53 protein-coding genes (2 of these 53 cut by a window edge) are annotated in these 57,671 nt (G+C 33.4%); 17 read left to right on the plus strand and 36 right to left on the minus strand.

The window, feature by feature from the left end; all coding sequences use genetic code 11:
- The 4 genes from OZP10_RS15390 to OZP10_RS15405 all read left to right on the plus strand — a co-directional run.
- Positions 1 to 325 carry the 3' portion of a DUF6896 domain-containing protein gene (locus OZP10_RS15390; protein WP_281631668.1) on the plus strand. 119 nt of this gene lie to the left of the window's left edge, so the window shows 325 of its 444 coding nt (coding positions 120-444); its start codon lies off the left edge, out of view; the stop codon is at positions 323 to 325.
- Between the two features lie 237 nt (positions 326 to 562).
- Positions 563 to 3,469 carry an FAD-binding and (Fe-S)-binding domain-containing protein gene (locus OZP10_RS15395; RefSeq protein WP_281631669.1) on the plus strand — a complete coding sequence of 969 codons (2,907 nt, stop codon included), beginning with the start codon at positions 563 to 565 and terminating at the stop codon, positions 3,467 to 3,469.
- 370 nt (positions 3,470 to 3,839) lie between these two features.
- On the plus strand, positions 3,840 to 5,774 hold the full coding sequence (locus tag OZP10_RS15400) for an amino acid permease (RefSeq protein ID WP_281631670.1): 1,935 nt from the start codon (positions 3,840 to 3,842) through the stop codon (positions 5,772 to 5,774).
- A gap of 146 nt (positions 5,775 to 5,920) precedes the next feature.
- Positions 5,921 to 7,015: a DUF695 domain-containing protein gene (locus tag OZP10_RS15405; RefSeq protein ID WP_281631671.1), complete on the plus strand. Its 1,095-nt coding sequence runs from the start codon at positions 5,921 to 5,923 to the stop codon at positions 7,013 to 7,015.
- Positions 7,016 to 7,249: 234 nt separating this feature from the next.
- On the opposite strand, the gene OZP10_RS15410 is transcribed toward OZP10_RS15405, so the two are convergent.
- A complete protein-coding gene (locus OZP10_RS15410) occupies positions 7,250 to 8,494 on the minus strand; it encodes an aminotransferase class I/II-fold pyridoxal phosphate-dependent enzyme (RefSeq protein ID WP_281631672.1) in 1,245 nt (414 codons plus the stop codon).
- Between the two features lie 401 nt (positions 8,495 to 8,895).
- Here OZP10_RS15410 and OZP10_RS15415 point away from each other — a divergent pair, with 401 nt between their 5' ends.
- The 3 genes from OZP10_RS15415 (at position 8,896) to OZP10_RS15425 (ending at position 11,787) form a co-directional block, all read left to right on the plus strand.
- Positions 8,896 to 9,354, plus strand: a complete 459-nt coding sequence (locus OZP10_RS15415) for an Lrp/AsnC family transcriptional regulator (protein WP_012024199.1) — start codon at positions 8,896 to 8,898, stop codon at positions 9,352 to 9,354.
- A 326-nt stretch (positions 9,355 to 9,680) separates the two neighbouring features.
- Positions 9,681 to 11,084: a dihydrolipoyl dehydrogenase gene (gene lpdA / locus OZP10_RS15420; protein ID WP_281631673.1), complete on the plus strand. Its 1,404-nt coding sequence runs from the start codon at positions 9,681 to 9,683 to the stop codon at positions 11,082 to 11,084.
- Positions 11,085 to 11,244: 160 nt separating this feature from the next.
- Positions 11,245 to 11,787 carry a lipocalin family protein gene (locus OZP10_RS15425; protein ID WP_281631674.1) on the plus strand — a complete coding sequence of 181 codons (543 nt, stop codon included), beginning with the start codon at positions 11,245 to 11,247 and terminating at the stop codon, positions 11,785 to 11,787.
- Between the two features lie 60 nt (positions 11,788 to 11,847).
- On the opposite strand, the gene OZP10_RS15430 is transcribed toward OZP10_RS15425, so the two are convergent.
- A complete protein-coding gene (locus OZP10_RS15430; protein ID WP_281631675.1) occupies positions 11,848 to 12,222 on the minus strand; it encodes a DoxX family membrane protein in 375 nt (124 codons plus the stop codon).
- A 298-nt stretch (positions 12,223 to 12,520) separates the two neighbouring features.
- Here OZP10_RS15430 and OZP10_RS15435 point away from each other — a divergent pair, with 298 nt between their 5' ends.
- The 3 genes from OZP10_RS15435 to OZP10_RS15445 all read left to right on the plus strand — a co-directional run bounded on the left by OZP10_RS15435 (position 12,521) and on the right by OZP10_RS15445 (position 17,442).
- Complete coding sequence (locus OZP10_RS15435) at positions 12,521 to 13,807, plus strand: anthranilate synthase component I family protein (protein WP_281631676.1); 1,287 nt, start codon at positions 12,521 to 12,523, stop codon at positions 13,805 to 13,807.
- 243 nt (positions 13,808 to 14,050) lie between these two features.
- Positions 14,051 to 15,361, plus strand: a complete 1,311-nt coding sequence (gene tilS, locus OZP10_RS15440; RefSeq protein ID WP_281631677.1) for a tRNA lysidine(34) synthetase TilS — start codon at positions 14,051 to 14,053, stop codon at positions 15,359 to 15,361.
- Complete coding sequence (locus OZP10_RS15445; RefSeq protein ID WP_281631678.1) at positions 15,361 to 17,442, plus strand: protein-disulfide reductase DsbD family protein; 2,082 nt, start codon at positions 15,361 to 15,363, stop codon at positions 17,440 to 17,442. The genes tilS and OZP10_RS15445 overlap by 1 nt, the downstream gene beginning before the upstream one ends.
- A gap of 173 nt (positions 17,443 to 17,615) precedes the next feature.
- Here the strand turns inward: OZP10_RS15445 and OZP10_RS15450 are convergent, their stop codons facing one another.
- Complete coding sequence (locus tag OZP10_RS15450) at positions 17,616 to 18,932, minus strand: ammonium transporter (RefSeq protein ID WP_281631679.1); 1,317 nt, start codon at positions 18,930 to 18,932, stop codon at positions 17,616 to 17,618.
- A gap of 316 nt (positions 18,933 to 19,248) precedes the next feature.
- On the opposite strand from OZP10_RS15450, the gene OZP10_RS15455 reads away from it, so the two are divergent.
- On the plus strand, positions 19,249 to 20,223 hold the full coding sequence (locus tag OZP10_RS15455) for a Gfo/Idh/MocA family protein (protein WP_281631680.1): 975 nt from the start codon (positions 19,249 to 19,251) through the stop codon (positions 20,221 to 20,223).
- Positions 20,224 to 20,302: 79 nt separating this feature from the next.
- Positions 20,303 to 21,838 (plus strand): YifB family Mg chelatase-like AAA ATPase, encoded by a 1,536-nt coding sequence (locus OZP10_RS15460; protein ID WP_281631681.1) that lies wholly within the window; start codon positions 20,303 to 20,305, stop codon positions 21,836 to 21,838.
- Positions 21,839 to 21,880: 42 nt separating this feature from the next.
- On the opposite strand, the gene OZP10_RS15465 is transcribed toward OZP10_RS15460, so the two are convergent.
- From OZP10_RS15465 to OZP10_RS15530, 14 genes are all read right to left on the minus strand, one after another.
- On the minus strand, positions 21,881 to 22,399 hold the full coding sequence (locus tag OZP10_RS15465) for a hypothetical protein (protein ID WP_281631682.1): 519 nt from the start codon (positions 22,397 to 22,399) through the stop codon (positions 21,881 to 21,883).
- A 45-nt stretch (positions 22,400 to 22,444) separates the two neighbouring features.
- Positions 22,445 to 23,314, minus strand: coding sequence for an alpha/beta hydrolase (locus OZP10_RS15470; RefSeq protein ID WP_281631683.1), 870 nt, complete (start codon positions 23,312 to 23,314; stop codon positions 22,445 to 22,447).
- Entirely contained in the window at positions 23,314 to 23,700 is a 387-nt protein-coding gene (locus tag OZP10_RS15475; protein WP_281631684.1) for a hypothetical protein, read from the minus strand. Before OZP10_RS15475 ends, OZP10_RS15470 begins: the two co-directional genes overlap by 1 nt.
- 101 nt (positions 23,701 to 23,801) lie before the next feature.
- Positions 23,802 to 24,302 (minus strand): SRPBCC family protein, encoded by a 501-nt coding sequence (locus OZP10_RS15480; protein WP_281631685.1) that lies wholly within the window; start codon positions 24,300 to 24,302, stop codon positions 23,802 to 23,804.
- Positions 24,303 to 24,350: 48 nt separating this feature from the next.
- The gene (locus tag OZP10_RS15485) at positions 24,351 to 24,848 is read right to left on the minus strand and encodes an SRPBCC family protein (RefSeq protein ID WP_281631686.1); all 498 of its coding nucleotides are present in this window, start codon (positions 24,846 to 24,848) and stop codon (positions 24,351 to 24,353) included.
- A complete protein-coding gene (locus OZP10_RS15490) occupies positions 24,838 to 25,164 on the minus strand; it encodes an ArsR/SmtB family transcription factor (protein ID WP_281631687.1) in 327 nt (108 codons plus the stop codon). Before OZP10_RS15490 ends, OZP10_RS15485 begins: the two co-directional genes overlap by 11 nt.
- Before the next feature lie 153 nt (positions 25,165 to 25,317).
- Positions 25,318 to 26,505, minus strand: a complete 1,188-nt coding sequence (locus OZP10_RS15495) for a hypothetical protein (protein WP_281631688.1) — start codon at positions 26,503 to 26,505, stop codon at positions 25,318 to 25,320.
- A 244-nt stretch (positions 26,506 to 26,749) separates the two neighbouring features.
- On the minus strand, positions 26,750 to 27,115 hold the full coding sequence (locus OZP10_RS15500) for a hypothetical protein (protein WP_281631689.1): 366 nt from the start codon (positions 27,113 to 27,115) through the stop codon (positions 26,750 to 26,752).
- 59 nt (positions 27,116 to 27,174) lie between these two features.
- Positions 27,175 to 27,648 carry a DUF1572 family protein gene (locus tag OZP10_RS15505; protein ID WP_281631690.1) on the minus strand — a complete coding sequence of 158 codons (474 nt, stop codon included), beginning with the start codon at positions 27,646 to 27,648 and terminating at the stop codon, positions 27,175 to 27,177.
- A 34-nt stretch (positions 27,649 to 27,682) separates the two neighbouring features.
- Positions 27,683 to 28,240, minus strand: a complete 558-nt coding sequence (locus OZP10_RS15510; protein WP_281631691.1) for a hypothetical protein — start codon at positions 28,238 to 28,240, stop codon at positions 27,683 to 27,685.
- A 589-nt stretch (positions 28,241 to 28,829) separates the two neighbouring features.
- Positions 28,830 to 29,189, minus strand: coding sequence for a hypothetical protein (locus OZP10_RS15515; RefSeq protein ID WP_281631692.1), 360 nt, complete (start codon positions 29,187 to 29,189; stop codon positions 28,830 to 28,832).
- A gap of 36 nt (positions 29,190 to 29,225) precedes the next feature.
- Positions 29,226 to 29,591 (minus strand): hypothetical protein, encoded by a 366-nt coding sequence (locus tag OZP10_RS15520; protein WP_281631693.1) that lies wholly within the window; start codon positions 29,589 to 29,591, stop codon positions 29,226 to 29,228.
- An 81-nt stretch (positions 29,592 to 29,672) separates the two neighbouring features.
- Positions 29,673 to 30,209, minus strand: a complete 537-nt coding sequence (locus tag OZP10_RS15525) for a hypothetical protein (RefSeq protein WP_281631694.1) — start codon at positions 30,207 to 30,209, stop codon at positions 29,673 to 29,675.
- A 52-nt stretch (positions 30,210 to 30,261) separates the two neighbouring features.
- The gene (locus OZP10_RS15530; protein ID WP_281631695.1) at positions 30,262 to 30,714 is read right to left on the minus strand and encodes a hypothetical protein; all 453 of its coding nucleotides are present in this window, start codon (positions 30,712 to 30,714) and stop codon (positions 30,262 to 30,264) included.
- Positions 30,715 to 30,934: 220 nt separating this feature from the next.
- Between OZP10_RS15530 and OZP10_RS15535 the strand changes: the two genes are divergently transcribed.
- A complete protein-coding gene (locus tag OZP10_RS15535) occupies positions 30,935 to 31,090 on the plus strand; it encodes a hypothetical protein (protein ID WP_281631696.1) in 156 nt (51 codons plus the stop codon).
- Positions 31,091 to 31,163: 73 nt separating this feature from the next.
- Here the strand turns inward: OZP10_RS15535 and OZP10_RS15540 are convergent, their stop codons facing one another.
- The 6 genes from OZP10_RS15540 to gltB all read right to left on the minus strand — a co-directional run bounded on the left by OZP10_RS15540 (position 31,164) and on the right by gltB (position 40,821).
- Positions 31,164 to 31,466: a hypothetical protein gene (locus OZP10_RS15540; RefSeq protein ID WP_281631697.1), complete on the minus strand. Its 303-nt coding sequence runs from the start codon at positions 31,464 to 31,466 to the stop codon at positions 31,164 to 31,166.
- Between the two features lie 163 nt (positions 31,467 to 31,629).
- Entirely contained in the window at positions 31,630 to 32,019 is a 390-nt protein-coding gene (locus OZP10_RS15545) for a helix-turn-helix transcriptional regulator (RefSeq protein ID WP_281631698.1), read from the minus strand.
- Positions 32,020 to 32,468: 449 nt separating this feature from the next.
- Positions 32,469 to 32,873: a GIY-YIG nuclease family protein gene (locus tag OZP10_RS15550; RefSeq protein WP_349293762.1), complete on the minus strand. Its 405-nt coding sequence runs from the start codon at positions 32,871 to 32,873 to the stop codon at positions 32,469 to 32,471.
- 174 nt (positions 32,874 to 33,047) lie between these two features.
- Positions 33,048 to 34,271, minus strand: a complete 1,224-nt coding sequence (gene lysA / locus OZP10_RS15555) for a diaminopimelate decarboxylase (RefSeq protein ID WP_281631699.1) — start codon at positions 34,269 to 34,271, stop codon at positions 33,048 to 33,050.
- A 486-nt stretch (positions 34,272 to 34,757) separates the two neighbouring features.
- Positions 34,758 to 36,212 (minus strand): glutamate synthase subunit beta, encoded by a 1,455-nt coding sequence (locus OZP10_RS15560; protein WP_281631700.1) that lies wholly within the window; start codon positions 36,210 to 36,212, stop codon positions 34,758 to 34,760.
- 94 nt (positions 36,213 to 36,306) lie between these two features.
- Entirely contained in the window at positions 36,307 to 40,821 is a 4,515-nt protein-coding gene (gene gltB, locus OZP10_RS15565) for a glutamate synthase large subunit (RefSeq protein ID WP_281631701.1), read from the minus strand.
- A 416-nt stretch (positions 40,822 to 41,237) separates the two neighbouring features.
- On the opposite strand from gltB, the gene sucC reads away from it, so the two are divergent.
- Positions 41,238 to 42,431, plus strand: coding sequence for an ADP-forming succinate--CoA ligase subunit beta (gene sucC, locus OZP10_RS15570; RefSeq protein WP_066035083.1), 1,194 nt, complete (start codon positions 41,238 to 41,240; stop codon positions 42,429 to 42,431).
- Positions 42,432 to 42,692: 261 nt separating this feature from the next.
- Here the strand turns inward: sucC and OZP10_RS15575 are convergent, their stop codons facing one another.
- Complete coding sequence (locus tag OZP10_RS15575) at positions 42,693 to 43,490, minus strand: DUF5694 domain-containing protein (RefSeq protein ID WP_281631702.1); 798 nt, start codon at positions 43,488 to 43,490, stop codon at positions 42,693 to 42,695.
- 220 nt (positions 43,491 to 43,710) lie between these two features.
- Here OZP10_RS15575 and OZP10_RS15580 point away from each other — a divergent pair, with 220 nt between their 5' ends.
- A complete protein-coding gene (locus OZP10_RS15580; RefSeq protein ID WP_281631703.1) occupies positions 43,711 to 44,751 on the plus strand; it encodes a sensor histidine kinase in 1,041 nt (346 codons plus the stop codon).
- Positions 44,752 to 44,754: 3 nt separating this feature from the next.
- On the plus strand, positions 44,755 to 45,468 hold the full coding sequence (locus OZP10_RS15585; protein ID WP_281631704.1) for a LytR/AlgR family response regulator transcription factor: 714 nt from the start codon (positions 44,755 to 44,757) through the stop codon (positions 45,466 to 45,468).
- Between the two features lie 136 nt (positions 45,469 to 45,604).
- Here OZP10_RS15585 and OZP10_RS15590 read toward each other — a convergent pair whose 3' ends face one another.
- The 4 genes from OZP10_RS15590 to OZP10_RS15605 all read right to left on the minus strand — a co-directional run bounded on the left by OZP10_RS15590 (position 45,605) and on the right by OZP10_RS15605 (position 49,047).
- Positions 45,605 to 46,072 carry a DUF1456 family protein gene (locus OZP10_RS15590; protein ID WP_281631705.1) on the minus strand — a complete coding sequence of 156 codons (468 nt, stop codon included), beginning with the start codon at positions 46,070 to 46,072 and terminating at the stop codon, positions 45,605 to 45,607.
- Positions 46,073 to 46,169: 97 nt separating this feature from the next.
- Positions 46,170 to 47,204, minus strand: a complete 1,035-nt coding sequence (locus tag OZP10_RS15595; protein ID WP_281631706.1) for an aminotransferase class I/II-fold pyridoxal phosphate-dependent enzyme — start codon at positions 47,202 to 47,204, stop codon at positions 46,170 to 46,172.
- A gap of 1 nt (position 47,205) precedes the next feature.
- Positions 47,206 to 48,216, minus strand: coding sequence for a dipeptide epimerase (locus tag OZP10_RS15600; protein WP_281631707.1), 1,011 nt, complete (start codon positions 48,214 to 48,216; stop codon positions 47,206 to 47,208).
- 33 nt (positions 48,217 to 48,249) lie between these two features.
- Positions 48,250 to 49,047, minus strand: coding sequence for an alpha/beta hydrolase (locus tag OZP10_RS15605; RefSeq protein WP_281634769.1), 798 nt, complete (start codon positions 49,045 to 49,047; stop codon positions 48,250 to 48,252).
- Positions 49,048 to 49,104: 57 nt separating this feature from the next.
- Here OZP10_RS15605 and OZP10_RS15610 point away from each other — a divergent pair, with 57 nt between their 5' ends.
- On the plus strand, positions 49,105 to 49,506 hold the full coding sequence (locus OZP10_RS15610; RefSeq protein ID WP_281631708.1) for a TerB family tellurite resistance protein: 402 nt from the start codon (positions 49,105 to 49,107) through the stop codon (positions 49,504 to 49,506).
- Positions 49,507 to 49,541: 35 nt separating this feature from the next.
- On the opposite strand, the gene OZP10_RS15615 is transcribed toward OZP10_RS15610, so the two are convergent.
- The 8 genes from OZP10_RS15615 to OZP10_RS15650 all read right to left on the minus strand — a co-directional run.
- Positions 49,542 to 51,713, minus strand: a complete 2,172-nt coding sequence (locus tag OZP10_RS15615) for a prolyl oligopeptidase family serine peptidase (RefSeq protein ID WP_281631709.1) — start codon at positions 51,711 to 51,713, stop codon at positions 49,542 to 49,544.
- 106 nt (positions 51,714 to 51,819) lie between these two features.
- Positions 51,820 to 53,811 carry an excinuclease ABC subunit UvrB gene (gene uvrB, locus OZP10_RS15620; protein WP_281631710.1) on the minus strand — a complete coding sequence of 664 codons (1,992 nt, stop codon included), beginning with the start codon at positions 53,809 to 53,811 and terminating at the stop codon, positions 51,820 to 51,822.
- 47 nt (positions 53,812 to 53,858) lie between these two features.
- Positions 53,859 to 54,800 carry an alpha/beta fold hydrolase gene (locus OZP10_RS15625; RefSeq protein ID WP_281631711.1) on the minus strand — a complete coding sequence of 314 codons (942 nt, stop codon included), beginning with the start codon at positions 54,798 to 54,800 and terminating at the stop codon, positions 53,859 to 53,861.
- 85 nt (positions 54,801 to 54,885) lie between these two features.
- Positions 54,886 to 55,122, minus strand: coding sequence for a uroporphyrinogen decarboxylase (locus OZP10_RS15630; protein ID WP_111365373.1), 237 nt, complete (start codon positions 55,120 to 55,122; stop codon positions 54,886 to 54,888).
- 96 nt (positions 55,123 to 55,218) lie between these two features.
- The gene (locus OZP10_RS15635) at positions 55,219 to 55,521 is read right to left on the minus strand and encodes a type II toxin-antitoxin system RelE/ParE family toxin (protein WP_281631712.1); all 303 of its coding nucleotides are present in this window, start codon (positions 55,519 to 55,521) and stop codon (positions 55,219 to 55,221) included.
- A complete protein-coding gene (locus OZP10_RS15640; protein ID WP_177210480.1) occupies positions 55,506 to 55,733 on the minus strand; it encodes a hypothetical protein in 228 nt (75 codons plus the stop codon). Before OZP10_RS15640 ends, OZP10_RS15635 begins: the two co-directional genes overlap by 16 nt.
- A gap of 57 nt (positions 55,734 to 55,790) precedes the next feature.
- On the minus strand, positions 55,791 to 56,741 hold the full coding sequence (gene rlmF, locus OZP10_RS15645) for a 23S rRNA (adenine(1618)-N(6))-methyltransferase RlmF (RefSeq protein WP_281631713.1): 951 nt from the start codon (positions 56,739 to 56,741) through the stop codon (positions 55,791 to 55,793).
- A gap of 121 nt (positions 56,742 to 56,862) precedes the next feature.
- Positions 56,863 to 57,671, minus strand: partial view of a hypothetical protein gene (locus OZP10_RS15650; protein WP_281631714.1) — the 3' portion only. Its footprint extends 79 nt past the window's final position; only the last 809 of its 888 coding nucleotides appear in the window; its start codon lies off the right edge, out of view; it ends in the stop codon at positions 56,863 to 56,865.

Consider the following 57,671-nt stretch of genomic DNA (forward strand, 5'->3'; position numbering starts at 1 on the left):
AGTAGGTTCAATTGAGGGGATTGAATATTATTTTCACGGAAGTGGATGCACTGCAAAAAAAGATGGAGTTATTTATGCTTACGATATTTCAATTTTTGAAAAGGATATCATCGAATTTACTCAATGGGAAATTACAGAGTTTATTAAAACACATCCAGAATATCAGAAACTAAATTATAGTGAAGATTATATCGAGTATGAACTTTATAAACTTATAAATAAAGGAATTTTAGAATGGTTGACTTTCGAAAGGATTGAAGGAAAGGCTTTTGGATGTGTTTTTAAATGTTATAGAGTTGTTCAGGAATCGTTTTTTCTTCAATAAACCTTCTTATGAAACCAAGTGCCTTAGCCCCGATGGGAGCGGCATCTCCCGATAAACAAAAACTACGGGTAAAAGCTTTGTTTTTGTTTATCGGGAATATAGCGGATAGCAGGAAATAGCTCCTGATTTAAAATTCCAACCTAAAAACAGCATCAAAGAAAACCTCTGTCACTTTGTAACTCTGAACCTTTGAACCTAAAAAAATAACTATTTTTGTACTTCAAAAGAAAAGCAAAAATGTCAATACTTAAAGATTTAGAGCAATTAGCCGGTGAACTCGAAGGCACACTTTTATACGATGATCTTCATAAAACACTTTATTCGACAGATGCGTCGGTGTATCGGATTCGGCCAAATGCAGTGGCTTTGCCTAAATCTACGGCAGATATTAGCAAATTAATTCGCTTTGCAGGAGAACATAATATTTCGATCACACCGAGAACCGCAGGAACTTCACTCGCAGGACAAGCCGTTGGCGACGGACTTGTGGTGGATGTTTCGAAACATTTTACCAAAATATTAGGTTACGATGCCGAGAAAAAAACGGTTACCGTTCAGCCTGGTGTTATTCGCGATGAATTGAATTTGTATTTAAAACCTTATGGCGTATTTTTCGCGCCAATTACATCGACTTCAAACCGTGCGATGATTGGCGGAATGGTTGGAAATAATTCATCAGGAACAACTTCAATTCGTTATGGTGTTACGCGCGATAAAATTGCCGAGGTAAAAGCGATTTTGAGCGACGGAACTGAAGTGGCTTTTGGCGAATTGACTTCGGCGGAATTTATCGAGAAAACCAAAGGCAATTCTTTAGAAAATAAAATCTATAAAAGCGTTTACGACGAACTTTCGGTTAAGGAAAATCAGGAAGAAATTATAAAAGAGTTTCCGAAACCAGAAATTCACAGACGAAATACGGGTTATGCTGTTGATATTCTGCTGAAATCTGAATTATTTGGCGGAACAGAACCAACTATAAATCTTGGAAAACTGCTTTGCGGAAGTGAAGGAACTTTGGCCTTTACAACCGAAATTACTTTAAAAGTAGACGATTTGCCACCGCCTCACAGTATTATGGTAGTGGCACATTATCATACGATTCAGGAATCGTTAGAATCGGTTGTCGTGGCAATGAAACATCATTTGTATACGTGCGAAATGATTGACGACACGATTTTAGATTGTACCAAAACTAATCGTGAACACATTAAAAACAGATTCTTTTTGGTTGGAGAACCCAAAGCGATTATGTTGTTTGAAGTAGCATCACACACTTTAGAAGATGCCGAAAATCAAGCAAATGCTTTAATTGCTGATTTAGAGAAACACAATTTTGGTTATGCTAAAGTCAAAATTTATGGACCAGATATTGATAAAGCCAACGAGCTTAGAAAAGCAGGATTAGGTCTTTTAGGAAGTATTGTAGGCGATGATAAAGCAGCTGATTCTATAGAAGATACAGCAGTAGAATTAAGCGATTTACCAGCCTATATTGCTGAGTTTTCGGCGATGATGTTGCGCCACGGACAGGAAGCGATTTATTATGCGCATGCGGGTGCGGGAGAATTGCATTTGCGTCCCGTTTTGAATTTGAAGAAAACGGAAGATTTAAAATTATTTAGAACCATTGCGACGGAAGTAGCGCATTTGGTAAAAAAATATAGAGGTTCGTTAAGTGGTGAACATGGCGACGGAATCGTTCGCGGTGAGTTTATTCCGTTTATGATTGGCGACAAGAATTACGAATTGCTGAAAAGAATCAAATTAGCGTTTGACCCGAATTCGGTTTTAAATATTGGGAAGATTGTCAACGCTTTGAAAATGGACGAAAATCATCGTGTAGTTTCAGGAAGGATAGAACCAGATATTAAAACGTTTCAGGATTTCTCAGATAGTTTAGGAATTTTACGTGCTGCAGAAAAATGCAACGGTTCTGGTGATTGCAGAAAAATGCCATCGGCAGGAGGAGCAATGTGTCCGAGTTATCGTGCGACTAGAAATGAGAAAGAAACCACTCGTGCGAGAGCAAATGCATTACGCGAATATTTGACGTATTCTGAAAAAGAAAACAAATTTGACCAGAAAGAATTATATGAAGTTTTTGAGTTGTGCGTAAGTTGTAAAGCTTGTGCAAGCGAATGCCCGAGTAATGTTGACGTAGCGACTTTAAAAGCAGAATTTTTATACCAATACCAAAAAGCAAACGGATTTTCGACCAGGAATAAAATTTTTGCCAACAACGCCAAATTGAACAAAATGGGAAGCAAATTCCCGTCGATTACGAATTTTATTTCGAATCAGTCATTGGTGAAAAAAACAATGGGAATTGCGCCAGAAAGACAAGTTCCGTTATTGGCGAAAAAGACTTTTAGAAAATGGTATGAAAATAATAAACTTAAAAACGGAGATTTCCAAAACGGAAAATTGTATTTGTTTGTAGATGAATTCACAAATTATTATGACGTAAATATAGGTATTGATGCTTTTGAATTATTGACGAAATTAGGTTACGAAGTTTTAATCGTGAATCATGAAGAAAGTGGCAGAACTTACTTATCGAAAGGATTTCTGGAAGAAGCCAAAAAGATAACCGATATTAATGTGAATATTTTTAAAGATTTGATTTCGAGCAATACGCCTTTAATCGGAATTGAACCTTCGGCGATTTTGACTTTTAGAGATGAATATTTACGATTGGCATCAGATAAAGAAAATGCGGAACGTATTTCGCAAAACGCTTTTACAATTGAAGAATTCTTCAAAAAGGAAATCATCGACGGAAAGATAACGCCAGATTCATTCTCAGAAGAAGCGAAAGAAATTAAAATTCACGGACATTGCCACCAGAAATCATTAAGTTCGGTTGAAGCAACTTTTGCGATGCTGAATCTGCCTAAAAATAATACGGTTACGATTTATAATTCTGGCTGTTGCGGAATGGCGGGTTCTTTTGGTTATGAAAAAGAACATTATCAAGTAAGTATGCAAATGGGAGAGGACACGCTTTTCCCAAAAGTGCGCAACACTGCCGAAAATGTAAAAATCGCTGCTGCGGGAACGAGCTGTCGCCATCAAATTTACGACGGGACAAAACGTGAGGCACAACATCCGGTTAGTATTTTGAGAAATTGCTTGAAGTAAGATGTATCTTGTAAAATGTGAAAAGTTTAGCCACAGATTAAAAGGATTAAAATGATTTTTATTTCACGTAGATTCTACTGATTTAAGCAAAGAATGGCAGATTTTATTTATATCGAACTTAAAATTAGATCTACCTAAATCTGCGAAATCTGCGTGAAGAATTATTTAGATGAAGATTGGAAAATCATTTTAATCCTTTTAATCTGTGGCAAAAAAAATAATTCGAGAAATTAGTGTAATTCGAGGCAGAAAAAAACACCTGTAAAAACAAAATCGTTTTATATATTTGAAATCAAGATAATTTTTGCATTATTTGCAAAATAAAACAAAAAGAACTGAATTAAATTAATTTATAACAGCAAAACATTATATGGCATTTTCAAGTTTATTCCGAAAGAAAACAGTACAGGATATTCTGAAGCAGGTTGCACAGAACGAAACAGACGGTCATAATGCCTTAGGAAAACACTTGACAACTAGGGATTTGACGGCTTTTGGAATAGCGGCTATTGTTGGAGCGGGAATTTTCAGTACTATTGGAAAAGCCAGTGCAGACGGAGGACCAGCTGTAATTTTCTTATTCTTATTTACTGCTTTGGCGTGTAGTTTTGCTGCTTTTGCTTATGCAGAATTTGCTTCGATGGTTCCAGTTTCAGGAAGTGCTTACACCTATTCGTATGTCGCTTTTGGAGAATTAATTGCCTGGATAATTGGTTGGGCTTTAATCATGGAATATGCCGTTGGAAATATAACCGTCGCCATATCGTGGAGTGATTATTTTACGGGACTTCTACAAAGTGGCGGCATTCATTTGCCGCAATGGATTCAGATGGATTACCTTACTGCTTCAAACGGATTTAAAGATGCCGAAGCCTTAATGCGAGGCGGTAAATCATTCGAAAATTTAAGTGTTGCTTTACAGCAAGCGCATACTGCTTGGACAACTGCGCCAACAATTGGGTCTTTTCATTTCGTAACCGATATACCAGCATTATTCATCATTATTCTGATTACAGCTTTGGTTTACAGAGGAATGAAAGAATCGCGTAATGCCAGTAATTTAATGGTTGTAGTAAAACTTTGTGTGGTTCTTTTAGTAATTGCTGTCGGGATTTTTTATGTAGATACAGCAAACTGGGATCCATTTGCTCCAAATGGTGTTAGCGGAGTTTTAAAAGGAGTTTCTGCTGTTTTCTTTGCTTATATTGGTTTTGATGCGATTTCGACAACTGCCGAAGAATGTAAAAATCCTCAAAGAGATTTACCACGCGGAATGATGTGGGCGATTATTATTTGTACGATTCTTTATATTGCTATTGCTTTGGTTTTGACAGGAATGGTAAAATATCACGAATTAAATGTTGGAGATCCTCTTGCATTTGTTTTTGATAAATTAAACTTAAAATGGATGTCAGGAATTATCGCGGTTAGTGCAGTAGTGGCGATGGCAAGCGTTTTATTGGTTTTCCAAATGGGACAGCCTCGTATCTGGATGAGTATGAGCCGTGACGGTTTATTGCCAAAGAAATTTTCTACTGTTCACCCAAAATTCAAAACGCCGTCTTTTGCAACTATCGTTACAGGATTTGTAGTGGCAATTCCGGCGTTATTCTTAAACCTGACAATGGTAACCGATTTATGCAGTATCGGGACTTTGTTTGCATTTGTTTTAGTTTGTGCAGGCGTTTTAGTTTTACAAAACAAACCTGAAATTCCAAGAGGAAAATTCAAAACACCTTATATCAATTCAAAATTTATTCTTCCAATATTAATGATTGTGGGGTTATATTATGCTTTTGCTTTCAACAATAAAGCTACAATGGCATTTATCAATAACGATCCGCAGATTTACGATGCAACATCAATTGTGACTTCTTTAGATAAGTCAGAATCAGAGCAGGTTTTTAAATATTTAGAAAGTATCGAAGTAAATAATAAAACAGCTGAAACATCAGATTTAGAGCATTTATTAGGACAATACCAAGACGACGAAGTAAAATATGCTGAGGTGGTAAAAGGATTGCCAATTGCAGATTCTGCAAAGTATGAGTCAGGATTTAGCTTATTCAAACACAAAATTCCAATGTGGATATTCTTATTTGTTTTGGTTGGATTAGCTGTTTGGGCTTTCAGAAAAAATCTGTCTTTAATTCCGCTTTTAGGATTAATCTGCTGTTTGTATATGATGGCCGAATTAAGCGTTTGGAACTGGATTTATTTTACAGTTTGGTTAATAATCGGATTGCTGATTTATTTTGGCTACAGCCGAAAAAACAGTAAATTGAATACTGAAAATATAGTTTAAAAAGTAAATTTTTTATAGAAAAGCCGTTCTGAGTACTTCAGAACGGCTTTTTGCATTATTGATATTTTATAGAAATATTCTTATGTTTTAAAAACACTTTTCCTTAAGTTTGTTTTCAGTAAAATTTTAAATTTAATTAGTAATACATGGGTTTTCTCGATAAAATATTGGGCAAAAAAGAAGCTTTAATACAATCTAATGCAGACTTCTGGAATTGGTTTTTAAAAAATGAAAAAGATTTTTTTAAAATCGTAAAAGACAGACAAAACATTCATCAAGATTTTTTTGAAAAACTGGCGCCAAAGCTTGATGAAATTCACAGCGGAATATATTTCTTGACTGGAATGTTAGATGATAATACAGTCGAGTTAATCTTAACGCCAGACGGAGCAATTAGAAATATTTATGCAATTGAAGAATTGGTAAATGCAGCTCCTAAAATTGAAGGCTGGAAAATTACTGCACTAAAACCAGCATCGGAAATTCAAGATATAGGAATCGATTACGAAGGATTCCAATTCAATAAAGACAATTTGAGATTTTATCCAAACGTCCATGAAGGATATCCAGACGAAATAGACTTAACGGTTATTTATGATGAATTCGTTGAAGAAAAACGACAGGTAATAGCAAACGGTGTTTATATTTTCTTAGACAATTATTTAGGAGAACTACATTCTGTTACTTTGATTGATAACATGAAAATAGAGGGTTCTAATGCCATTTCAGAAGAATTAATTCCGATCGAAAAATTAAGAGATTACCTAATTTGGAGAGAAAAGGAATTCGTTGAAAAATATGAAGGTACGAGGCATAATACAGAAAATGACAGCTATGCTAATTTTGAAGGTAAAAAACAAGATGGTTCAATAGTTTTAGCTTTAATTAATACCACATTAATTCAGTGGGATAAAAAAGCATCACATCCATGGATTTTTATTGTGACGATTCCGTTTGACGACTGCGATAATAGCGGGCTTCCAGATGAAAAAACGTATAAATTATTAGATAGTATTGAAGAAGAAATAATACAAATTTTACCTGATTCTGATGGGTATTTGAACATTGGGAGAGAAACGGCTGACAACAAAAGAGAAATCTTTTTTGCTTGCAAAGATTTCAGAAAACCAACCAAAGTAGCCGATGACTTAATAAAAGAATACAATGGGGTTTTTGAAATTAGCTACGAAATTTATAAAGACAAATATTGGCAGACATTTAGACATTTTGAGCCAAGATAAAGTGCAAAAAGCCGTTTTGAAATTATTCAGAACGGCTTTTTTTATTCAAAAAAAATCCGCTTAGAGAAAAGATCTCCAGCGGATTCAAACAATCTAATAAAAAATGTGCAAATTTATTTATAGAGGAATGTTTGCGTTTATTTTGAGTGATTTTCTCGCGCAGATTTTGCAGATTGTTTTAATAGATTTCTAGAATAAAATCTGCATAATCAGCCAAATCTGCGAGAGAAAAGCTTAGCGAATCTCTGTGAAAACTTCTTTGTGAATCTTTCCAGCATTCAAAATTCCAAGTTCAACCATACATTGTTTCATCATTTCGTAAGTACGGTCAATATCATTATCCAAACCAATAGAAAAACGAATCAAACCATCTGTCAATCCCATCTCTTTCTGTTCTTCTAACGGAATTTCGCTCGAAGTTGAGGTTCCCGGAGCGCTGAATAACGTTTTATAAAAACCTAAACTTACAGCCAGATAACCAAGATTTCTTTCCTGCATTAATTCCATCAATTCATTGGCTTTTTCTAAAGTTCCAACATCAATCGTCAACATTCCCCCAAAACCATATTCAGGATTAATCATCGTTTTATACAATTCGTGACTTGGATGACTTTTTAAACCTGGGTAAACCGTTTTTAAACCGTCTTTTTCAAATTGATCAGCCAAATAATGCGCATTATGACTGTGCTGTTTAATACGGATATGAAGTGTTCTCAAGTTTTTCATCACACTTGCCGAACGCAAACTATCCATTGTTGGACCTAAAAGCATACTTGCGCCAGAGTTTACATTTTTCAATGAATTAATAAATTCCTTTGAAGCACAAGTTACACCGCCAACTGTATCACTGCTTCCGTTAATGTATTTTGTTAAACTATGAATTACGATATCAGCACCCAACTTTGCAGGAGAAACAGATAAAGGTGAAAATGTATTATCTACAACCAATTTCAAATTATGTTTTTTCGCAATTTCTGCCAAGCCTGCAATATTTGCAACCTCCAAAAGAGGATTGCTAACCGTTTCGCAATACAAAACTTTAGTTTTAGAAGTAATTGCAGCTTCAACAACGTCCAATTTTGTGATGTCAACGAAGCTTGTTTCGATACCAAATCTTGGAGTAAAGTTTTTTAGGAAAGCATAAGTTCCGCCATAAATAGTTCTGCTCGAAACAATATGGTCGCCCGCACCGCACAATTGTAAAAGAGTAGGAGTGATTGCGCCCATTCCAGAAGCCGAAACGTTTGCGGTTTCTGTTCCTTCCATCGCCGCTAAAGCCTGATCTAAATATAAATTACTTGGTGAAGAATGGCGAGAATATAAATAACAGCCTTCCATATTACCTTCAAAAGTATCAAACATGGTTTTAGCCGAAAGAAAAGTATAAGTCGAAGAATCAGAAATCGACGGATTTACACCGCCAAATTCGCCAAAATATTGCAAATCCTGAATTTTATCTGCTGGATTGAAGTTTTTCATATTAGTTTTTTTTTTTTGTTTTGTTTGCTTCGCCCATTCGGCTTTCAGCCTCGGGTCAAGTTTCAGGTTTTAAGTTCCAACAACCTGAAACTTGAAACCTGAAACAAAATTATTAGGAGCTATTTCCTGCTATCCGTTTCAATCTTTTGTGCCGAACCCCGGCACAAAAGGATTTCCACTTCTATCAGGGCTAGGGCACTCGTTTTCAAAAAGAAATTCTTGTCAAAATAAGATCTAATAAGAAAATTAATCAACTATGAAATGAATAATTAGATTATAAAACTATAAAAATGTATTTTTTATGATTTTTAATCTAAATTTGATTTTAAAAACACAGTTGAATAGATTTTCTTTCTTTTGTGATAAACTATCAACCATCAACCAAAAACCATCAACTAAAAATGACTTTAGACGCTACAGATAAAAAACTCTTGGTTTTACTTCAAACTGACAGTAAAAAAACAACCAAAGAATTATCCTTAAAACTGGATCTTTCTGTTACAGCAGTATATGAAAGAATTAAAAAATTAGAGCGTGAAGGCATAATTAAAAACTATGTTGCCTTAGTCGATAAATCCAAAATTGAGAAAGGATTTGTGGTTTTCTGCCATTTAAAATTGATCCAGCATACCAAAGAATTCCTAACCAAATTTGAAAGCGAAGTCATCAAGTTAAACGAAGTTTTGGAGTGCCATCACGTAAGCGGCGATTACGATTATATTCTGAAAGTTTTAGTAAAAGATATGGAGGCGTACAGGGAATTTTTAGTAACAAAACTGACTTCATTACAACATATTGGAAGCACACAAAGTATGTTTATGATTAGTGAAGTGAAGAATTCTACGGTGATTTCTTTTTAAGGAGGTACAAAGGTTCAGAGTTACAAAGGTTCAAAGGTTTTTTCTGTAGAGATGCACAGCAGTGCGTCTAACGTACTATTTGTCATTTCTCCTTTCAGTCGAAATGACAAATAGTACGTGGTAATCTTTGCCTTAAAAAAAAACTTTGCGCCTCTGGGTCTTTGCGAGATTAAAAAAACAAAAAACTTAGCGACCTTTGCGTAATTCTTCGCGCCCTTTGCGGTAAAATCTTCCTCCAAAATTTCACACAAAAAACATTGAAAATTAAACCTCAAACAGAACTTTATTGCTTAATTTTGTAACCGCTAAAATAAAAACAAATTACTATGAGTTCATTTGACGTAGTCATTATAGGTTCAGGTCCTGGAGGATATGTATCAGCAATTCGTTGCGCACAATTAGGTTTCAAAACGGCAATTGTAGAAAAATATAATTCATTAGGTGGAACTTGCCTTAATGTAGGTTGTATTCCTTCAAAAGCATTATTATCTTCTTCTCATCATTATGCTGAAATTGCTCATTTTGCAGATCACGGAATTGAAGTTTCAGGAGATGTAAAAATCAATTTAGAGAAAATGATCGCACGCAAACAAGCTGTTGTAGATCAAACAGTAGGTGGAATCAACTACCTAATGGATAAAAATAAAATTGCTGTTTTCAATGGTTTAGGTTCTTTCGTAGATGCAACGCACATTGCTATTGCAAAAGCTGACGGAACGTCTGAAACTATCGAAGCAAAATATACTGTAATCGCTACAGGATCAAAACCATCTTCTTTACCATTCATCAAAATTGATAAAGAAAGAATCATCACTTCTACTGAAGCTTTAGCTTTAAAAGAAGTTCCAAAACACTTAGTAATTATTGGTGGTGGAGTTATCGGAATTGAGCTTGGACAAGTTTACCTTCGTTTAGGGGCTCAGGTTTCTGTAGTTGAATTCATGGACAGAATCATTCCTGGAATGGACGGAGCTCTTTCTAAAGAATTGACTAAAGTGTTGAAAAAACAAGGAATGAAATTCTACGTTTCTCACAAAGTAAAATCAGTAGAAAGAAACGGCGACGCAGTTGTAGTTCAAGCTGAAAATGCAAAAGGAGAAACAATTACTCTTGAAGGAGATTATTCATTAGTTTCTGTTGGTCGTCGTCCTTACACAGACGGATTAAATGCTGACAAAGCTGGAGTGAAAATTTCAGACAGAGGACAAGTTGAAGTAAACGATCATTTACAAACTAATGTTCCAAATATCTATGCAATCGGTGACGTTGTTCGTGGAGCAATGTTAGCACATAAAGCAGAGGAAGAAGGAGTAATGGTTGCTGAAATCTTAGCAGGTCAAAAACCACATATCGATTATAACTTAATTCCTGGTGTAGTTTATACTTGGCCAGAAGTTGCAGCAGTTGGACAAACTGAAGAGCAATTGAAAGCGGCAGGAGTAAAATACAAATCTGGAAGTTTCCCATTCAAAGCTTTAGGACGTGCAAGAGCAAGTGCTGACTTAGATGGATTCGTAAAAATCTTAGCTGACGAAAAAACAGATGAGGTTTTAGGAGTTCACATGATTGGTGCCCGTACAGCAGATTTAATTGCTGAAGCGGTTACTGCAATGGAATTCAAAGCTTCTGCTGAAGATATTTCTAGAATGAGCCACGCGCACCCAACTTTCGCGGAAGCGGTAAAAGAAGCAGCTTTGGCGGCAACTGAAAATAGAGCTTTACACGTATAATTTTTACGTTGAATCATATTTAAAACCGTCTCGTTAAAAAACGAGACGGTTTTTTTATGCAATATTTTTAAGCGTTATATAATATAATAATCAAAAATAATTTTGTAAATTAGATGTGTAGTTCTGGTGCTATCTTTATGATAATTAAAAAGATAGTATTATGAAAACTAAATATGTAGTTCCAGTTTTGATTGGAGCAGGAATCGGAATCGCGTTGTACTCATGTGGAGGAGGAATTCCAAATAAAGCAAAAGCTGTAACAAACTTTGACAGCGCAAAATATCTTGGAAAATGGTACGAAATTGCCAGATTAGATTACAAATGGGAAAGAGATTTGAATAATGTAACTGCCGAGTATTCTTTGAACGAAGATAAAACTATAAAAGTCGATAATAAGGGCTATAATGTCAAAAAAGACAAATGGGAACAAAGTGTCGGGAAAGCTAGATTTGTCAAAAAGGACAATATTGGTATGCTGAAAGTCTCATTTTTTGGTCCTTTTTATTCTGGTTACAATGTCGTAGCAATCGATTCTGATTACAAATATGCACTTGTAGCTGGAGAAAGTTTAAAATACATGTGGATACTTTCTAGAGAAAAAACAATTCCGGAAAGTATAAAAGCAGATTTTCTTATCAAGGCTCAAGAAATTGGGTATAAAGTAACCGATTTAGTTTGGGTAAAACATGATAAGACAAATTAAAAAATAAAAAGTCCGTCAGTGTTACATCTGACGGACTTTTTATTTTGAGTTAAAAAATGTTTAGGCAGTAAAAACACTTTTGTAATTATCCCAGTATCTGTAGATCAAGAATAAATTTCCTAGAAAAAGAAGAGCCGCAATAGGCAGGCCATCTGGCGCAAGGAAATAATTGATAAACAAAATATTTACCGTAATCGGTAAGATCAAGATGTTTGCTAAAGTTACATAACGCCCAGTTACAAATGCAATTCCACAAAGCAATTCGATAGATTTTGCTAAAGGCATTAAATACGTAGAAGCCATTAAACCAACATTAAAGGCTTTAAAGTCTCCTGTAGTTTCTGGCTCAGGCATAAGATGGAAAAAATAACTGATAGAGGCGAAAAGCAGCAAAAGACCGATTAAAACGCGGACAATAATTGTGGCAATTTTCATAATACTTAGGATTTTTTAAGGGTTAAAAAATATAATTAAGTTATTGGAAAAGATGCAATCTAAGGCTCAAACGAGAATCTCAAATTATTTTTTTTGAGGTTCTTTTTTAAGAATTTTACAATCAAATTAATGCTCTTTTAGGATTAATCTAAATGTATATCAAATATAACGAATTTTTTCTTATAAAAAGTATCTGTTTTTAACAGTTTTGTAATGCAATTCAAAACGTTGGATTATTTTTTTGTTTTCTGCTAATGAAAGAATTTTGTCGTAATTTTGACCTTTAAAATTACCATTTTTGAGAGTTTCAATCCGTAAAAATATTGCCAATCCGAAACTGTTTAAAGAACAGCTTTTAAGTTGGGCGCAGCAATTTCGCGAAGTCGTTTTTTTAGACAGTAATTCTTATCCGCAGCAGTATTCTAGCTTTGACTGCATATTGGCAGTAGATGCTTTTACCTCTTTAAAAACAGATTATTTTAATGCTTTTGAAGATTTAAAACAATATCAGCAAAACACAAAAGACTGGCTTTTTGGATATCTTTCTTATGATTTGAAGAATGATATTGAAAACCTTCAATCGAATAATTTTGATGGTTTGGACTTTCCCGATTTGTTTTTCTTTCAGCCTAAGAAGGTTTTTATTCTAAAGGGAAATGAACTTGAAATTCAATATTTAATGCTTTGTGATGATGAGGTTGAAGAAGATTTTAATGACATAGTCGAAAATCAAACTGAAACATTTGTCACACTGAGCGGAGTCGAAGTGAAGCAACGTATTTCGAAAGAATTATATGTTGAAAAAGTAAATAAAATGCTTCATCATATTCATATTGGGGATATGTACGAAGCAAATTTCTGTATGGAATTTTATGCCGAGAATGCTGTTATAAATCCGTTAGAAAAGTTTCAGAAATTGAATGAGATTTCACAAGCCCCTTTTTCGGTTTTCTTTAAAAATTACAAGCAATATTTGCTTTCTGCTTCACCAGAACGTTATCTGAAAAAAGTGGGAGATAAGATTATTTCGCAACCAATTAAAGGAACTTCTAAGCGTTTTGCAGATCCGATTGAGGATGAAAAATCAAAAAATATTTTAGCTTCTGATGCTAAAGAACGAGCAGAAAACATTATGATAACCGATTTAGTACGAAATGATTTGTCACATACGTCACAAAAAGGCTCGGTTGAGGTTGAAGAACTCTGTGGTATTTATTCGTTTTTGCAAGTGCATCAGATGATTTCTACAATCACTTCAAAATTAGATTCAAAATTTTCGGTTGTAGATGTTTTGAAAACAACTTTTCCAATGGGGAGCATGACAGGAGCTCCAAAGATTTCAGTAATGGAAATTGTCGAAAGAATAGAAGAAACCAAAAGAGGATTATACAGCGGTGCGGTTGGTTATTTTACTCCTGAAGGGGATTTTGATTTTAATGTCGTAATCAGAAGTATTTTATACAATCAGGAAAATAAATATGTTTCTTTCTCGGTTGGAAGTGCCATAACATCGCTTTCAGTTCCAGAAAAAGAATATGAAGAATGTTTGCTAAAGGCAAAGGCAATGCACGAAGTTTTGCAGTAATTTTTGTTTGCCACCAATTACACTAATTTCCACTAATTTTTTATTCAATTCGCTTAAAAAATAGCCACAGATTAAAGGATTAAAATGATTAAAAAAAATCTGTGTAAATCTTTTTATCCCGATAGCTATCGGGAGAGGCAAAAAAAATAATTCCAGCAAATTTGTGTAATTGGTGGCAGAAAAAAAACAACGCTTAACATTTCGTTTAAAAATAGATCGAATTTAATTTTTTACTTTTATCAGATGTTTTTAAAATTTCAAAATCATATCGTTTCAAGATTTTCCTTTTTAGCCGAAAAAAAGCTTTTTCTGGCTGTAAGCGGTGGATTAGACAGTATGGTTTTGCTGCATTTAATGAATCAACTGCCGTATGAAATTGCAGTTTTGCATTGCAATTTTCAGCTTCGCGGATTAGAAAGTTTCGGGGATCAGGAATTTATTCAGAAGTATTGTGATCAAAATAATATTCCAATTTTCACCACTCATTTTGATACAGAAGCTTTTGCTAAAGATTATAAATTATCTACGCAAGTTGCAGCAAGAGAACTTCGATACAGCTGGTTTTATGAATTATTAGAAGAAGAAAACTTCGATTATATTCTAACTGCGCATCACGCTGATGACAATTTGGAAACTTTCATAATCAATTTAACTCGCGGAACGGGATTAGAAGGATTAACAGGAATTCCAGAACAAAACGATAAAATAATCCGTCCGTTGCTTCCTTTTTCGAGAGAAGAAATCTTGAAATATGCAGAGGAAAACAATATCGAATGGCGAGAAGACAGCAGTAATGCATCGACTAAATATTTACGAAATAAAATTCGCCATAATTTAGTTCCTGTTTTAAAAGAAATCAATCCGAATTTTTTGGATGCTTTTCAGAAAACACAATCCTTTCTTCAAGAATCAAAAGAAATGGTCGAAGATGCATCGATCATTGTTTATCAGCAAGTAGCAAAAGAAGTTGGTGATGATATTCATTTCGATTTAGATCAGCTAAAAAAACTTCCTAATTATAAATCATATTTGTATCAATGGCTGAAAGAATTTGGTTTTTCGGCATGGAATGATATTTATGATTTGGTTGAAAGCCAATCTGGGAAACAGGTATTTTCAGAAGAGTTTAGGTTGTTGAAAAATAGAGAAATATTGATTTTGAGTCCGCTTTCTGAAACATCAGAAAAAGACGAATATGAAATTAGTGAAAACGATACAGAAGTTAATTTTCCCTTAAAAATGAGTCTTTGTAACGTAGGTCACACAACATTCGGTTCAAATAAAGTTATATTTGTCGATTCCGATAAAATCCACTACCCTTTGATATTACGTAAATGGAAAGAGGGAGATGTTTTTCAGCCTTTTGGGATGCGAGGAAAGTCAAAAAAAGTTAGCAAACTTTTTAAAGATGAAAAGCTATCCTTGATCGAAAAGGAAAAAACATGGATTTTATGTTCTGACAATCAAATTGTCTGGGTAGTCGGAATGAGACAGGACGAACGTTTTAAAATAGAAAAAGCCACAAATAAAATACTTAAAATAGAATTACAATAATGAACTTTACTCAAGCCCATCAGTCGATAACTTCGAAAAGTATCTGGAATAAAATCAACGTTTTTTTACTCTTTTTCTTTTTTGCATTAGCAAGTAACGCTCAAATATTAGAACCAGTAAAATGGACTTCTAAAATGGAGAAAAAAGGAGATAAAGTTATTTTGATTTTTGATGGAACGATCGAAAAAGACTGGCACATGTATTCTCAGTTTACGCCAGATGGCGGGCCACTTGCATTGGAAATTTCGTTTAAAAACCAAAAAGGAAATTACGAGTTAGTTGGAAAAGCCAAAGAAGGCAAAACAAGAACAGCTTTTAACGATGTTTTTGGTGTAGACGAAACTTTTTTTGAAGGCAAAGCACATATCGAACAAGAGATAAAAATCATAAACCCAAATTTAAAAACGGTAGATGTAGAGTTTGATTTTCAGGTTTGTAAAGAGGTTTGTATTAATTCAAATAAAAAATTCTCGATTGCAGTTCCTTCAACTTTTAAAATGGATGAAGGTCCAGTTGTAGCAGAGGCAAAATTAGATGAAACAAAAGTTGTTGGTTTGGCGGTTGATACCGTTAAAAAAGAAGAAGCTGTACAGCCAAAAGTAGAGAAAACGGCTGAAACTGCAAAAGAAGAAATTCCTGCATCAGCGCCTTCAAGAAGTTTGTGGTCAATATTTTTTATTGCCTTTTTATCAGGTTTTGCGGCATTGTTAACGCCTTGCGTTTTTCCAATGATTCCGATGACAGTAAGTTTCTTTACTAAGCAAAGTAAAAGCCGTGCAAAAGGAATTAGAAATGCGATTATTTACGGATTTTCGATCATTGCAATTTATGTGATTTTAGGTCTTATTGTAACTAAAATATTCGGTGCAGATGCTCTAAATGCCTTGTCAACAGATGTTTGGTTTAATCTGATTTTCTTTGTGATTTTGGTCATTTTTGCAACTTCATTTTTGGGAGCTTTCGAAATTATGCTTCCAAATTCATGGGCTAATAAAGCCGATCAGCAGGCAGATAAAGGCGGTTTAATCGGAATATTGTTTATGGCTTTGGCTTTGGCAATTGTATCATTTTCTTGTACAGGACCAATTGTTGGAACTTTATTGGTTGAAGCGGCTTCAAATGGAGGAATTGCCCCAATTGTTGGAATGTTAGGATTCTCTTTAGCATTAGCGCTTCCGTTTATGTTATTTGCAATGTTCCCAGGGTGGTTAAATTCTTTGCCAAAATCTGGAGGATGGCTAAATACTGTAAAAGTGGTTTTAGGATTTTTAGAACTAGCTTTAGCATTCAAATTCTTATCAAATGCTGATTTGGTTTTACAATTGCATTTCTTAGAAAGAGAAGTATTTATCGCAATCTGGATTGCTATTTTCGGAGCAATGACGTTGTATTTGTTCGGAAAAATTACTTTGCCTCACGATAGTCCGACAAATCATATTTCTGTTGGAAGATTGTATTTAGGATTATTGACATTTGTGTTTACGATGTATTTAATTCCTGGACTTTGGGGAGCGCCTTTAAAATTAATTAGTGCATTCCCGCCGCCTCCGCAATACAGCGAAAGTCCGTTTGGAGTAGGAGGTTCAGGAAACGGAACAGTTTCTTCTGAATCAATTAAAGGACTTCCAGAAGGAGCTGAATTAGGTCCGCACGGAATTATGGTTTTCCACGATTACGAAGATGGTTTAGCTTACGCAAAAGAAATCAAAAAGCCCATTATGCTTGATTTTACAGGTTATGCTTGTGTAAATTGCAGAAAAATGGAGAACAATGTTTGGTCAGATCCATCTGTTTTACCAATTCTTAAAAATGATGTAGTTTTAATTTCTCTTTACGTTGATGATAAACGTGAATTGCCAAAAGAGAAACAATTTACAACAGCATCAGGAGACAAAATCATTACGGTTGGAGATAAATGGACAGATTTTATGATTTCTAAATATAAAACCAATACACAGCCTTTGTATGTGATTACAGATTTAGAAGGAAATAATTTGAATAGCACAAAGCCAACAATTAGTTATGTGAGTACAGAAGAATATCTGCAGTGGCTGAAAGAAGGGATTTCGAATTTTAAGTAATTAAGAGAAAAGATAATAGAAGCAAGATAATAGAAGCGAGAGGATGATTCAGAAATCTAAAATCTACATTCTAAAATCTAAAATATAAAGGGGATTTAATTCAAAGCAAAAAGCACTCTAAGTCAAATTTAGAGTGCTTTTTTATTTATCAAGCGAAAGTGAAAATTAATTTATTACAAGAATTCTCCGTGTTGAGAGATGTCTAATCCAAGTTCTTCTTTTTCTTCTGTAACTCTTAGAGGAGTAATTTTATTTACGATAAAGAATAATGCATAAGAACCTATAAAAGCAAAGATTGAAACCGCAACTAAAGCAGTCAATTGGTTGATGAATAAAGTTGAAGTTCCGAAGATTAAACCTTGATTATCTCCAACAGCTGGGTTGATTGCTTTTGATGCAAAAACACCAGTTAAAAGCATACCTACCATACCGCCAACACCGTGACAAGCAAATACATCAAGCGCATCATCGATTTTTCCTTTAGGAAATTTGCTCACTACAATGTTACTTACAATTGCAGAGAATAAACCAATAAAGATTGCGTGAGGAATACTTACGAAACCAGCAGCAGGAGTAATAGCAACAAGACCTACAACAGCTCCAATACAAGCTCCAAGTGCAGATAATTTGTGTCCTAAGATTTTATCAAGGAAAACCCAAGCCATTGCAGCAGCGGCAGCGGCAACAGTAGTTGTCCCTAAAGCTTGAGCAGCAAGACCATTTGCTCCTAAAGCAGATCCAGCGTTGAAACCAAACCATCCGAACCAAAGTAAACCAGTTCCTAATAAAACGTAAGTAATTCTAGCAGGATTTACTTTTTGAACTTTTCTTTTTCCTAAGAAGATTGCTCCAGCCAAAGCAGCCCATCCAGCGCTCATGTGAACTACAGTTCCTCCAGCGAAGTCAAGAACTCCCATTTTGAAGAAATACCCATCAGGATGCCATGTCATGTGAGCAAGCGGAGCGTATATTAATAGTATGAATAAAACCATGAATAACAAATAAGCCCAGAAACGAATACGTTCTGCAAAAGCACCTGTAATTAATGCAGGAGTAATGATGGCGAATTTTGCCTGAAACAATGCGAATAAAATAAATGGAATTGTTGGTGCAAGGCTCCATGCGGTATTGGTTCCAACTCCTGCAAAGAATAAATTCTCAGATGGATTTCCGATAATTCCTCCTATTGTTGGTCCAAAAGCCAATCCAAAAGCTACAACAGTCCATAGTATTGTAACAATTACCATTGCCATAAAACTTTGAAGCATAGTACTAATTACGTTCTTCTTACCGACCATACCTCCATAGAAAAATCCTAATCCAGGTGTCATTAACAATACAAAAGCTGTTGCAACGATCATCCAGGCAGTATCTCCTGTATCAAACTTTACTGCTTCTGCAGGAATTGGGTTGTCTGCAATGATAAAGTTTGAAATAAAGCTTAGTACCAAAATCGTGATAAGAATCACACTTAAAATAATTTTTCGCATAGTTATTTAGTTTTAAAATTTTTTATAAAAGTATAAAATGATTTAATACCCCCTAAAAAAATAGGGTTTGATGTTTAATTTTTGTTAAATTTAAAATTTAACCCCTATGATTTTGCGTGAATTTCTTAAAACAAACTTAAAATTTACAATTCAGCAACATTTTTTTTTCACTTACCACCATTTTTAATAATTTTTAGGGTAATTGATTGCTATTTTTTGTAGGATAATAGATATTTGTTGTTTAAAAAATGCCTCATGCAGGTTGTAAAGGATATTTTTTAATCTTTTTAACAATTTTGATGATTATAATATAAGAATGGAAAATAGAAGTATTAAGTGGGGAATAATAGGGCTCGGAAATATTGCAAGTCAGTTTGCATCAGATTTGTTATTGATTGAAAATGCTGAGTTAACGGCAGTTGCTTCAAGAGATTTTACTAAAGCTGAGGAATTTGGTGGAAAATTTAATGCTTTAAGAATGTACAATTCTTATGATTTGCTTTTTGAAGATTCAGAAGTTGAGATTGTTTACATTGCAACTCCTCATAATTCGCACGTTGAACTATCTATAAAAGCATTAGAAAATGGCAAGAATGTTCTTTGCGAAAAACCAATGTCTCTGTCTTATAAAGATGCTCAGAGAATAATAGAAGCTTCTAAAAAACATAATAGATTTTTTATGGAAGCATTCTGGACTAGATTTATTCCTTCTGTTCAAGATGTTTTACAAAAAATTAATAACGGAATAATAGGAGACATAAATTATATAAAAGCCGATTTTGCCTTTCACGGAAGTGAAACAGAAAACAAAAGACTTTTTGATAAAGAATTAGGAGGAGGAGCACTATTTGATATTGGTGTTTATCCTTTATTTCTGTCTTATCTACTATTAGGAAAACCAAATGAGATTGCGGCAAAAGCAATCAAACATAAAAACGATATTGATCTGCAGACTTCTATGATTTTGCAATACGAAACGGCACAATCTGTTTTGCACGCTTCTATAGTTTCTGAGTCTGATATGAAAGCCATTATTTCGGGGATAAAAGGACGAATAGAATTAAATGCTCCGTGGTATGTTGCTGATGGTTATTCTTTATTTATAAATGAAGAAAAAGAAGCCACTTTTACTTTACCAACTTTAGGAAAAGGATATTCACATGAAATTATCGAATGTCAAAATTGTATTCTAAACAACGAGATTGAAAGTAAACTTTGGTCGCATCAGAATTGTTTGGATTTGAGTAGAATTGTGGAGTTGATTAAAAATCAAATTCAGTTGCCTTTTTAGAATTAAATTATTTGTAATAAAATATTTACAATTAATTATTTTTTCGTTAGTTTTAAAAACAATTAATGAATAGATAATTATGCTAGTAAAAGTTTACGGAAGTGCCGTATTTGGAGTTGAGGCCACAACAATTACAGTTGAGGTTCATATGGACAAAGGGATTGGTTATCATTTAGTTGGACTTCCAGATAATGCTATAAAAGAAAGCAGTTTTAGAATTGCCGCTGCTTTGAAGAATAACGGATTTAGCTTTCCGGGAAAGAAAATTACAGTAAACATGGCGCCTGCCGATCTTCGAAAAGAAGGATCTTCATATGATTTGACATTGGCAATGGGAATTTTAGTCGGTTCAGATCAGATAAAAGCGCCAGAAATTGAACGCTATATTATTATGGGAGAACTTTCTTTAGACGGAAGTTTACAACCCATTCGTGGAGCGTTGCCAATTGCTATAAAAGCAAAAGAAGAAGGTTATAAAGGATTTTTTCTCCCGATTCAAAACGTAAAAGAAGCGGCTATTGTAACAGGTTTAGATGTGTATGGAGTCGAAAATCTAAAAGAAATCATTGATTTTTTTGCTGGTAAAGGCACGCTTGAACCCACAGTTATCGATACAAGAGCGGAATTTTATAAAACGCTCGATTTCCCTGAACATGATTTTTCAGATGTTCGCGGACAAGAAAGTATTAAACGCTGTATGGAAATTGCGGCAGCGGGCGGACATAATATTATTTTGATTGGCCCGCCGGGAGCAGGAAAAACAATGCTGGCCAAACGTGTTCCGAGTATTTTACCACCCATGACTTTGCGGGAAGCTTTAGAAACTACCAAAATTCATAGCGTTGCAGGGAAATTAAAGGAAGTCGGATTAATGAATCAGAGGCCTTTTAGGAGTCCGCATCATACGATTTCTAATGTCGCTTTGGTAGGAGGAGGGAGTTATCCGCAGCCAGGAGAAATTTCGATGGCGCATAATGGTGTTTTATTTTTGGATGAATTGCCAGAATTCAAAAGAGATGTTTTAGAAGTCATGCGTCAGCCTTTAGAAGATCGTGAAGTAACAATTTCGCGTGCCAAATTTACCATAACCTATCCGTCGTCTTTTATGCTAGTGGCGAGTATGAACCCAAGTCCGAGCGGTTTTTTTAATGATCCAAGTATGCCAAATACTTCTTCGCCACACGAAATGCAGCGTTATATGAGTAAAATTTCTGGACCTTTATTAGATAGAATTGATATTCATATAGAAGTTACTCCAGTTCCGTTTGATAAATTATCAGACGAACGAAAAGCAGAAAGCAGTGTAGAAATTCGCAAACGAGTAACGGCAGCACGAGAAATTCAGACCAAACGATTTGAAATGGTTGAGAATGTTCATTATAATGCACAAATGAGCAGTAAACTAATTCGGGAGTTTTGCGTTTTAGACGAACCTTCAAAAGAATTGCTAAAAACAGCGATGGAAAGATTAAATCTATCTGCGAGAGCTTACGATCGAATTTTGAAAGTTTCGAGAACCATTGCAGATTTGGATGATGCTCCAAATATTGTTTCTTCACATATTGCCGAAGCGATTCAATATAGAAGTTTGGATAGAGAAGGCTGGTTGGGATAAGTTTAGTTAAGTCCTGATTATAATTAATAATCAGGACTCTTTTTAGTTTTCAATCATTTTTGCTTGTAGAATTTCTTCTAAATCTTTCTTACTTTTTTTGCTTTCAGTTTTGAAGCCTGCAGAAACCATTGCAGCTCCAATTATTAACATTACAAAAGGAATTAATACTGCAGGTTCCGTTTCAGAATCGATACCATTAATAATTAAATTAATAGATACTCCTATACAAGCAATAGAAACGATGCCTAACCAAAGAATCATGAAGACTTTTGCAAATTCTGGAATAGTCATTTTAATCTTTATTTTAGATCCGCTTATGGCATTGTGAACTTCTCCTTTGATTGTTGGTAGAAATGAATTTCTATAATTGATAGCTCTTTTGATTTCAAATCTTTCATTAAATATTCTTCCAATATATGGTTTAGAATAGTTGTGTCTATTCATCCCAAAACCAAAAGATTTTTCAGGTTCAATTTCATTTTGGAGATGTAAAAAAAGATCTTCTTTTGATAATGAAGAGTGATACCATAATTCTTCGAAAGGAAGTAATTTTTTAAACATATTAAATGATTGTAGATCAGGTTAAAATTAAATAAATATATATATCTATTCTTTAGTTTGAGGATAAAAGAATTTAAACGAATTAGAAACAGCTATATGTAGAATTGACCCGTGGTTTTCTTCTGGGAAATAATCGAAGTACGTTTTTACATTTTTACTTTTAGATCCTTTTAGTTTTTCTGCCAGTAAATTAGCGTCGACTTCCATAACATGCGGAATCGCTGTTGGAGCTAATCCTTCTTTGCCAACAGCAATATAAATTTCGGTTGGCTGTTTAAAATTTTCTTTCAGCATTTCAGAATCCAAATCTAGCAATGAGCCGTTGTTCCACCATAAGCTCGGACTTGCAATAACGTATTTATTAAAAAGAGTTGGTTTTTTAAGCAGGATTTCAGTTCCTAATAATCCACCAAGAGATTGACCAATAATAGTTTTAGAATCGTTTGTCTTGTATTTTTTCTCAATAAAAGGCTGTAATTCCTTTTCGATAAAAGCAATAAATTGATCAGAATGCCCAGTTGTAGGAAATCGAGTTTTATCATTTTCAACAGTAGTAGGAAAAGTAAAATCGCGTCTTCTGTCCACAGTTGCAATTCCGACAACAATTGATTTTGGAACCTGATTGATCCATTCAAAACTATTAAACTGCACTAATCCAGAAATATGAATAAAATCTTCATCTGCTGAACCGTCTAATAAATAAATTACAGGGTATTTTGTCGCTTCGGCAGGATTATAACCTTCAGGAAGATAAATGTTCAGAATTCTTTTTTCATTTAATTCTTTAGATTGAATTTCATCAATAACGCCTAATACAAAAGGTTTTGAAGTTTCTAGGGTTTTAGCTTTGTTCTTTTGAGAGAATATAAAATTCGAAGAAAAGAGTAGAAAAGCTAGGGCAATAAATTTGGTCATTAATTTTTAAAATTTTGTGGTAAAGATTCTTGTTTTACTTCTTGTTCAGGCTTGTAATAACTGCTTCTATTTGTGGTAACAATTAAAACGCCAGCTTCACCGTAATTACCATAGATGCTGATTCCAGCTTGTTTTTCAAGAGCAATAATTTTTTTGATTTCAATTTTAGAAAGCACAAGTCTTTCTTTTTCTAAATCTTCAAAGCGATGCGGAATTCCATCAACTACGACAATCGGATGATCTGTAATTTTTCCAGCTTTGGCAAGATTTGTAATAGAATCTGAAAGGTAGAGTTTGTCCTGCCCTTCGTCAGAAAGCTCGTATCTGTTTTGAGAAAAAATGGTAACTGAAATGAACAAAAACAGGAAAGTAAAGAATTTCATCATTTTTTTAGTTTTTTAGATCATAAAATTAATTTTCGAATCGAAAATACAAAAAAATCCTGCAAAAATGCAGGATTTAACAAATGGTATTAAGTATTTAAAATTTATTTTTTTTCTGCAAAAATAGCATCCAAACCTTCCATTGCAATAGTAAAACCTTCTTTGAAACCCATTTGGATAATCATTTCCAAGTCAGAAAGTTTTTCATGTTTAATTACAATATCAACAAAAGTAGCATTGTCTTTTTCGGAGAAAGTCACATCCCAGTCAGAACGTGGAAACTCTTTGTTTAAGTTTCCTTCGCTGTCGCTAAAAGCATCTAGCCATTTTACATTTGTCTTCGGGTTTATCGAAGTGTAATCAGCAATTGCCCAATGTTTTTCACCCTCTGGTCCAACCATGGCGTACAATCTTCTTCCACCTTCTTTAAATTCCATGCTTTTCGTTTCAGATTTCCACGGAGCCGGAGCCCACCATAAATCCAATATAGAAGCTTCTGTCCATGCAGACCAAACTTGAGATAAAGAGGCGTTAAATTCCCGTTTTACATTTACAGTTTTATTTTCTTTATCTACAGTAAAATTCATTAAAAGATTTGATTTCATTTTCTTTAGATTTTAAATTCGTTAATAGTTAATTAAGATCAGCAGATTTTATTTTTCGGCTAAGATTTTGTCCAAGCCTTGCATTGCAGAAGTAAATCCTTCTCTAAAGCCCATTTCAATTATTTTTTGCAGTTCTTCAAAACTGTCACGTCTAATTGTGATATCAACAATTGTCGAATTGCCTTGTTCAGAAAAAGTGATATCCCAATATGAGCTTCCAAATTCAGAATTCGGATTTCCTTCTGCATCAGAAAAAGTAGCAGAGTGTTTAAAGTTTGTTTTAGGAGAAATCGAAGAATACACAAAATAACTCCAGCTTTCTTTACCATCAGGCCCAACCATGGCATACAATCTTTTTCCACCTTCTTTAAACTCCATGTTTTTGGTTTTAGATTTAAACGGAGCTGGTGCCCACCACAAATCTAGAATTTCGGCTTCTGTCCAAGCAGACCAAACGTTTGACAATGGCGCATCAAATTCGCGTTTTACATTCACCGTTTTATTTTCCTTGTCTACAGAAAAATTCATTAATAAATCAGTCTTCATTTTCTTTAGATTTTAAGTTAAGTAATACTTGATCCAATTGACTAAAACGCTGTTCCCAAATTGCTTTAAATTGCTCTAGCCATTCATCAACTTCTTTCATTTTTTCAATTTTGAGCTGATAATAAATTTCTCTGCCCAATTTCTTTTCTTCCAATAAATCACATTCATTCAGTATTTTAATGTGTTTAGAAACCGCTTGTCTTGTAGTTTGAAACTGCTCTGCAATAGCATTTGGGGTTAATGCAGTTGAAGAAATCAAAACTAATATTGCTCTTCTCGTCGGATCTGCAATAGCTTGAAAAATATCTCTTTTCATTTTTTTGAATATTTATTCGCAACTAATCAGTTGCAAATATATGCAACTTTTTGGTTGCGCAATTCAAAAAGACATTTTTTTTAATGAAAAAGTTTAAAGCAAAAAAAAGGCACATCAAAAATGCGCCTTTTTCTTTATAATCATGTTATATAATTACCGTCTAAATTTATTTTTTACAATGATGTCTTTCAGCTTGGCTTTCAGATCTTCACCTGTATCATAAACCATCTGTTCGTTGTTTGGAAACGCAACAGCTCGTTTGTCAAAATACCCAAGATAGTTATCATCGCAAGCGCCTCTGTTTCCTTTGTAAGTGGAATAAATATTTTCGAAAACATACTCGCTGCTTATCGGGAAAGTCTGCACCAGCTGATTGCTTTTTAAATCGATATAATCGACTTTTGCCGTTACCAGACAAGACTTAAATTGTCTGAATTCATAAACTGTTGCGCGAAGTGTTTTATAATTATCCACTTTAATTTCTTTTCCTAAACTATCTTTTACAGGTCTTCCACGACTGTCCAAAAGTGTTTTTACACCATCTTTAACTTGTCTTTCCTTAACAAATTCTTTCTCTTTGATTTGTTCTGGCGAAATTGCAATTTGCCTGAAACTCAAAATCAGACTATAATCGTACGTTACATTTTTTTGTCTTACGCTATGGTAAACCGTCCATTTGTCGTTTAAACCGTAGGTTTTAAAATCTAGTAAATCCTCTTGAAGCATTTTCGGAATCACCATTTCGGTTTCGTTTTTGGTATAAACATCCACAAAATCAGTTCCTTTAAACTGAGCGTCGTCCATCAGTTTTTTGGTGTTTTTGTAGCCAGGATTAATGCTTTCCAAATACGCAAAATCGTCGTATGCTTTTCTGAAATCCAATTTGTTGTTTGATTTTAAAAGTGTCGAAGCATTTTCATATAAATACTTCGAAAGCGCATTTTTACTGTTTACAATCTCATTCGAATAATTATCAAACGGAAAATTTGCATTTCTTCCCAGCTTCAATAAAGGCAGAGGCAAAATTGGTCTAATTTTTTCTTGACGATTATTCAGCTGTACATAAGTATTGTAGATACGTTCAGCGTTTGCAGGATTATTTTCTTTATTCAGCATTTCCAAATTACGCAAATCGCGATCTTTGGCTTTTGCAAAAGCTTCTTCAAGCAGATAAACATAATCTTGTTTTCCTTTAGAATCTTTTTTGGTACGAAGTGCTTCAACCGCACGATCAATTGCGCCGTCGTAATTTCCATCGCTAAGCATTGATTGTGTTGTTTTTACCCCACAAGAAGAAAGGGCTAAAAACAATATAGAAACTAGAAAAGTAATTTTTTGCATAGTGTGTTTTTTGAAGTTGCAAATATATTTTATTTAACTTTCAACAACTATGCCTTTTTCTAATTTATTTAAGGAGCAGAAAAAGCTATTTTCATAAGAACTTTTAGTCCCGCTGTCCGCTAAATTCCCGATTTATAAAAACTACGGCTGAAATAGCCTTGTTTTTCTAAATCGGGAGATACCGCTTCCATCGGGGCTAGATTAGAACTTTTGTTTTTCAGAAGAAATGTAAAATAAAACTAATTTATTCTGAGACCTTTTTATATTCAAAAGTACCCACTTCAGGATTTGTTATGACCCTTTTTTGACTGTCAAAAGAGTTTATAGTAAACACAACTGGAAGTATAACAGAAATAATTGTCAATTGAGAATTGTTTTTAGATAGTTTCCATTTTGCTTTGTGTGATTCTTCTCCAATAACACTTTCAAAATCGCCATTTTCTTTAAAAACCTGAAAAACCTGATCTGTTTTAAAACGTTTTTCAATGCTTTTTTCTTTTCCGTTTTTGGTCCATTTTACCAATTGCCATTTCCCGATTAGTTCTTTAGAAGTTTGAGCGGAAACAGATAAACCGATTAAAAAGACGAAAGCTGCAATTAATTTCTTCATTTTTAAAATTTTAAAGTTGAATTCTAATTTAATGACTTTTAATGATTTGAAAAGGAAATTTATGTTAAGTTGTTAAGCTGTTTTTTAATCAAAACAATCTGCCCTAAATGATAATAGCTATGTTCAATCATGGCTTCAATGTTTCTTTTGTAAGTTCCGTATTTGGCATCTACAAAAACTTCATCGAGGTTTTCGTCGGACAATTTTTCGACGAAAGAAGCAAACTCTTCGGCGTCATTCCAAAATTGATGTAGAAAACTATTCCATTGTTCTTGCGAATGAATTGGCGGAAAATCAAAACTAAATTTGTCTTTTATATCCAAAGTTCCACCCTTAAAAACCTGATTTATTCCTTTTATATAATAATGAATATGCTGAGCCAGAACTGCAATTGTATTTAAGTTCTTTATTGGACTAACTGCAATTTTCCAATCCAGATTTTCTAGCTGATTTTTAAAATTGGTGTTTGCAATCCAAGTTCCATTTAAAATGACTTCTCTAAAACGATTGGCAATTTCGGTTGTACTTTTCATATTCAAATAGTTTAGAAGTTAAATTACGATTAATTTATTCCTGCTGAATCCATTCGTATTTTCCATTTTTAAGATAAATAACCCCGCCACCGCAACTTTCTTCGGCGTGAATAAAGATTCCGTCGTTTGGAAGTTTTATTTTGTCTTCTTCTGCAACTTGTTCTTCGCCAATGATTTCTCCGTCTTCATTTACATTTTCAAAATAAACCTCATTTTTGGGTGCTTTTTCAAATATTCCAGCCCAATCAATTTCGTCAAAACCTTGTCCTAAAATATCATTTCCAAAGCCTAAATAATCAGTTCTTTTTCCGTTTCCAAAAGTTATTTTTAGACCGCTTTTATCATTTTTTGTGCTTCTAAAGATTTCTACAGTTTCATCTAAATTATCTCCGTCAAGATCACATAAGATTTTGTTGGTTTTATGTTTTGTAGATAACACAATTGTATCTGCTTTTTCTGTTTTTGGCTCTTCTTTTTTAACGGCTTTGAGAGAATCTTTTGCGGTGATTTGAGCAGTTTTGACTTCTGTTTTTGTTTCTTTTTTACAAGAAATGGTAAGTACAGATAAAAGGAGTAGAGTTCTAATTTTCATATTAGGCTTAGATAAATTTTAAAATGCTAATATAAAAAATTACTTACGAAAATATTAGGTTTTCTATTGTATTTAAAGAGTTTTTTAAACTTGTTTTTCAATTTAAGTATTGAAAATGAATGAATTATTTGTTTTTGAAATAACTCTCAAATTTTTGAAGGTTGAAATTTTTCCCTTAAAAGTGCTCCTAAGAGAGGCAATATTCCAATTATAATAATTTCGATTAAATAGAATCCAGTTCTTTCTATAAAAGAAGGGTATTTTAAAAAGTTAGGAAATATTGTAAAAAGGGGCCATTCAAAAGGAAATAAATATAATTGCATACCAGTCCAGACATAACTTGATTCTATGTTCTTATTTGGAAGCTGATTTGGACTAATAATAAGAGAAGCAATAAAAAAGATTATGCCAATTAAGCCAAGAATACAGTATTTTATTTTTTTATTGTCCTTTATTATAGTAATAAATCCTGAGTAGATATATATCATCAAGGTCATAAAGAAGAATAAAAAAACCAAAAAAGGATTAGTCACCGCTAGCATTGTAAATATAAAAATGCAAACTAGAACATGAGCTAGAATTAGATTTTTCATTTTTTCCAAATCTTTACCTGATATACAATTTCCCAAAAGATAATTGAGAAAACAACATTAGCAAAAATGGCAGTTTGGACATTCTCAGTGAATGTTTTAAACAAAAGCATTTCTCCTGCTTTTATAGCTAAAAATACACTTAAAAATGCAATTAGGAACGAACAAATAATATTTAATAATAAGCTCCATTTCAAAACAAAACAAGCATAAATAATATTTAAGAATATATATCCAAAACTTACAGTAATAAAAAAATCAATATTTAATCTATCGGAAAGTTCAAATAAAAAGGGAGCAGCAAAAAAATACACTATAAGCATTATCAAATAGATGAAGATTCTAGCTTTTAATTTCATTTTTGCTTTTTCTTTTTTTAGTAAAATTTCAAAAAATTATTTAGATTTTCTAATCTTCACCTGATATACAATTTCCCAAAAGATAATTGAGAAAACAGCATTGGCAAAAATGGCAGTTTTAACCTGATACGGATCGTAATTTACGAGCAGATGCAAATTGGTAAACTGTAAGGCCAAAAACATAGCCAAAGCCGCGATTCCAACAGCGCAAAGTACATTAAGCAGAGGTTTCCATTTTAGCGCTGTGAAAGCATAAATAAGATTCAGAATACCAAAGCCAATTCCTAAAGTTACAAAACCATCACCTTTAAATTTCTCATTTAATTCAAGAAAAAAATGCGTAGAAGTAAGGTATAAAAAGAAAAGAATAGAATAAATTAGGATTCGTACTTGTGGTTTCATTTTGTATTATTTAATATGATAATTTTTTAGATACGAAGATACTATTTAATGTCTTAAAATGTCGTTAAGATAATTTTAGACCTATTTCCAAAAATTCTTTACTGTGTTAAAATGCTCTTCATTATCTTCTGCGTCAGTGTATACATATAAATTATCCCAATAAATAACACCTCCAATTTTAACGAAAATTTTATAATATCCTGTAGTAAGGGTTTTTATATCAAGTTTAGGATTACTTGTAGACAATTCGTTTAAAGAAAGTTTAGAACTTGATATAATAGATTGTTCGCTATACAAGCTGCTGTTTAAAATAGTGCTGAAATCAACACTTTGATAATTTTTTTCGGGAGTTGCAGGAACTAACCATATTGCTGTAATGTTTTCTTGAGCAGAAATGTAAAGATTGTTGTTGTTACGTGCAGGATTAGGGAAAATTAAAAATTTGTTTTTTACAAAAGTATTTGGGTTACCTAGTTTTAATCCCATATCGTCTGTAGTTTGTCTAAAATCAACTCCTGTTACAAGATTTATAGAAGTCTTATCGGTTTCAGTAGTTTTATCGTCATTGCTGCAGCTTATCGCTAAAAGAGATATAAAAATAAAAAGTAATTTTTTCATGTTTAATTTATTTCGAATGTTTAAAAAATGCAAAATAGCTCTGATTAAGGTTTTATGGCAAAAGCGTTTCTATTTTGGTTTCCGATTTTTCTTTTAGCGGACTATCTGCCTTCAAACTCCAAATGATAAGAAATTTTCCTTTTACAACATATTCTTCCGGATGTTCATCTGTTGGTTCGCCAGCTTTTCCCCACAATAAACCTTGCAGGAAACGATCGCCTTTAAAAACGTGGTCAAACTCAAAATACATAATAGAACCACGATCTGCTTTACTTTTAAAACTCTGAATCGCTTTATTTTTCAAAGTTCCAACCATATTGGCGTAGGTTTCAATATCGTTATAAAAAGTGCAGGCTTGTGGCGTAATGCAAATATTACCGTCGCTTACCATATAACCGCCTTTTGGAATTTCTTTTGGTTTTAGTTTTAAATCGGCTAGGGTTTGGCTGAATGAATTGCTTGCTAATAATAGTAATAGTGTTGATAGTAGAATTGTAGGTTTCATTTGATTTTTGGGGCTTGATTGATTTCTATAATGTTATAATTTGTTATCTAAATATATTAAAATAATAATGCATGTGGAGAAAAGAAAAATTTGAAATGCAACATTACTAATTCTATATAGCATTCTGCTTCTTTCGGTTTCTTGTAACCATTCAGCTGTATATTCTTTATCTTTTTTGTTGAAAACCAGATTATTGAAATATTGAAAAACAAAAGAAAGAATGAAAAAAGATATAAAAACAAATGGAAAATCAACTTTTAAATTAGGTAGAAAAATTTTCTTAAGAATTACAAAAATTAAAATGATAAGTATTGATTCATGTATTGAAATCAAAGTGGTGGCTTGCCAGCTGTTTATTGACCTTGTGTTGATATAAAAGAATCTTCGGTATATTTTTTTTACGTCCAAGAGTTTTTTTTTATTTGCCAAGTTTTATTTTAAAATTCGAACTAACTTCTAAAAACATTAATCGTTTTTGATAAAATTAAATACAATTGAAAGGCAGTTATAGAGACCGTAATAAGTGTGAGATAAGCAGAAGAATTAATAAGTTTATTGTTTTCTATCTGTAATTGTTTTGCAATATTTACTCTTCTGTTATTTAAGGTTTTTAAGAAATGCATTAATACGATTGACCAGCTAAACATTAAAAGTATAAAAAAGGCAAAAGCATTTGACATTCCTTCGATGTTTAGTAAAGTATAAATTTTGGTAAAAACTATTGCAATTACAAAATAGACTAATGCGTACAAAAGTATTTTTTTTAACCCATTTTCAGGTTTTAGAAAATAAAAAATGGAGCAATTTACTAAGACAATAAAAAGGGCAAGAAGAAGATATGACATTTTGTTTCTGGGCTTAAAAAAAGCACAAAGTAAATCTCTGTGCTTTTGTAAAATTTATATTTCTAAGGAATTATTTCCCTTTTAGTAATTTTTCTAAATACTCCACTTTGTCTTTTTCAGCTTGAACCAAACGTTCGTAAAGTTCTACAACTTTATCAAGTGGATTGAAATTACAAGAATTATTTGTTATAAAACTTCCAGTAACAGATTCATTAAAAGTATTGAAATAATTAAATACGTTTTCTTCTGAAAAGCTTTCGATTGCCTCAATAGAAACTCCAAGTGCTTTTGCAATTTCTATAAGTTTTTCTTGTTCAATCGTTTCGCTCGCTTCCCAATTAGAGACAGATTGCTGGCTTACGCCAATTGCAATTGCAAGCGCTTCCTGTTTCATACCTTTAAGCTCTCTAATTCGGCTTATGTTTCTGCCGATATGTTTTGGTTTTGATGTCGTGCTCATAATTTCAAAGGTATTTAAAATTTTTCAATTTTTTTTAAAGAATAAATATATGATTTTTCTGAGGTAATTTATTGTTTTAAGTTCCGATTATCCACAATATTTGTCATTTCGACGTAAGGAGAAATCTTCACAAGTAGCTCCACAAAGAAAGTCAAAACACACAAAGTAATCACAATATTTGTCATTTCGACGTAAGGAGAAATCTTCGCAAGTAGCTCCACAAAGAAAATCAAATTACTCAAAAAGTAACCGCAATATTTGTCATTTCGACGTAAGGAGACTCGAGCGATAGCGAACAGGCGAAGCAAATCTTCGCAAGTAGCTCCGCAAAGAAAATTAAATTACTCAAAAAGTAACCACAATATTTGTCATTTCGGCGTAAGGAGACTCGAGCGATAGTGAACAGGCGAAGCAAATCTTAGTAAGTAGCTCCGCAAAGATTGGAAACATTATTCAAATAAATAATTTAGAAAATCCAAATCAGGATTAATGGTTTTTATTAATTCGATTTTCTTTTCTCTGCGCCAGTCTTTTACTTCTTTTTCGCGAGCAATTGCTTCTTGAATCCAAGTGAATTTTTCGTAGTACAACAAATAAGTTGCATTGTATTTTGCGGTAAAAGTTTTGTTTCCAGTTGTGTTATTTTCTTTATGCTGGCTTAAACGGATTTTTAAATTATTTGTGACTCCTGTGTAGAAAACGGTTTTGTATTTGTTTGTAAGAATGTATATGTAGTTATGTGTGATAGCCTTCTTGTTGATGCATTTTTTTTCGGCTAAAGATAAATAATTATTTAAGATTTTTCTTTCTTTTGTAATGGATTTTATATGCTTGGTGGAGTTTCTTGCGAAGATTTCTCCTTACGTCGAAATGACAAATATTGTGGTTACTTTGCGTGGGCTTCGACTTCGCTCAGCCTGACAAGACGTTGCAAAATAATCTAAAATCTAAACTCAAAAATCTGAAATAAAAAAATCCCGCCTCAATTAAGAAACGGGATTAAAGTGATATTCTCTTTTTTTCTATTGTTAAACCGTAGCAGCAACTTCTTCTGGCAACGGAATTTGATTTTTAAGTAAATCTTCAAATGTTTCAGCTTGACGAATCAAGATTCCTTTTCCGTTCATCCAAAGAACTTCGGCTGGTTTGTATCTTGAGTTGTAGTTTGAAGACATTGAGAAACAATATGCTCCAGCGTTTCTGAAAGATAAAATGTCGCCCTCAGTAATTTCCTGAATTCTGCGGTTGTTGGCGAAAGTATCAGTCTCACAAATATATCCTACAACAGAGTAAAAACGCTCTTTTCCTTTTGGGTTTGAGATGTTTTCGATATGATGTGAAGATCCGTACAACATTGGACGAATTAAGTGGTTGAAACCACTATCAACTCCAGCAAAAACTGTTGACGTTGTTTGTTTTACTACGTTTACTTTTACTAAGAAATGACCAGCTTCGCTCACCAAGAATTTTCCTGGTTCGAAAATCAACGTTAAATCTCTGCCATATTCTGCACAGAAAGCGTTGAATCTTTTAGATAATTTTTTACCTAATTCTTCGATGTCTGTTTCGATATCGTCTTTTTTGTAAGGAACTTTGAATCCGCTTCCGAAATCTAAGAATTGTAAATCTTTGAAATGTTTAGCCGTGTCAAATAAGATTTCAGCAGCGTACAAGAATACTTCGATATCTAAAATATCAGATCCTGTGTGCATGTGAATTCCGACAATGCTCATTTTTGTATTTTCAACAATTCGCAAAATATGCGGAATTTGGTGTACAGAAATTCCGAATTTACTATCGATATGTCCAACAGAAATATTAGCATTTCCGCCCGCCATTACGTGTGGATTAATACGTATACATACCGGAATATGTGGATGTTTTGTTCCGAATTGCTCTAAAATAGATAAATTGTCGATATTGATTTGTACACCCATTGCGGCAACTTCTTCGATTTCTTCTAGAGAAACGCCGTTTGGTGTAAAGAAAATTCTTTCGGGTTCATAGCCAGCATGAAGTCCTAGTAAAACTTCCTGAATTGATACAGTGTCTAAACCAGACCCCATGTTCTTTAATAACTGTAGAATCGCAACGTTTGACAATGCCTTCATGGCGTAATTAACTCTTAAGTTTTCTACCTTAGAGAAAGCTTTAGTTAATCTGTTGTACTGAGATTGGATTTTTTCAGCATCGTAAACATACAATGGACTTCCAAATTGGTCTGCTAACTGCAGTAAATCTTTTGCTTGCATTTTTAAATCATTTTGGGCAAAGTTATTACACTTTTATCTATCAGCAAATAATTTGTAGAAAAATAACAAATTATAACAAATTGTTTTATTTTAAACAAAAAGTTGCTGTTTTTGGAATTTTGTAACCTTTTTCTAAGATGCTAAGGTTCTAAGTTGCTAGGGTACTAAGTTTTTTTTAGCCACGAATTCACGAATTTGACTAATTCTAAAATGCTTTTGAAATTGTTTTGTCATGAATTTCACGAATTAAGAGGAATTTAAAAAATAGAAATTAGAGAAATTTAAAGGAAAGAATAGTTTTAAACATCATGTAAATTAGAGTAATTCGTGAATTCGTGGCTAAAAAAAATTATAGCAAAAACAAAACCCCTGAATATAAATTCAAGGGTTTGTTAGTAGTTATGTTGTTTATCGGAATAAAGATTAAATAAAATGCTAGGGAAAAAACTTAGAACCTTAGCATCTCAGAACCTTAGAGTCTTAAAATTATAAGCTCGGTAAATCTCCTTTTCCTTTAGTAGGCAAGTTTGTAGATCCCATAAGGAATAAATCTACTTCTCTTGCTGCTTCGCGACCTTCTGAAATAGCCCACACGATTAATGATTGTCCTCTTCTCATATCACCAGCAGTGAAAATGTGAGGCACGTTTGTCTGATAGTTATGCGCTTTGTAGTTGCTTCTCATATCAGTTTCGATTCCTAATTGTTCGCTTAACGTTTTTTCAGGACCTGTAAATCCAAGAGCTAATAAAGCTAAATCGCAAGGCCAGATTTTCTCAGAACCTTCTTTTTCGATTAATTCAGGACGCTGACCTGGAGTCATTTTCCATTGTACTTCAACGGTTTTTAATCCAGTTAATTCGCCTTTATCGTTAGAAATGAATTCTTTAGTATTGATCAACCAGTTTCTGTCACAGCCTTCTTCGTGAGAAGATGATGTTTTTAACTGCAACGGCCAGAAAGGCCAAGGAGTTGACTCGCTTCTTCCAACTGGAGGTTTTGGTAAAATCTCAAAGTTAGTTACCGATTTAGCTCCGTGTCTGTTAGAAGTACCAATACAGTCAGAACCCGTATCTCCACCACCAATAACGATTACATCTTTTCCAGTTGCTTTAACCTGATCTAGAATAGATTCTCCGTATAAAACTTTAGTCTGCTGTGTCAAGAAATCCATTGCCTGAACAACACCTTTGCTTTCGATTCCTTTAGTTGGCAAGCTTCTTCTTTCAGTTGCTCCTCCGCATAAAACGATAGAATCGAATTGGTTTAATTCTTCAACGCTGAAGTTTACACCAACGTTTACATTTGTTTTGAAAGTGATTCCTTCTGCTTCAAGAATAGCTACACGACGATCGATAATTCCTTTTTCTAATTTGAAATTCGGAATTCCGTAACGTAATAAACCTCCAATTGCGTTGTCTCTTTCAAAAACAGTAACCGTGTGCCCCGCTCTGTTTAATTGCTGAGCAGCTGCAAGACCAGCAGGTCCAGAACCAATAACAGCAACAGTTTTGCCAGTTCTTGTTTTTGGCGCTTGTGGTTTAATCCATCCTTCAGCGAAACCTCTTTCTACAATGCTTTTTTCGATGTTTTCGATAGAAACCGGATCTTTGATGATTCCTAATACACATGATTTCTCACATGGAGCAGGGCATAAGCGTCCTGTAAATTCAGGGAAGTTATTAGTAGATTGTAAAATCTCTAATGCGCTTTGCCATTCTTCCTGATGTACCATGTCGTTGAAGTCAGGAATTAAATTTCCTAACGGACAACCACTGTGGCAAAAAGGAATTCCACAGTCCATACATCTTGATCCTTGTTCTTTTAATTTATCTTTTGGTACCGGAATAGTAAATTCGTTGTAGTTCGAAACACGTTCTGCTACTGCTAAATTACTTTCGTCGGCTCTGTTATATTCTTTAAATCCGCCTATTTTACCCATGACATTTAAATAAATTTAGTTGTGAGTTGTAAAATGTGAGAGGTGAGTTAAAAAACTTAGCACCTCTGCACCTTTGTATCTCAGAACCTTTTAATTAAGCTATTAATTCTTCTATTTTTTTCTCTTCTGCAATTCTTTGTAATGCTTTTTTGTAATCAGTTGGCATTACTTTTACGAAGCGCTGTTGTTGGTTTTCCCAGTCTGCTAAAATTCTTTTTGCTAATGGACTGCTTGTGTACAATGAATGATTTTTGATCAGTTTTCTTAGTTTCGTAAGATCTTCTTCTTCCATTGGATCGAATGCAACCATTTCCATGTTACAAACTGTAGAATCGAATTTCTTATTTGGATCGTAAACATAAGCCACACCACCGCTCATACCAGCTGCGAAGTTTCTTCCTGTTTTTCCTAAAACTACTACTGTACCACCGGTCATGTATTCGCAACCGTGATCTCCAATTCCTTCAACAACGGCTGTTGCTCCAGAATTTCTCACACAGAAACGCTCTCCGGCCATTCCATTAATATAAGCCTCTCCGGTAATAGCTCCGTAAAGGGCAACGTTTCCAATAATGATATTGTCTTCAGGTTTGAAAGTTGCAGTAGGAGGTACTTTTACAATTAATTTTCCTCCAGAAAGTCCTTTTCCTAAATAATCATTACAGTTTCCGTGAATTTTAAATGACAATCCGTTTGTTGCAAAAGCACCAAAACTTTGTCCGGCAGAACCTTCAAAATCAACTAAAATAGTGTCATCAGGTAATCCTTGTGCGCCGTAGATTTTTGAGATTTCGTTACTCAAAATCGCACCTACAGAACGGTCTGTATTTTTAATTTTAAAGGTTACTCTTGTTTTCTCTTTTCTATAAATAGACGGAATCGCTTCTTTGATGATGTCAAAATCCAATACATTTTCAAGTTGGTGATCTTGAGTAGTTGTATTATGATTTGGTTCTGTTTTCGCTTTTTCCGGTTTGTATAGAATTGATGACAAGTCTAAACCATTTGCTTTATAATGTTTGATAGCTTTGTTCACATTTAATTTTTGTGACTGACCTACCATTTCTTTTAAAGTTCTGAAACCTAACTGCGCCATAATTTCTCTTAACTCTTCAGCAATAAAATACATGAAGTTGATTACGTGCTCTGGAGTTCCTTTGAAATTTTTTCTCAATTCAGGATCCTGAGTTGCAATACCAACTGGACAAGTATTTAAGTGGCAAGCTCTCATCATGATACATCCAGAAGCTACAAGCGGTGCAGTTGCAAAACCGAATTCTTCAGCTCCTAATAAGGCTGCTATCGCTACGTCACGACCTGTTTTCAACTGTCCGTCACATTCTAAAACTACACGGCTTCTTAAATCGTTTAAGATCAAAGTTTGTTGTGCTTCAGCTAAACCAAGTTCCCATGGAATACCTGTGTGTTGTAAAGAAGTTAATGGTGCAGCTCCCGTTCCTCCGTCATAACCAGAAATTAAGATAACGTCAGCTTTTGCTTTGGCAACACCGGCAGCGATGGTTCCAACTCCAACTTCAGAAACTAATTTTACGTTGATACGAGCTTCACGGTTTGCATTTTTCAAATCGTAAATCAACTGAGATAAATCCTCAATAGAGTAAATATCGTGATGAGGAGGTGGCGAAATCAAACCTACATAAGGCGTAGAGTTTCTCGTTTCAGCAATCCAAGGCACTACTTTTTCTCCAGGCAATTGTCCACCTTCACCAGGTTTTGCTCCCTGAGCCATTTTAATCTGGATTTCTTTAGCGTTTGTCAAATAGTTGATCGAAACACCAAAACGTCCTGACGCAACTTGTTTGATAGCAGAGTTTCTAGAATCTCCGTTAATTTCTTTCTGGAAACGTTTTGGATCTTCTCCACCTTCTCCAGAGTTACTTTTTCCGCCAATTCTGTTCATTGCAATCGCTAAATTCTCGTGTGCTTCTCTAGAAATAGATCCGTAAGACATTGCACCCGTTTTGAATTTCTTTACAATTTCTGTCCAAGGTTCTACTTCATCAATAGAAATTGGATCTAAGTTGTTGAATTCAAATAAACCTCTAATAGTCATTAAGTTTGAGCTTTGCTCGTTAACGGCATTTGAGTATTCTTTATAACTTTCTGGGCTGTTTAAACGAACCGCTTGTTGTAATTTAGAAATAGTGGTTGGGTTAAACATGTGTTTTTCTCCTCCACGTCTCCATCTGTAAATACCTCCAATTTCAAGAGAAAGCAAACTTGCCACTTTTGAATTTGGGAAAGCTTTTTGGAAACGTTTTTTAACCTCTTTCTCCACTTCCATTAAACCAATTCCTTCAATTCTTGATGGAGTGTAAGGGAAGTATTTAGATGTAAATGTTTTGTTTAAACCTAAAATCTCGAAAATCTGAGCAGCTCTGTACGAATGTAAAGTCGAGATACCAATTTTATTCATGATTTTCACGATTCCTTTTGCAATCGCTTTGTTGTAGTTCACAACAGCGTAATCCGCTTTAACTTTTGTAATGAAACCTTTTTCAACCTGATCGTGAATGATTTCGTTTACCATGTAAGGGTTGATGGCACTTGCACCGTATCCGAACAATAAAGCAAAATGATGAGGCTCTCTAGGTTCAGCAGATTCGATAATGATTCCGAATTTAGAACGAACTTGTAAAATGTTCAAAGAGTGGTGAATGTAAGAACAAGCCAATAACATTGGGATTGGAGCTAATTCTTCGCTTACACCTCTATCAGATAAGATGATGATGTTGCACCCTTCTTCAACTGCTTTAAAAGTAGCCTGAACACATTTTTCAAGAGCTCTTTCTAAACCGTTAACTCCTTTTTCTATTTTATATAAAGTAGAAATTGTAGCCGATTTGAAATCTGGATGATCTATATTTCTGATTTTATCCAAATCTTCGTTTGAAACAACTGGATTTTGGATTTTTAATTTTTTACATTGTTTTGATTCAATTTCGAAAATATTGAAATCTCCACCAATCGCTAAACTGATATCGGTAATGATTTCTTCACGAATACCATCCAATGGCGGGTTAGTAACCTGAGCAAATAATTGTTTGAAGTAATTGTACAACAACTGTGGCTGATCTGAAAGAACTGCCAAAGGTGTATCGTTACCCATAGAACTGATTGCTTCAGCTCCGTCGCTACCCATTGGGTTGATGATTGTTTTTAAATCTTCAATAGTATAACCAAACAAACGCTGTCTTGTTAAGAAATCTAATTTTTCAACAGGAGTAGGGTTATTTGTGTAAGGAACGCTAGCTAATGGTAATAAGTTTTCGTCAACCCATTGCTTGTATGGACGTTTTGTAACGATTGCTTTTTTAACTTCTTCGTCTTCGATGATACGCCCTTCATTCATATCAACCAAGAACATTTTTCCTGGCTCTAAACGACCGTGCTGAATTACATCTTCTGGATCGATGTCTAATACACCAATTTCAGATGACATAATTACGAATCCGCTTTTCGTTAATGTATAACGAGAAGGACGCAATCCGTTTCTGTCTAGTAATGCACCAATTACGTTTCCATCTGTAAACGGAATAGAAGCAGGGCCGTCCCAAGGCTCCATGATACAAGCATTGTACTCATAGAAAGCTCTTTTCTCTGGAGACATCGTTTGGTGTTTTTCCCAAGCTTCAGGAACTACCATCATCATTGCCTCTGGAAGAGAACGGCCAGTCATTAATAAAAGTTCAATCACCATATCCATAGAAGCAGAATCTGATTTTCCTTCTAAGATAATTGGGAATAATTTTTTAATGTCTTCTCCGAAAACTTTGCTTTGCATAAGCTCTTCACGAGCACGCATACGGCTTACGTTACCACGAAGCGTGTTGATCTCACCATTATGACACATGTATCTAAATGGTTGAGCTAAGTCCCAAGATGGGAATGTATTTGTAGAGAAACGTTGGTGTACAAGCGCTAAACGTGTCACCAAGTCTGGATCTTTCAAATCTATATAATAACGGCTGATGTCTTCTGGCATCAATAGACCTTTATATATTATAGTAGTTGTCGATAAACTAGTAAAATAAAACATGTGGCTTTCTGAGGTTTTAGATCCTCTTACGGCATGTTCAGCAATTTTTCTAGCTGCAAAAAGTTTTGCATTAAATTCTTGTTCAGTTAAATCTTGTCCGTTTTTAGAAACGAAAACTTGTTTAATTGTTGGTTCTTTTTCTGCGGCAATTTCACCTAGATTTTCAACGTCAACAGGTACATCTCTCCAACCTAAAACTTTTAAGTTTTGGTCTTTGATAGTTGCTTCAAATGCATTAATACAAAAAGAAACTTGGTTTTTGCTTTTTGGTAAAAAAACCATTCCTACTGCATACTCACGCGCTTCTGGGATTTCAAAGTCACATACTTTCTTAAAAAAATCATGAGGAATGTCGAATAAAATTCCGGCTCCGTCACCAGTTCTTCCATCAGAACTTACGGCACCACGATGTTCCAATTTAATTAAGATGTCTAATGCTTTGTGAATAATATCATTTGACTTAATACCATTCAAATTACAAATAAATCCTGCACCACAATTGTCGTGTTCAAATTCAGGCAGATAAAGCCCTTGTTCTTTAACTCTCATTCTTGATATTTTTTTTACAAAAATAAAGATTTCATTAAACATAATGTATTGAAATAGTGTTTTTGCTTTCATTTTTGCTGTAATATTAGAAAAAGCATTCTTAATTATTAATATTATTATATAAGGCATCCCGAATTGCTAAAAATATAATTACTCTTAAAATATATTAGGAAAAATCGTCGGCAGGCCAATAAAACCAATGAATTTTTTGTTAAATATCAAACGTTTTATGTGAATTGTGTTAACATTAACAAATTGTTCCGTTAACGATTTGTTTGCTTTGAAAAATTATCAACGCCTAATACCTATATATAACATTTATTTAATTGAAAAAGATTTTACTATTAAGTTGTATTTTGTTACTTTTGTCGCACTTTTATTCTGAAATAAATTCAGAACCAGACAAATTCTATATTATGAACATACACGAATATCAAGGAAAAGAAATTTTAGCGAGTTACGGAGTACGCGTACAACGCGGAATTGTGGCTAACAATGCGGTTGAAGCTGTAGCTGCTGCAAAACAATTAACTGCCGAAACTGGTACAGGATGGCATGTAATAAAAGCACAAATTCACGCAGGTGGTCGTGGAAAAGGTGGTGGAGTTAAGCTGGCAAAAAACTTACAACAAGTTGAAGAGTTAGCAGAACAAATCATCGGAATGCAGTTGATTACACCTCAGACTCCGCCTGAAGGTAAAAAAGTAAATAAGGTATTAGTTGCAGAAGATGTTTACTATCCAGGTGAAAGCGAAACTTCTGAATTTTATGTTTCTGTTTTATTGAATAGAGGTACTGGACGCAACATGATCATGTATTCTACTGAAGGTGGAATGGATATCGAAGAAGTTGCTGAGCACACTCCACACTTAATCTTTACTGAAGAAATTGATCCATCTGTTGGATTACAAGGTTTCCAAGCAAGAAGAATTGCCTTCAACTTAGGTCTTTCTGGAAATGCTTTCAAAGAAATGGTTAAATTCATCGATGCACTTTACAATGCTTACATTGGTTCTGATGCTTCTATGTTTGAAATCAACCCAGTTTTAAAAACTTCTGATAACAAAATCTTAGCTGTTGATGCTAAAGTTAACATCGACGATAACGCTTTATACAGACAACCTAAATATGCTGAAATGAGAGATATCCGTGAGGAGAATCCAATCGAAGTTGAAGCTAAAGAAGTTGGTCTTAACTATGTTGACCTTGACGGTACTGTAGGATGTATGGTAAACGGAGCTGGTCTTGCAATGGCAACTATGGATTTAATTAAATATGCTGGTTTTGAGCCTGCTAACTTCCTTGACGTAGGAGGAACTGCTGACGCAAAACGTGTTGAAACAGCTTTCAGAATTATCTTGAAAGATCCAAACGTAAAAGCGATCTTAATTAACATCTTTGGAGGTATCGTTCGTTGTGACCGTGTTGCTCAAGGTGTTGTTGATGCTTACAAAAACATGGGTGACGCTATTAAAGTGCCAATTATCGTTCGTTTGCAAGGAACAAATGCTGAAATTGCAAAAGAATTAATTGACAACTCTGGTATGCCAATCTTATCTGCAGTTCAATTCCAAGAAGCTGCTGACCAAGTTAAAGCTGCTCTTTCTTAATTAAATAAGAAATCAATTTATATAGAAAATCCCTCCATTTTGGAGGGATTTTTTTTGTGGTTTAACCGCAAAGGGCGCTAAGTTTTTTTGTTAAGGATTGTGAGTACAAACGCAAAGTTCGCAAAGCTATATGTTGAAAATAGCCACGAATTCACGAATTATTTTCAAAGATTGTAAAAAATAAAATTCGTGAATTCGTGGCTAAAAAACTTTGCGAACTTTGCGTAATTCTTTGCGCTCTTTGCGGTTAAATCATCAAGTTTATTTCAAAACTGTAGATAGTTCCACAATTTCAAATTCTGGATCATGTGTTATAAATTCTCTAATTACAGCAGCATGACCAGCACCAACTAAAACCATTATTTTGTTATCTGTGCTTTCCGTTAATTTCTGAATTAAAGAATACATATATAAATTTCTTTTGTACCAATTTGAAACTAAATGCGCTCCTGTAAAATCATCTGGATTTCCAGCTCTATTTGCTACTTCCAAATACCATTGTATATTTTTATTTTCGGTTTCTTTTTTATTGTAATGTAGCATGAGTTCTTGTAACGAGCTTTTTGTTATTCTTTCATTATGATCTTTTTCATTCCTTTTTTTCCACTCATTATTTCTTTTCAATAAATCCTGCTGGTTTGCTTTTCCCATTGACATCATTAAACTGTCATAACGAAAAGAAGTGTAGAGATTCATTCCGTATAATTTTTTATGATTTAGTTTTTTAGCTGTGCGTAGTGCCAGTTGTGTTATTTCGTTTTTGTTAGTTTTAAAAAGACTATCGGTGTTTTTATTGTAAAACTTATCTAAATCGGCTTGTTCGTTAAATTCCCATTCTACAAATATTTTATCGGGACCAAATTTTTTGATTTTGTCACTCATTATTTCGAGTTCCTTTTGACTTTTCTCAGACAAGATATCAAAACTGTTTAGTTTAGCAACATCAAGACCAGGATTGGCGTAATGAAAAGTTCCAACCAATAATATCTGTTTTTTCTTAGTTTGAGCAGACGTTAGGTTTAATGTAATAATTGTTAGTAATAAAATAATTTTGTGCATGACGTTTTGTTTTTAAATTCATGACAAATGTATTCGGTCTTTTGACCTCTAGTTTTTGTTTTTGATGAACATAGGATTTCATCTTATAAACAGATGAAATTTGCAGAGTAATAATTTCGTGTAACGTTTTTGATAGTTCATCCCTAAAAAAGCATGTTTTGAATAAATCTAATTTTCTATTTAAGGCTTAATTGTATTTTTGAGTTAATTATCAAAAACTATGAAATCAAGAATACCTTTTTACTATCACATTGTTTTTTTCTTTTTATTATTCCTAACCTACATTTTCTGGGATATTGGACTTAATGATCAAAAAATAGAAATTGTAATCAAAGCAATATGTTATGGAATTACGCCAACTCATTTGTTAGCAATATTTTGTATTTACATTCTCAACTTCTACTATTTCTGCGAATGGTTTTTAAACAAGAAGAAATTACTTTTTTATATCCTGACAATTCCAGTTTCGCTATTGCTTTTTGCGGCTGTTCGTTATTTTTTGCAAGAAGTCGTTATGTATAATATTACTGGAATGCACAATTACTATGAAGAAGCTAGAGAAATAGGTTATTACATAAAAGATAATTTTTTCTTTGGATTACCAGCTATCTTTTTAAGTGCTTTGACCTTTTTATTTTGGCAATTTCAAACCACTCAGCATCAAAATCAAGAATTGCTTTTAGAGAATAAAAAAGCCGAATTTCAAATGCTAAAAGCGCAAGTGAGTCCGCATTTTTTGTTTAATACGCTGAACTCTTTTTACAGTCAGTTGGTTATGAAAGAGGATGAAATGGCCGATGATATTTTGGTGCTTTCTGATTTACTTCGGTATGTTATTACGGAAACTGACAAAGATGAAGCGATACTTTCAAAAGAAATTCAATTTATTCAAAACTATATTCATCTGCAAAAGAAAAGATTTGAAGATCAGTTATTTTTAGATTTTAAAGTGGAAGGAAATTATTCAAACGAAAAAATCATTTCGTCGGCTTTGATTCACTTTGTTGAAAATGTTTTCAAGCATGGAAAATTTAATAATGAAGAAGAAAAAGCTATTATTTCAATTCAAATAAAAAACGATTTTCTAGAAATTTCAACTTTCAATTATTTCATCGAAGGAGAAAATTATTCATCAACTGGAATTGGTTTTGATAACTTGACAAAAAGGCTAGAATATACCTATAAAGGCCAATTTATTCTTGAAAAAACAGAAGAAAATAATACCTTTAAAACTTACTTAAAAATACCGCTAAAGAAATAATTTATGGCTTTTAAATGCATAATTGTCGACGACGAACCGCCTGCAACTCGAATATTGGAAAATTACATTGGGAAGGTGAATTTTCTGGAGAAAGTTGGCGTTTTTAATGATTCGTTAAAAGCATTAGAATTTCTAAATTCACAATCTGTAGATGTTATTTTTCTTGATATTCAAATGCCGCAATTAACAGGTTTACAGATTTCTAAAATCATTTCTAAGGATATAAAAGTAATTTTTACAACGGCTTATCCAGATTTTGCTTTAGAAGGATTTGAATTAAATGCAGTTGATTATTTATTAAAACCAATTGCATTCGAACGATTTTATCAAGCCGTTTCTAAACTAAACTCTGAATCCAAAATAGAAGTTTCGAGTACCGCTAATAGTACTGCACCAGATTTTTTATTTATAAAAACAGATGGAAAAAATAAGTTTCAGAAAGTTTTTTTGAATGATGTTTTATACGTAGAAAGTTTACAGAATTATGTTTGTATTCATACTGTAAAGCAGCAGATTATTACACATTCGTCATTAAAAAATGTTGTTGAATCATTGCCAGAAAAGGATTTTATTCAAATACATAAATCGTATGTGGTTTCATTGCAACATATAGAATCAACAGATAATTTTTCTGTTTTTATAAATGGAAAAGAATTGCCAATTGGTGCAACTTTTAAAGAGGCTTTTTTTGATAAAATAGAAGAGAATAAAATTTAATTTTTTTTAACCGCAAAGGGCGCAAGGATTTTTGACTACGTATTGTGAATACAAACGCAAAGTTCGCAAAGCTTTGTGAATAAAACTTTGCGAACTTTGCGTAAATCTTAGCGTTCTTTGCGGTTAAAATCCTCAATTACGATTTTTTCTTATTGCCGTTTTTGAATACTACTTTTTCTACAACAGATGGTTTTCCGTTTCCTTTTGGGAATGATTTCTTTTTAGGTTTTCCAGCTGAAGAACCTGACTTTGATGAACTTTGATCACCTCTGTATTTTTCTGAATCTTTTGGAGCAGCTTTAAATTCTGGTCTTTCTTTAGAAGTTTCCTTCTTCGGAATTTCAGCTTTATGTTTTGCTAAAACATCATTCGGATTTTTAGGATTTTCTCTCGTTCCTCTCAAATGAATAACCAATCCGTTTAAAAAGTTTCTTAAAACCTGATCACCACATTCCATATAGTTTGGATGATCTTCGGCTCTAAAAAAAGCTCCTAATTCTGATTTTGAAATTCTAAAATCTACCAATTCTAAAATTTCAACTATTTGGTCATCACGGAGCATCAAAGCCACGCGAAGTTTTTTAAGTATATCGTTGTTTGTCATAATTTTTGTTTCAGGTTTTTTTTCTGTTTCAAGTTTCAAGTTTTCAATCTGAAACTAAAACTCCTAATTTATTTTACAAAGGTAGTTTTTAAAATGATTAAAATCTAGAATTGAAATCATTTAAAGTTGCAACCAATTTATCCAAATCTTCTTTTAAATGATTTGCTGTAACTACAATTCGATTTAGCGGTTCGGCTTCTTTGGTGTATCTAAAACTAGCTATAATGATTTTTTCCTGTTTTAGTTTTTCAACTAATTCATTCGATAAAAGATAAATTAAAGGATAGTTTTTATCAAATAGAATAGTACTGTTTTTAGTTAAAATCGTATCGATATAACTCAAATTGTCTTTCAATTTTTGATGTTGCGTTTTATAAATTTCTTTAGCATCAAAAAGCGTTTGTACAAAAGCGGGATTCATTCCGGCAGCACTTGTAAAAGTTTCAATTTCTTTTATTGATTCTATGAATTCAGAATCAGATGCAATCACTCCGCCTGTTAAGCCGAAAGCTTTTCCGAGAGATGAAACCAATATTTTTCTTTTAATCGGAAAGTCAATTGAGGAATAAATTCCAGAACCATTTTCGCCGACAATTCCTAATGAATGCGATTCATCAATAACTAAAGTAATTTCCTTTTCCTTAGAAATTTCTTTTATAAAAGTTAGATCGATTGGTTTTGTTTCAAAAGAAGGAACACCGTCAGTTAGAATCGTTATTTTCTCAGATTTTAAATCTAATAAACGGTCATTCAGTTTTTTATTTATAAAAACAGGATCACTATTTTCAATTTGAATAGCGGAATGAATTTCATTTAAATGATAAAAACAATCGGTTTGCTCTTTCAATTTTTCTAAAACAAGTTTTCCAGCCAGCATTCCCGAAGAAACTGTAACGGTGCTTTCTGAGCCAATATGAGATGCTAAAAAGCTTTCGCCCGCATCATAAGCCGTTAATTGAATATTCGCAGTTCTAGAACTTCCGTAAGTAGTTCCCCATTTTAAAATGTTCTGAACGGCTAAATCCTGAAATGCCGTATTTGTTGGAAGACCCAAATAGGCAGTTCCGCCAAAATACAAATAATGTTCTTGGTCAATTTCGATTACTCGATCTGGAAATTTTTCGACTTTCATTTTATAAAAGTGTAACTCCCGTTCCGTTTAAATCAGAATAACTTACAACACCATCTTTTATAGTAACACCTGTTGCAATATCTTCTGCTAAAAGTAACGCACCGTCCATATCTACATAATCCAATTGAGGAAGCAAATGCGCAATAGCAGAAATCCCAACAGTAGATTCTGTCATACAGCCAACCATTGTTCGTAAACCAAGTTTTTTAGCTTCTTCAATCATGCGTTTTCCAGGTGTTAAACCACCGCATTTTACCAGTTTTACATTCACACCATGAAAATGATTGAAACATTTAGCTACATCTTCTTCAATAATACAACTTTCGTCAGCAATTACTGGAAGAGCAGAATGTTTAAAAACCTCTTTATGTCCTTCCCAATTATCAGCTTTCATAGGCTGTTCTAGAAATTCAACACCTAATTTTTTTAGTTCAATCGAATTATTTATGGTTTCTTCAACTGTCCATCCGCAATTGGCATCAATCCTAAAAATGGCATTGGTATGTTTTCGAAGCGCTTTTACAATTTCAATATCTTCTTTGGTTCCCAATTTAATTTTATAAATAGGCCATGGAAGTTCCTGCATTTTAGAAACCATTTTATCAATAGAAGCAATTCCGATAGTGTAATCCGTCATTGGATTTTTTTCGGTTGTGTAGTTCCATAATTCGTAAAGCTTTTTGCCTTTTTTGCGAGCATACAAATCATTATAAGCTAAATCTAAGGCGCATAAAGCAAACATATCATCTTTTAAATAGGGATGAATTTTTGCCCAAAATACTTCTGGAGTTTCATTTTCAGTATTTTCAATAATGCTTCTGATTTTTTCTAAATCCTGCATCATCATTGGCACAGTTGTATTGTAATACGGATTTGAAGTTGCTTCTCCAAAACCCGAAAAGCCATCGCTTTGCAATTCAACAATTAACGAGGGCTGAAAATCTATGGATTCTCTCGAAATGGTAAAAGTGTGCTTTAGTTTGAGATTGTATTCTCTTAAAATTAGTTTCATTGGTATGCGATGTTTTTTTTATGTTTTTTTCAATTAATAGCCAAGCCAGAGTATTGCTTCTGTAAAATGATCACGCCAAAGCTTTTCATTATGTTCTCCGCCTTTTACAATCTTGGTTTTATCGAGATGAAGACAATAACAGCGTTTGGTATCTAGTAAACGTTTCATTTTAGTTAAATCTTTTTCCATGTCGTCACTTTCTTTATCGCCGCACAGAAAATAGATTTTAGTTTTAATTTTAGATTGCTTTTCTGTGAACGTATAAATCTCAGGTGAAAACCAGAATGAAGGCGAAAAGACACCCGCTTTTCCAAAAATTTCAGGGTATTTTAAAGCTCCGTAATAAGAAACTAGTCCGCCAAGTGAGCTTCCGAAAAGAATTGTGTTTTTGGCTTTTGTTTTGGTTCTGTAATTTTTATCGATATACGGTTTTAAGGTTTTTACGATAAATTCGAGATAATTATCGGCATTTCCTCCACCATATTTTTCATTTTTGAAAGGAGTAAGCTCTTCGATTCGTTTTTCATTTCCATGCTCAATTCCTACAACAATGACGGGAGCTTTTAGGCTGTCCAATTTTTCGTCTACATTCCATTCACCAGAATAAGAAGTTTTGGCATCAAACAGATTTTGAGCGTCGTGCATGTAAATAACGCTGTATTTTTTCTGAATGTCTTTGGAATAATTTTCTGGAAGATAAATCCAAATTTTTTTTGAGGTATTTAGTTGAGGCGCTTCAATTGTAAATGTAGATACATTTTTTGAAGCAGTGCTTTGTGCCTTGCCAATAAAAGTAAATAGAAGTAAAATTGCCAAGAAAATCCTCTTCATCATCCTTGTTTTGTATTTTTATTTAAAAGCAATATTTTAGCTAAAAATAATAAATTGATGAATACAGAAGCAGAAAAAAGAAGTTTACTTTTAGAAATGATTACCCTCGCCACTGTAGATGGACATTTGCACAAACGTGAGCTTGAATTTTTAAGAATTGTAGCTTTGGAATTGAATATTAGCGAAGAAGAATTTCAAGATTTATTTCATCAGGAAACAAAACCATTGCCAATACCATCCGAAATGCAGCGTATCAATCAGTTTTATAGATTGGCTTTATTAATGCATTGTGATGGCGTTTTGCACGAAAGAGAATTTCATGCTATTCAACAGATAGCTATCGGAATGGGACTGAATCTTTCTGCAGTAAAACGTGTTTTAGAAATGATGAAAAAAACACCAAATACAGTAATTAACCCAATTGTGCTGTTGGAAATTTTTCACGAACAACACAATTAGGTTAAAACCTTTTTAGTTTATTATTTGTTTCGGATTTATTTTTTAGAAGGTTGAAATTTTGGATGTCCAGTATACGCATAAGCAAAACTGATTAAGTTGCTGTCTTTTTCTATAACTTTTGTTGCGCTGTCACCCATTCCATGTCCAGATTCAAAGTCGGCTAAAAAGAAGATTGGATTGCTGGAGGTGTTTGCATTTTGAAGTGAAGCTGCAAATTTTGCAGGTTGCCATGCAATTACACGAGGATCATTCATTCCCGCTGTTATTAATGTTGCCGGATAGGCAGTTCCCTTTTTAATATGATGAAACGAATCCATTTCTAAGAGCGCCTTGAACTCTGTTTTGTCTTTTATAGTTCCAAATTCAGGAATATTACCAGGACCATTTGGGGCTAATTCTGAACGAATAGTATTAAATTCTCCTACTTCTGGAATGGCAGCGGCAAACAAGTCTGGTCGCTCCGTAATGGCTCGTCCAATTAATATACCGCCAGCACTTGCGCTCCAAATGGCAATTCTTTTAGGAGAAGAATATTTCTCTTTAATGAGATATTCAGTAACCGCAATTAAATCTTTCCATGTATTGGGTTTGGTTGTTTTAAAACCTGCTTTATGCCAAGCTTCGCCCAATTCTCCGCCACCTCTAACGTGAGCAACAACATATATGCCACCATAAGTGCAGTAAGGCAATGCAAATCCAGTACTAAAACGTGGTTCAAGAGAGATTCCGTAAGCACCATATCCAACCATAAGAATTGGATTGTCGCCATTTAGCTTAATGTTTTTGTTATAAATGATAGAAACAGGAACTTTAACACCATCATAAGAGGGAACCATAATTTCTTTAGAGACTAAATCTTTAAATTCAGGATATTCAATAGGTTTTGATAATGGCTGAAAAGTAAATGTATTTGATGCTGGATTGTATAAATAACGTTTTTGAGGAGAAGTCCAGCCTGAAAGCGTCATCCAAATTTCGCTTTTATTTTCGCTTATAGCCAAAAAAGAAACTGAACCTGCTTGCAGAGGTAATTTTAATTCAATCGGATCTGTTTTTCCTTTCGCTAAGAAAAATACTTTTGCCTGCACTCCGTTTTCGGTAATTGAATAATATAAGCCATCCTTTGTAAGTTTGAAATCGGTAATACTTCCATTTTTAGGTTCGGGTATAACCGTTTTTGCTTTTTCTATATCTGGGTTTGAAATAGGAACTTTTATTATTTTATAGTTAGAAGCATTTTTATAAGTCAAATAATAAATAAACTCTTTGTCGACAAGATAATCGGTCACTTCATCTTTTTTATCTACCAGATTGGTCCATCTTACAGGTTTAAAATTATCTTTTAAATCAGTGTCGTATAACTTAATTCGATTATCAACTGTAACAACCATTCCGTAATTTTTATTAGAATTTTTGTGATATAGATTTAATGGAAATTCTTCTGCACCTATATTAAGTTCAGGATTGGTGGCATTGGATAAAAATTCGACATCTTTGTTTGGATCTTCTCCCAATTTATGATAATAAACTTTGGAATTTAGTAATCTATTTGGATCTGTAACATCAGAAGAATTTAATCGCCCGTATGTAAATGAATTTCCGTCTGGCATCCATGAAGGATAACTGAACCAGCATCTGTCAAATACTTCAGGATAAACTTTTCCGTCGCTGTTTATAATAAGCAATTCGGCACTTTCAGAACCGCTTGGCGCAATTTCTATCGCTACTTTATCTCCTTTTTCATTGGGAGTTATAGAACTTATATTGTAGTTTACTCCAGCTGCTTTTTTATAAGTTTCCGGATCAAAAAGTAGTTTCTCGATTCCTTTATAACCAATTCTCTGGTACAGTTTTCCATTTTCTTCGTTAGCATTTCGTTTTAGATAGAAATAATGGTCATTCTCAGTAATTTGTAATTCAGAGATTGTACTTTCTTTTCTTGCGTCAAGCTCTTTGAGTTTCTTTTGAAGATTTTGCCGTTCTGGAATTTCGTTTAATTTTTGCCGAGTATAATCTGTATTCGCTTTCATCCAAGCGACAACATTCGGGTCATTTAAATTTTCTAAATACTGATAGCCATCTTCTATCTTTTCTCCAAAATATTCGTCTGTGACAATTTTTTCTGGCGCGGGCTGTGGTTTATTTTGCCCAAAAAACGATACTACTGAGCTGAGTGCCACAGTAGTGCAAAGTAATTTCGTATTCATAATCTGTCTAGTTTAAAAGAAAGGCTGAATTTCCAGATAGATTATGGACAGGTAAAGTTATGAAATTGTTTTAATTAATTGATATATAGTTAATTATATTTTTTATTTATGGTAATTGCTCTTGTAGTTTTTTAATTTCGTCACGAAGTTTAGCCGCTTGCAAGAAGTCTAATTCTTTAGCTGCTTTTTCCATCGTTTTGCGTTTTTCACGAATCATTTTTTCTAATTCAGCTTTAGATAGATAAGCTGTTTCTGGTTCAGCTGCAACAGGAATCGGATGTCCTAATTCATATTCAACCAAAGGATTTTTAGTGAAAGCACTTTCGATTTTTTTGTTTAAAGCTTGAGGAACAATATTATTTTCTACGTTGAAATTAATTTGTTTTGTTCTTCTGTAATTGGTTTCATCGATTGTTTTCTGCATACTTGCCGTAATTTTATCAGCATACATAATGGCTTTACCATTTAAGTTTCTCGCCGCACGTCCGATGGTTTGTGTTAATGAACGATAATTTCTCAAGAAACCTTCTTTATCAGCATCTAAAATAGCAACAAGCGAAACTTCTGGCAAGTCTAAACCTTCACGAAGTAAGTTAACTCCAATTAAGACATCAAAAAGACCTTTTCGTAAATCCTGCATAATTTCGATACGCTCTAAAGTATCTACTTCAGAATGTATGTATCGGCATCGAATGTTCATTTTAGTTAAATATTTAGCCAATTCTTCGGCCATTCTTTTGGTCAAAGTTGTCACAAGAACCCTTTCATCCAATTCACAGCGAACTTGGATTTCCTCAATCAAATCATCAATCTGATTTAAGCTTGGGCGCACTTCAATAACAGGATCTAATAATCCTGTAGGGCGAATAATCTGTTCGACGTAAATACCATCCGATTTTTGTAGTTCATAATCAGCTGGTGTTGCAGAAACATATATGACCTGATTTTGCAAGGCTTCAAACTCTTCAAATTTCAGAGGTCTGTTGTCCATTGCGGCAGGCAATCTAAAACCGTATTCTACAAGGTTTTCTTTGCGGCTTCGGTCGCCTCCATACATTGCATGAACTTGAGAAACGGTTACGTGACTTTCATCAATAATCATTAAATAATCGCTCGGAAAATAATCTAATAAACAGAAAGGTCGCGTTCCTGCTTCACGTCCGTCAAGGTAGCGTGAGTAATTTTCAATTCCAGAGCAATAACCCAATTCGCGAATCATTTCCAGATCAAAATTGGTTCTTTCTTCCAAACGTTTCGCTTCCAGATGTTTTCCGATTTCTTTAAAATAATCAACCTGTTTCACCAAATCTTGCTGGATCTGCCAAATTGCGCCTTGTAAAACTTCTGGAGAAGTCACAAACATGTTGGCAGGATAAATGGTTAATCTTTGAAATTTCTCTATAACCTGAGATGTTTTTGCATCAAAAGATTCAATCTCTTCAATTTCGTCTCCAAAGAAATGAATTCGATACGCATCGTCTGCATAACTTGGATAGACTTCAACTGTATCTCCTTTAATTCTGAAAGTTCCAGGATTAAAATCGGCTTCTGTTCTAGCGTATAAACTCTGAACTAAACTGTGTAATAATTTAGTTCTTGAAATAACCTGATCTCGTTTAATTTCAATAACGTTTTTCTGAAATTCAACTGGGTTTCCAATACCATACAAACAAGAAACTGAAGCTACAACCAAAACATCGCGGCGACCAGAAAGAAGGGAAGAAGTAGTGCTCAAACGCATCTTTTCCAACTCTTCATTGATTGATAAATCTTTTTCAATGAAAACTCCAGTTACAGGCATAAAAGCTTCTGGCTGATAATAGTCGTAGTACGAAACGAAATATTCAACAGCATTATTTGGGAAAAATTGTTTGAACTCAGAGTATAATTGAGCGGCCAAAGTTTTATTGTGTGCCAGAACCAAAGTAGGTCTTTGCACTTCCTGAATTACGTTGGCAACGGTAAACGTTTTTCCCGAACCCGTAACTCCTAATAAAGTTTGGTATTTATCTCCGTCGACCACGCCCTGTGCCAATTTTTGTATGGCTTGAGGCTGATCTCCTTTTGGACTATATTCTGAGGAAACTTGAAATTTCATTTGAGTATACTGAAAATTTGGTTTTGTAAAGATACGAAGTTTGAATTCTAATCTAAAAAATTAATGATCGCATCATTTACCGCTTTTGGCTGATCTATGGTTAAAAAATGTCCTGCATCTTTTACCGTTTTTGTTTTACAATTGACAAGATGTTTTTTTGCACGATCTAAACTTTCTTCGGAATTAATAACGTCTTTATCTCCGATTAAAACTAAAACCGGATTTTGAATAGATTCTAATTCTTTATCTGAAAAAGGCATCATTTTAAGCATGCTGGAATTTGATTTCGCATATTTATTAGCCAAATAGAATTGTCTTTTATAAATTACGCTAATGTTTTCTGGATGAGTTGAAAAAGTGTTTAATGTTTTACTGAATTTCTTTTCGCTTGGAAAAAGTTTTAGCATTAATGCTGAAGTCGTTTTTCGAGGTTTATCAAGAAATTTGAAAGTCTGAGCTGGACTTAATAAAACAATTTTATCAATCGAATTTGATTTTTGAGTGGCTAATAATGTTGTAATCCAGCCGCCTCGTGAAGCGCCAATGATATCAAATTTCTTTAATTTGTAATAGCTGAAAACTTCATTGTAAAAAACAACAATATTATCGGACGAAAGTGGTTTTACAGTTAAGTTGGATTTATTGGGTTCCATTATAAAATCGATGGCGTAAATGCGATGATTTTTGGCCAAAGTTTTAATGTTAGGATACCACATGGTCGAACTGGCATCCATCCCGTGAAGTAAAACAAGATCTTTTCCGTTTTTTGGTCCAGCTATAATTACATGTGCGGTTCCAAAACTAGTTTTTACATCTTCTTCGGTATACGGAATATTCCAAAGTTTTAAAGCTTTATCATAAGCGGTTTGATATTTTACCTCTTCAGTTCTAGTTTTAAAAACATAATCGTCAAATTTTGCCTTTTTGGACGAAGAACAGCTTGTGACTAAAAAGAGCATAACTGCCAATCGGAAATATAGTTTCAACATAGTAATAAAATTCAATTTTCAGCTTAAAGTTACGAGTAGAGCTAGCGAAAAGTGTATCAGAATTTTATTTTAAAATATCATAATTTTAAGATTTATCGTTTTTGGAAGTCAGATAATAAATCTGTACAAACGCCAAAATAGCGTTGGGAATTATTACGGGCCAAAGCCATTGGTTAAAATCTCTATAGTCGTTTAAAAAGATGCCATAAATGACAAAACAGATACAGCCAAACATATTAATAAATCGGATTGCTCGGAGATTTTTCAGCAAAAAACCTCCAACAATAAATACAGATGCGAGATAACCAATATATTCTGCCATAATCTTGATTTTAAATAGTTTACAATAAATGTAGCAAAAGCTAATTATAAAATCAAGGTTTTGTTTTGGAAATGAGTTATTTAAGTAGAAAAAAGATTATAGTTTTTTTGGATTACGACTTGTGTGACGAATTCTCAAAATATGAATCTCATTGAAAGTTATTTTATAAGATATTCGATAACTATAAATTTCATATGCGCGATAACTTCCATTGTTTGGAATTTTCATTTCATCCAATTCGTAAATTTCCCAATTTGTTTTTAAAATTGTTACAGAATTATAAATAGTATCAATTACTTTGTTTGGGATATTTTTACTTTTAGATTCTTTAAATATATGAAAGTATATTTTTTCAAGCTGAATTTTAGCGGCTTTAGACCAAATTATTTCTTTTTCCATTGTTCAATTTGATCCTTCATTTCATTATGAGAATAGAAATTACCACTTTGAATATCTTCTTCAGCAACTTTTAAATCTTCATTATATCTTTCAGAATAATTGACAGGAGTTTTACGACTATCTAAAATTGTTTTTAAAGCAGATAAAAACTGATCGTCATCAATTTTTTCAATTTCAGAAATTAAAATATTTTTAAGTTCAAGAGTGTTCATAATTACTTAATTTTATCGAAGTTACAAAACAAAATCATACGATTGGTTTTGAAAACCTTAAAATTTCCAAGAGTTGTGCTCAGTGTCATTTAGGAAACTCCAAGCTACAATTCGGCTATTTTTTTGCCCTTGCGACATTTCGATTGTTTTGACAGAAACGGCGTTTACTTTTTTCAAGATTTTGTAAATCGATGAAAGATTTTCTTTTTTAGAAACTAGAGTAGTAAACCACAAAACTTGCGATGGATATTTAGCGCTTTCGTAAATCATTTGCGTGATAAATCCGATTTCGCCACCGTTGCACCACAATTCTGCATTTTGTCCGCCAAAATTTAAAACTGGATTTGTATTTCTTTTTTCTTTCGGATTTAAATTAGAAACTTTTCTAGAAGTGCTTTTATGAGCTTCTTCGGCAGATGCATGAAAAGGCGGATTGCACATCGTGAATGTAAAACGATCTTCGGGCGTGATAATATTTTTAAAAATGAATCGAGGTTCAGTTTGCTGCTGCAAGCTGATAGAATCAATTAATTCGGGATTGGTTTCAATAATTTTAGCGCAATTTTCAATTGATTTTTTGTCAATATCTGTTCCAACAAAACTCCAATTGTAAATTGAGTTTCCTAATATCGGATAGATTAAATTCGAACCTGTACCGATATCTAATCCTAAAACAGTGCTGGTTTCTGGAATTTGATTATTATTGCTTTCGGCCAATAAATCGGCTATATAATGAATATAATCGGCACGTCCTGGAATTGGCGGGCAAAGATAATCTTTAGGAATATCCCAGTTTTGAATGTTGTAATACGTTTTAAGTAAAGCTTTGTTTAATGTTTTTACTGCAAGCGGATTACTGAAATCAATGGTTTCTATTCCGTGTTTATTAATGGAAACAAAAGCTTTTAATTCGGGACAATTTGAAATGAGAAGTTCAAAATCATATCGGTTTCGATGAAGATTTCTTGGATGTAAATTGTCTTTTTGGGAATTGTTTTCTGCTTTCATTTTTTTTTGATTTCGATGCAAAGATAGGCATTCCTTTTTTGGAAATGATTTTAGGAAATTCCCATTAGTCCTATTGCCCAAATCTGTTGTAGTAGCTATTGGCGGTAGTTTTTTTTTGATGCTATATTCTTTTTTTCAATGTAATCTCAGTACTTGGTGTTTTTATAAGTTCTTTTAAAGTATCAATTTCATAATCGAAGAGTTTGTCGATTCTTTTTTCTAGCAAAAACGTAAAAAAAGTTTCTATATCCTTCCTATCTTCTTTAAATTTATTTAGAAATTTTAATCCAATTGTAGTTTCATTTTCATTTCCTAAATAAAAATAAGTTGAACAATCAGTTTCTCTTTTACGATTCGTTTTCTTTTTTAATCTTTCTATTACATTGTCTACGGCTTCAATTCCAGAATATAGACAAACTCCTTCCATAGCAGTATCTTTAATTTTTCCATTAGTTAATTCATTAATAAATAATTCCGATTCGCGTTCATCTGCAAGACGAATAATTGTTATTAATGAAGAGGTAGCAACATCATTGCTTTTATGATTAATTTTCTTTACTAGATGAGGAATTGATTTTCTGGTGCCAGAAGTATGTAAGCAAGTATTTACTCTTTTATAAATCCAGTCACTATGATTGCTTTCTAAAATATTAATTAGGGCATTTTCGATTTCAGAATTTTTCGAATTATGCAATAATTCTATGATAGATTCTACAATATTACTTTTTTTATATTTCTGTAAAATTAAGAGTAAAGATTTTACTTCAGTATTTTCGTTTTTTGTCTGTTTTCGTATCAAGCTATGAATTATGCTTTTTACATTCTCATTTTTTTCAGTTATGTACTTTTGAATTAAAAAATTTGTTATTTCATTTAATTCAAATTTCTCACCTATTTCGCTAAGTTTTATATAAGTTTCGATTAATTCAA

It is taken from the genome of Flavobacterium luteolum (genome assembly GCF_027111275.1).
Lineage (GTDB): Bacteria > Bacteroidota > Bacteroidia > Flavobacteriales > Flavobacteriaceae > Flavobacterium > Flavobacterium luteolum.

Coding starts and splice junctions, on each gene's coding strand:
- OZP10_RS15395 (WP_281631669.1), top strand. CDS start 563: ATGTCAATACTTAAAGATTTAGAGCAATTAGCCGGTGAACTCGAAGGC.
- OZP10_RS15400 (WP_281631670.1), top strand. CDS start 3,840: ATGGCATTTTCAAGTTTATTCCGAAAGAAAACAGTACAGGATATTCTG.
- OZP10_RS15405 (WP_281631671.1), top strand. CDS start 5,921: ATGGGTTTTCTCGATAAAATATTGGGCAAAAAAGAAGCTTTAATACAA.
- OZP10_RS15410 (WP_281631672.1), bottom strand. CDS start 8,494: ATGAAAAACTTCAATCCAGCAGATAAAATTCAGGATTTGCAATATTTT.
- OZP10_RS15415 (WP_012024199.1), top strand. CDS start 8,896: ATGACTTTAGACGCTACAGATAAAAAACTCTTGGTTTTACTTCAAACT.
- lpdA (WP_281631673.1), top strand. CDS start 9,681: ATGAGTTCATTTGACGTAGTCATTATAGGTTCAGGTCCTGGAGGATAT.
- OZP10_RS15425 (WP_281631674.1), top strand. CDS start 11,245: ATGAAAACTAAATATGTAGTTCCAGTTTTGATTGGAGCAGGAATCGGA.
- OZP10_RS15430 (WP_281631675.1), bottom strand. CDS start 12,222: ATGAAAATTGCCACAATTATTGTCCGCGTTTTAATCGGTCTTTTGCTG.
- tilS (WP_281631677.1), top strand. CDS start 14,051: ATGTTTTTAAAATTTCAAAATCATATCGTTTCAAGATTTTCCTTTTTA.
- OZP10_RS15445 (WP_281631678.1), top strand. CDS start 15,361: ATGAACTTTACTCAAGCCCATCAGTCGATAACTTCGAAAAGTATCTGG.
- OZP10_RS15450 (WP_281631679.1), bottom strand. CDS start 18,932: ATGCGAAAAATTATTTTAAGTGTGATTCTTATCACGATTTTGGTACTA.
- OZP10_RS15455 (WP_281631680.1), top strand. CDS start 19,249: ATGGAAAATAGAAGTATTAAGTGGGGAATAATAGGGCTCGGAAATATT.
- OZP10_RS15460 (WP_281631681.1), top strand. CDS start 20,303: ATGCTAGTAAAAGTTTACGGAAGTGCCGTATTTGGAGTTGAGGCCACA.
- OZP10_RS15465 (WP_281631682.1), bottom strand. CDS start 22,399: ATGTTTAAAAAATTACTTCCTTTCGAAGAATTATGGTATCACTCTTCA.
- OZP10_RS15470 (WP_281631683.1), bottom strand. CDS start 23,314: ATGACCAAATTTATTGCCCTAGCTTTTCTACTCTTTTCTTCGAATTTT.
- OZP10_RS15475 (WP_281631684.1), bottom strand. CDS start 23,700: ATGATGAAATTCTTTACTTTCCTGTTTTTGTTCATTTCAGTTACCATT.
- OZP10_RS15480 (WP_281631685.1), bottom strand. CDS start 24,302: ATGAAATCAAATCTTTTAATGAATTTTACTGTAGATAAAGAAAATAAA.
- OZP10_RS15485 (WP_281631686.1), bottom strand. CDS start 24,848: ATGAAGACTGATTTATTAATGAATTTTTCTGTAGACAAGGAAAATAAA.
- OZP10_RS15490 (WP_281631687.1), bottom strand. CDS start 25,164: ATGAAAAGAGATATTTTTCAAGCTATTGCAGATCCGACGAGAAGAGCA.
- OZP10_RS15495 (WP_281631688.1), bottom strand. CDS start 26,505: ATGCAAAAAATTACTTTTCTAGTTTCTATATTGTTTTTAGCCCTTTCT.
- OZP10_RS15500 (WP_281631689.1), bottom strand. CDS start 27,115: ATGAAGAAATTAATTGCAGCTTTCGTCTTTTTAATCGGTTTATCTGTT.
- OZP10_RS15505 (WP_281631690.1), bottom strand. CDS start 27,648: ATGAAAAGTACAACCGAAATTGCCAATCGTTTTAGAGAAGTCATTTTA.
- OZP10_RS15510 (WP_281631691.1), bottom strand. CDS start 28,240: ATGAAAATTAGAACTCTACTCCTTTTATCTGTACTTACCATTTCTTGT.
- OZP10_RS15515 (WP_281631692.1), bottom strand. CDS start 29,189: ATGAAATTAAAAGCTAGAATCTTCATCTATTTGATAATGCTTATAGTG.
- OZP10_RS15520 (WP_281631693.1), bottom strand. CDS start 29,591: ATGAAACCACAAGTACGAATCCTAATTTATTCTATTCTTTTCTTTTTA.
- OZP10_RS15525 (WP_281631694.1), bottom strand. CDS start 30,209: ATGAAAAAATTACTTTTTATTTTTATATCTCTTTTAGCGATAAGCTGC.
- OZP10_RS15530 (WP_281631695.1), bottom strand. CDS start 30,714: ATGAAACCTACAATTCTACTATCAACACTATTACTATTATTAGCAAGC.
- OZP10_RS15535 (WP_281631696.1), top strand. CDS start 30,935: ATGAAAAAAGATATAAAAACAAATGGAAAATCAACTTTTAAATTAGGT.
- OZP10_RS15545 (WP_281631698.1), bottom strand. CDS start 32,019: ATGAGCACGACATCAAAACCAAAACATATCGGCAGAAACATAAGCCGA.
- lysA (WP_281631699.1), bottom strand. CDS start 34,271: ATGCAAGCAAAAGATTTACTGCAGTTAGCAGACCAATTTGGAAGTCCA.
- OZP10_RS15560 (WP_281631700.1), bottom strand. CDS start 36,212: ATGGGTAAAATAGGCGGATTTAAAGAATATAACAGAGCCGACGAAAGT.
- gltB (WP_281631701.1), bottom strand. CDS start 40,821: ATGAGAGTTAAAGAACAAGGGCTTTATCTGCCTGAATTTGAACACGAC.
- sucC (WP_066035083.1), top strand. CDS start 41,238: ATGAACATACACGAATATCAAGGAAAAGAAATTTTAGCGAGTTACGGA.
- OZP10_RS15575 (WP_281631702.1), bottom strand. CDS start 43,490: ATGCACAAAATTATTTTATTACTAACAATTATTACATTAAACCTAACG.
- OZP10_RS15580 (WP_281631703.1), top strand. CDS start 43,711: ATGAAATCAAGAATACCTTTTTACTATCACATTGTTTTTTTCTTTTTA.
- OZP10_RS15585 (WP_281631704.1), top strand. CDS start 44,755: ATGGCTTTTAAATGCATAATTGTCGACGACGAACCGCCTGCAACTCGA.
- OZP10_RS15590 (WP_281631705.1), bottom strand. CDS start 46,072: ATGACAAACAACGATATACTTAAAAAACTTCGCGTGGCTTTGATGCTC.
- OZP10_RS15595 (WP_281631706.1), bottom strand. CDS start 47,204: ATGAAAGTCGAAAAATTTCCAGATCGAGTAATCGAAATTGACCAAGAA.
- OZP10_RS15600 (WP_281631707.1), bottom strand. CDS start 48,216: ATGAAACTAATTTTAAGAGAATACAATCTCAAACTAAAGCACACTTTT.
- OZP10_RS15605 (WP_281634769.1), bottom strand. CDS start 49,047: ATGAAGAGGATTTTCTTGGCAATTTTACTTCTATTTACTTTTATTGGC.
- OZP10_RS15610 (WP_281631708.1), top strand. CDS start 49,105: ATGAATACAGAAGCAGAAAAAAGAAGTTTACTTTTAGAAATGATTACC.
- OZP10_RS15615 (WP_281631709.1), bottom strand. CDS start 51,713: ATGAATACGAAATTACTTTGCACTACTGTGGCACTCAGCTCAGTAGTA.
- uvrB (WP_281631710.1), bottom strand. CDS start 53,811: ATGAAATTTCAAGTTTCCTCAGAATATAGTCCAAAAGGAGATCAGCCT.
- OZP10_RS15625 (WP_281631711.1), bottom strand. CDS start 54,800: ATGTTGAAACTATATTTCCGATTGGCAGTTATGCTCTTTTTAGTCACA.
- OZP10_RS15630 (WP_111365373.1), bottom strand. CDS start 55,122: ATGGCAGAATATATTGGTTATCTCGCATCTGTATTTATTGTTGGAGGT.
- OZP10_RS15635 (WP_281631712.1), bottom strand. CDS start 55,521: ATGGAAAAAGAAATAATTTGGTCTAAAGCCGCTAAAATTCAGCTTGAA.
- OZP10_RS15640 (WP_177210480.1), bottom strand. CDS start 55,733: ATGAACACTCTTGAACTTAAAAATATTTTAATTTCTGAAATTGAAAAA.
- rlmF (WP_281631713.1), bottom strand. CDS start 56,741: ATGAAAGCAGAAAACAATTCCCAAAAAGACAATTTACATCCAAGAAAT.